Annotated in this window: 56 protein-coding genes (2 of these 56 only partly in view); 31 read left to right on the top strand and 25 right to left on the bottom strand. The window is 57.8% G+C overall.

Features of this window, described 5'->3' with window-relative positions; all coding sequences use genetic code 11:
• Positions 1-649 carry the 5' portion of a tryptophan--tRNA ligase gene (gene trpS, locus RUA4292_RS17500; protein WP_058278761.1) on the bottom strand. Its footprint begins 380 nt before the window's first position, so only the first 649 of its 1,029 coding nucleotides appear in the window; the start codon lies at positions 647-649; its stop codon lies beyond the left edge, outside the window.
• 86 nt (positions 650-735) lie between these two features.
• Between trpS and RUA4292_RS17495 the strand changes: the two genes are divergently transcribed.
• On the top strand, positions 736-1,422 hold the full coding sequence (locus RUA4292_RS17495) for a rhomboid family intramembrane serine protease (RefSeq protein ID WP_058278760.1): 687 nt from the start codon (positions 736-738) through the stop codon (positions 1,420-1,422).
• On the opposite strand, the gene murJ is transcribed toward RUA4292_RS17495, so the two are convergent.
• The 3 genes from murJ to RUA4292_RS17480 are packed head-to-tail and all read right to left on the bottom strand — an operon-like array spanning position 1,423 to position 6,912.
• Positions 1,423-2,964, bottom strand: a complete 1,542-nt coding sequence (murJ, locus tag RUA4292_RS17490) for a murein biosynthesis integral membrane protein MurJ (RefSeq protein ID WP_058278759.1) — start codon at positions 2,962-2,964, stop codon at positions 1,423-1,425.
• Positions 2,961-5,732, bottom strand: a complete 2,772-nt coding sequence (locus tag RUA4292_RS17485; protein WP_199520024.1) for a [protein-PII] uridylyltransferase — start codon at positions 5,730-5,732, stop codon at positions 2,961-2,963. Before RUA4292_RS17485 ends, murJ begins: the two co-directional genes overlap by 4 nt.
• A gap of 7 nt (positions 5,733-5,739) precedes the next feature.
• Complete coding sequence (locus RUA4292_RS17480; protein ID WP_058278757.1) at positions 5,740-6,912, bottom strand: penicillin-binding protein activator; 1,173 nt, start codon at positions 6,910-6,912, stop codon at positions 5,740-5,742.
• 88 nt (positions 6,913-7,000) lie between these two features.
• Between RUA4292_RS17480 and rsmI the strand changes: the two genes are divergently transcribed.
• The 3 genes from rsmI to gshB all read left to right on the top strand — a co-directional run bounded on the left by rsmI (position 7,001) and on the right by gshB (position 9,225).
• Positions 7,001-7,858 carry a 16S rRNA (cytidine(1402)-2'-O)-methyltransferase gene (gene rsmI, locus RUA4292_RS17475; RefSeq protein WP_058278756.1) on the top strand — a complete coding sequence of 286 codons (858 nt, stop codon included), beginning with the start codon at positions 7,001-7,003 and terminating at the stop codon, positions 7,856-7,858.
• A 1-nt stretch (position 7,859) separates the two neighbouring features.
• On the top strand, positions 7,860-8,231 hold the full coding sequence (locus RUA4292_RS17470) for a YraN family protein (RefSeq protein ID WP_058273496.1): 372 nt from the start codon (positions 7,860-7,862) through the stop codon (positions 8,229-8,231).
• 61 nt (positions 8,232-8,292) lie between these two features.
• Positions 8,293-9,225 (top strand): glutathione synthase, encoded by a 933-nt coding sequence (gene gshB / locus RUA4292_RS17465; RefSeq protein ID WP_058278755.1) that lies wholly within the window; start codon positions 8,293-8,295, stop codon positions 9,223-9,225.
• Here the strand turns inward: gshB and RUA4292_RS17460 are convergent.
• From RUA4292_RS17460 to cobU, 4 genes are read right to left on the bottom strand one after another with little or no spacing between them, the layout of a single operon-like run.
• Positions 9,222-10,736: a YifB family Mg chelatase-like AAA ATPase gene (locus RUA4292_RS17460; protein WP_058278754.1), complete on the bottom strand. Its 1,515-nt coding sequence runs from the start codon at positions 10,734-10,736 to the stop codon at positions 9,222-9,224. The genes gshB and RUA4292_RS17460 overlap by 4 nt on opposite strands.
• Positions 10,737-10,781: 45 nt before the next feature.
• Positions 10,782-11,666 (bottom strand): glutathione S-transferase, encoded by an 885-nt coding sequence (locus RUA4292_RS17455; protein WP_058278753.1) that lies wholly within the window; start codon positions 11,664-11,666, stop codon positions 10,782-10,784.
• A gap of 58 nt (positions 11,667-11,724) precedes the next feature.
• A complete protein-coding gene (locus tag RUA4292_RS17450; RefSeq protein WP_058278752.1) occupies positions 11,725-12,303 on the bottom strand; it encodes a histidine phosphatase family protein in 579 nt (192 codons plus the stop codon).
• Positions 12,300-12,872, bottom strand: coding sequence for a bifunctional adenosylcobinamide kinase/adenosylcobinamide-phosphate guanylyltransferase (gene cobU, locus RUA4292_RS17445; RefSeq protein ID WP_058278751.1), 573 nt, complete (start codon positions 12,870-12,872; stop codon positions 12,300-12,302). Before cobU ends, RUA4292_RS17450 begins: the two co-directional genes overlap by 4 nt.
• Before the next feature lie 49 nt (positions 12,873-12,921).
• Between cobU and RUA4292_RS17440 the strand changes: the two genes are divergently transcribed.
• The 6 genes from RUA4292_RS17440 to RUA4292_RS17415 all read left to right on the top strand — a co-directional run bounded on the left by RUA4292_RS17440 (position 12,922) and on the right by RUA4292_RS17415 (position 19,500).
• A complete protein-coding gene (locus RUA4292_RS17440; RefSeq protein ID WP_058278750.1) occupies positions 12,922-13,800 on the top strand; it encodes an RNA polymerase factor sigma-32 in 879 nt (292 codons plus the stop codon).
• Complete coding sequence (locus RUA4292_RS17435; protein ID WP_058278749.1) at positions 13,797-14,600, top strand: ChaN family lipoprotein; 804 nt, start codon at positions 13,797-13,799, stop codon at positions 14,598-14,600. Before RUA4292_RS17440 ends, RUA4292_RS17435 begins: the two co-directional genes overlap by 4 nt.
• A 62-nt stretch (positions 14,601-14,662) precedes the next feature.
• The gene (gene coaBC / locus RUA4292_RS17430; protein ID WP_058278902.1) at positions 14,663-15,859 is read left to right on the top strand and encodes a bifunctional phosphopantothenoylcysteine decarboxylase/phosphopantothenate--cysteine ligase CoaBC; all 1,197 of its coding nucleotides are present in this window, start codon (positions 14,663-14,665) and stop codon (positions 15,857-15,859) included.
• Positions 15,860-15,874: 15 nt separating this feature from the next.
• A complete protein-coding gene (gene dut, locus RUA4292_RS17425; RefSeq protein ID WP_058278748.1) occupies positions 15,875-16,330 on the top strand; it encodes a dUTP diphosphatase in 456 nt (151 codons plus the stop codon).
• Complete coding sequence (locus RUA4292_RS17420; protein WP_058278747.1) at positions 16,330-17,379, top strand: HesA/MoeB/ThiF family protein; 1,050 nt, start codon at positions 16,330-16,332, stop codon at positions 17,377-17,379. The genes dut and RUA4292_RS17420 overlap by 1 nt, the downstream gene beginning before the upstream one ends.
• 105 nt (positions 17,380-17,484) lie before the next feature.
• On the top strand, positions 17,485-19,500 hold the full coding sequence (locus tag RUA4292_RS17415; RefSeq protein ID WP_058278746.1) for a M3 family metallopeptidase: 2,016 nt from the start codon (positions 17,485-17,487) through the stop codon (positions 19,498-19,500).
• Positions 19,501-19,505: 5 nt separating this feature from the next.
• Here RUA4292_RS17415 and RUA4292_RS17410 read toward each other — a convergent pair whose 3' ends face one another.
• The 6 genes from RUA4292_RS17410 to RUA4292_RS17385 are packed head-to-tail and all read right to left on the bottom strand — an operon-like array spanning position 19,506 to position 26,073.
• Positions 19,506-20,438, bottom strand: a complete 933-nt coding sequence (locus RUA4292_RS17410) for a 2-hydroxyacid dehydrogenase (RefSeq protein ID WP_058278745.1) — start codon at positions 20,436-20,438, stop codon at positions 19,506-19,508.
• Positions 20,439-20,453: 15 nt separating this feature from the next.
• Positions 20,454-21,593, bottom strand: a complete 1,140-nt coding sequence (gene rodA, locus RUA4292_RS17405) for a rod shape-determining protein RodA (RefSeq protein ID WP_058273483.1) — start codon at positions 21,591-21,593, stop codon at positions 20,454-20,456.
• Positions 21,590-23,539 (bottom strand): penicillin-binding protein 2, encoded by a 1,950-nt coding sequence (gene mrdA / locus RUA4292_RS17400; RefSeq protein ID WP_058278744.1) that lies wholly within the window; start codon positions 23,537-23,539, stop codon positions 21,590-21,592. The genes rodA and mrdA overlap by 4 nt, the downstream gene beginning before the upstream one ends.
• On the bottom strand, positions 23,536-24,072 hold the full coding sequence (locus RUA4292_RS17395) for a hypothetical protein (protein WP_058278743.1): 537 nt from the start codon (positions 24,070-24,072) through the stop codon (positions 23,536-23,538). The genes mrdA and RUA4292_RS17395 overlap by 4 nt, the downstream gene beginning before the upstream one ends.
• Positions 24,065-24,967 (bottom strand): rod shape-determining protein MreC, encoded by a 903-nt coding sequence (gene mreC / locus RUA4292_RS17390; RefSeq protein WP_058278742.1) that lies wholly within the window; start codon positions 24,965-24,967, stop codon positions 24,065-24,067. Before mreC ends, RUA4292_RS17395 begins: the two co-directional genes overlap by 8 nt.
• A 59-nt stretch (positions 24,968-25,026) precedes the next feature.
• The gene (locus RUA4292_RS17385) at positions 25,027-26,073 is read right to left on the bottom strand and encodes a rod shape-determining protein (RefSeq protein ID WP_039523195.1); all 1,047 of its coding nucleotides are present in this window, start codon (positions 26,071-26,073) and stop codon (positions 25,027-25,029) included.
• A gap of 155 nt (positions 26,074-26,228) precedes the next feature.
• On the opposite strand from RUA4292_RS17385, the gene RUA4292_RS17380 reads away from it, so the two are divergent.
• The 3 genes from RUA4292_RS17380 (at position 26,229) to RUA4292_RS17370 (ending at position 28,614) form a co-directional block, all read left to right on the top strand.
• The gene (locus tag RUA4292_RS17380) at positions 26,229-27,017 is read left to right on the top strand and encodes a 23S rRNA (adenine(2030)-N(6))-methyltransferase RlmJ (protein ID WP_058278741.1); all 789 of its coding nucleotides are present in this window, start codon (positions 26,229-26,231) and stop codon (positions 27,015-27,017) included.
• Between the two features lie 181 nt (positions 27,018-27,198).
• Entirely contained in the window at positions 27,199-28,098 is a 900-nt protein-coding gene (locus RUA4292_RS17375; RefSeq protein WP_058278740.1) for a sterol desaturase family protein, read from the top strand.
• Positions 28,099-28,116: 18 nt separating this feature from the next.
• Positions 28,117-28,614: a DUF2141 domain-containing protein gene (locus RUA4292_RS17370; RefSeq protein WP_082637182.1), complete on the top strand. Its 498-nt coding sequence runs from the start codon at positions 28,117-28,119 to the stop codon at positions 28,612-28,614.
• Between the two features lie 55 nt (positions 28,615-28,669).
• Here RUA4292_RS17370 and RUA4292_RS17365 read toward each other — a convergent pair whose 3' ends face one another.
• A complete protein-coding gene (locus RUA4292_RS17365; protein WP_058278738.1) occupies positions 28,670-30,244 on the bottom strand; it encodes a 2-isopropylmalate synthase in 1,575 nt (524 codons plus the stop codon).
• 288 nt (positions 30,245-30,532) lie between these two features.
• Between RUA4292_RS17365 and RUA4292_RS17360 the strand changes: the two genes are divergently transcribed.
• Complete coding sequence (locus tag RUA4292_RS17360; protein ID WP_058278737.1) at positions 30,533-31,198, top strand: SDR family NAD(P)-dependent oxidoreductase; 666 nt, start codon at positions 30,533-30,535, stop codon at positions 31,196-31,198.
• Between the two features lie 5 nt (positions 31,199-31,203).
• On the opposite strand, the gene RUA4292_RS17355 is transcribed toward RUA4292_RS17360, so the two are convergent.
• Positions 31,204-32,661: an MORN repeat-containing protein gene (locus RUA4292_RS17355; protein WP_058278736.1), complete on the bottom strand. Its 1,458-nt coding sequence runs from the start codon at positions 32,659-32,661 to the stop codon at positions 31,204-31,206.
• A gap of 147 nt (positions 32,662-32,808) precedes the next feature.
• Here RUA4292_RS17355 and RUA4292_RS17350 point away from each other — a divergent pair, with 147 nt between their 5' ends.
• The 3 genes from RUA4292_RS17350 to RUA4292_RS17340 all read left to right on the top strand — a co-directional run bounded on the left by RUA4292_RS17350 (position 32,809) and on the right by RUA4292_RS17340 (position 36,518).
• Positions 32,809-34,467: an NAD+ synthase gene (locus tag RUA4292_RS17350; RefSeq protein WP_058278735.1), complete on the top strand. Its 1,659-nt coding sequence runs from the start codon at positions 32,809-32,811 to the stop codon at positions 34,465-34,467.
• A gap of 283 nt (positions 34,468-34,750) precedes the next feature.
• On the top strand, positions 34,751-35,035 hold the full coding sequence (locus RUA4292_RS17345; protein WP_233493488.1) for a hypothetical protein: 285 nt from the start codon (positions 34,751-34,753) through the stop codon (positions 35,033-35,035).
• Positions 35,036-35,189: 154 nt separating this feature from the next.
• Positions 35,190-36,518 carry an NAD(P)/FAD-dependent oxidoreductase gene (locus RUA4292_RS17340; protein WP_058278733.1) on the top strand — a complete coding sequence of 443 codons (1,329 nt, stop codon included), beginning with the start codon at positions 35,190-35,192 and terminating at the stop codon, positions 36,516-36,518.
• A gap of 4 nt (positions 36,519-36,522) precedes the next feature.
• Here RUA4292_RS17340 and RUA4292_RS17335 read toward each other — a convergent pair whose 3' ends face one another.
• Positions 36,523-37,455, bottom strand: a complete 933-nt coding sequence (locus RUA4292_RS17335) for an MBL fold metallo-hydrolase (RefSeq protein ID WP_058278732.1) — start codon at positions 37,453-37,455, stop codon at positions 36,523-36,525.
• A 117-nt stretch (positions 37,456-37,572) separates the two neighbouring features.
• Between RUA4292_RS17335 and RUA4292_RS17330 the strand changes: the two genes are divergently transcribed.
• Together RUA4292_RS17330 and gltX are read left to right on the top strand one after the other, a co-directional pair.
• Positions 37,573-38,007, top strand: a complete 435-nt coding sequence (locus RUA4292_RS17330; RefSeq protein WP_058278731.1) for a DUF1801 domain-containing protein — start codon at positions 37,573-37,575, stop codon at positions 38,005-38,007.
• 60 nt (positions 38,008-38,067) lie between these two features.
• Complete coding sequence (gltX, locus tag RUA4292_RS17325; RefSeq protein ID WP_058278730.1) at positions 38,068-39,393, top strand: glutamate--tRNA ligase; 1,326 nt, start codon at positions 38,068-38,070, stop codon at positions 39,391-39,393.
• Positions 39,394-39,442: 49 nt separating this feature from the next.
• Here gltX and RUA4292_RS17320 read toward each other — a convergent pair whose 3' ends face one another.
• Positions 39,443-40,012, bottom strand: coding sequence for a gamma-glutamylcyclotransferase family protein (locus RUA4292_RS17320; RefSeq protein WP_058278729.1), 570 nt, complete (start codon positions 40,010-40,012; stop codon positions 39,443-39,445).
• Positions 40,013-40,107: 95 nt separating this feature from the next.
• Here RUA4292_RS17320 and RUA4292_RS17315 point away from each other — a divergent pair, with 95 nt between their 5' ends.
• Positions 40,108-40,560, top strand: a complete 453-nt coding sequence (locus RUA4292_RS17315) for an RrF2 family transcriptional regulator (protein ID WP_058278901.1) — start codon at positions 40,108-40,110, stop codon at positions 40,558-40,560.
• Here the strand turns inward: RUA4292_RS17315 and RUA4292_RS17310 are convergent.
• Positions 40,557-43,085: an ABC transporter permease gene (locus RUA4292_RS17310; RefSeq protein ID WP_058278728.1), complete on the bottom strand. Its 2,529-nt coding sequence runs from the start codon at positions 43,083-43,085 to the stop codon at positions 40,557-40,559. The two genes, RUA4292_RS17315 and RUA4292_RS17310, sit on opposite strands and share 4 nt — an antisense overlap.
• The gene (locus tag RUA4292_RS17305; protein ID WP_058278727.1) at positions 43,082-43,777 is read right to left on the bottom strand and encodes an ABC transporter ATP-binding protein; all 696 of its coding nucleotides are present in this window, start codon (positions 43,775-43,777) and stop codon (positions 43,082-43,084) included. The genes RUA4292_RS17310 and RUA4292_RS17305 overlap by 4 nt, the downstream gene beginning before the upstream one ends.
• Before the next feature lie 51 nt (positions 43,778-43,828).
• Between RUA4292_RS17305 and RUA4292_RS17300 the strand changes: the two genes are divergently transcribed.
• A complete protein-coding gene (locus RUA4292_RS17300; RefSeq protein WP_058278726.1) occupies positions 43,829-44,470 on the top strand; it encodes an arylesterase in 642 nt (213 codons plus the stop codon).
• Positions 44,471-44,474: 4 nt separating this feature from the next.
• Positions 44,475-45,089: an SOS response-associated peptidase gene (locus RUA4292_RS17295; RefSeq protein ID WP_058278725.1), complete on the top strand. Its 615-nt coding sequence runs from the start codon at positions 44,475-44,477 to the stop codon at positions 45,087-45,089.
• Between the two features lie 5 nt (positions 45,090-45,094).
• Here the strand turns inward: RUA4292_RS17295 and RUA4292_RS17290 are convergent, their stop codons facing one another.
• Complete coding sequence (locus tag RUA4292_RS17290) at positions 45,095-45,655, bottom strand: L,D-transpeptidase (RefSeq protein ID WP_058278724.1); 561 nt, start codon at positions 45,653-45,655, stop codon at positions 45,095-45,097.
• Between the two features lie 178 nt (positions 45,656-45,833).
• Complete coding sequence (locus RUA4292_RS17285; RefSeq protein WP_058273677.1) at positions 45,834-46,040, bottom strand: cold-shock protein; 207 nt, start codon at positions 46,038-46,040, stop codon at positions 45,834-45,836.
• Positions 46,041-46,617: 577 nt separating this feature from the next.
• On the opposite strand from RUA4292_RS17285, the gene RUA4292_RS25725 reads away from it, so the two are divergent.
• Positions 46,618-46,809, top strand: a complete 192-nt coding sequence (locus tag RUA4292_RS25725; protein WP_442475953.1) for a hypothetical protein — start codon at positions 46,618-46,620, stop codon at positions 46,807-46,809.
• A 524-nt stretch (positions 46,810-47,333) separates the two neighbouring features.
• Positions 47,334-47,540 (top strand): hypothetical protein, encoded by a 207-nt coding sequence (locus RUA4292_RS17280; protein ID WP_058278723.1) that lies wholly within the window; start codon positions 47,334-47,336, stop codon positions 47,538-47,540.
• Positions 47,541-47,780: 240 nt separating this feature from the next.
• Here the strand turns inward: RUA4292_RS17280 and ettA are convergent, their stop codons facing one another.
• The gene (ettA, locus tag RUA4292_RS17275) at positions 47,781-49,436 is read right to left on the bottom strand and encodes an energy-dependent translational throttle protein EttA (RefSeq protein ID WP_058278722.1); all 1,656 of its coding nucleotides are present in this window, start codon (positions 49,434-49,436) and stop codon (positions 47,781-47,783) included.
• Positions 49,437-49,986: 550 nt separating this feature from the next.
• Here ettA and RUA4292_RS24845 point away from each other — a divergent pair.
• The 4 genes from RUA4292_RS24845 (at position 49,987) to dacB (ending at position 52,909) form a co-directional block, all read left to right on the top strand.
• On the top strand, positions 49,987-50,232 hold the full coding sequence (locus RUA4292_RS24845) for a hypothetical protein (protein ID WP_158507062.1): 246 nt from the start codon (positions 49,987-49,989) through the stop codon (positions 50,230-50,232).
• Positions 50,233-50,244: 12 nt separating this feature from the next.
• A complete protein-coding gene (locus RUA4292_RS17265) occupies positions 50,245-50,712 on the top strand; it encodes an MOSC domain-containing protein (protein ID WP_233493486.1) in 468 nt (155 codons plus the stop codon).
• Between the two features lie 32 nt (positions 50,713-50,744).
• Positions 50,745-51,365, top strand: a complete 621-nt coding sequence (locus RUA4292_RS17260; protein WP_058278720.1) for a nicotinate-nucleotide adenylyltransferase — start codon at positions 50,745-50,747, stop codon at positions 51,363-51,365.
• A 65-nt stretch (positions 51,366-51,430) separates the two neighbouring features.
• Positions 51,431-52,909, top strand: coding sequence for a D-alanyl-D-alanine carboxypeptidase/D-alanyl-D-alanine endopeptidase (dacB, locus tag RUA4292_RS17255; protein ID WP_058278719.1), 1,479 nt, complete (start codon positions 51,431-51,433; stop codon positions 52,907-52,909).
• Between the two features lie 2 nt (positions 52,910-52,911).
• Here the strand turns inward: dacB and RUA4292_RS17250 are convergent, their stop codons facing one another.
• On the bottom strand, positions 52,912-53,334 hold the full coding sequence (locus RUA4292_RS17250) for a tellurite resistance TerB family protein (RefSeq protein WP_058273455.1): 423 nt from the start codon (positions 53,332-53,334) through the stop codon (positions 52,912-52,914).
• Between the two features lie 81 nt (positions 53,335-53,415).
• Entirely contained in the window at positions 53,416-53,883 is a 468-nt protein-coding gene (locus RUA4292_RS17245) for an Lrp/AsnC family transcriptional regulator (RefSeq protein WP_058278718.1), read from the bottom strand.
• Positions 53,884-53,991: 108 nt separating this feature from the next.
• Between RUA4292_RS17245 and phhA the strand changes: the two genes are divergently transcribed.
• The 3 genes from phhA to RUA4292_RS17230 form a co-directional block, all read left to right on the top strand.
• On the top strand, positions 53,992-54,792 hold the full coding sequence (gene phhA, locus RUA4292_RS17240) for a phenylalanine 4-monooxygenase (RefSeq protein ID WP_058278717.1): 801 nt from the start codon (positions 53,992-53,994) through the stop codon (positions 54,790-54,792).
• Positions 54,793-54,799: 7 nt separating this feature from the next.
• A complete protein-coding gene (locus tag RUA4292_RS17235; protein WP_058278716.1) occupies positions 54,800-55,153 on the top strand; it encodes a 4a-hydroxytetrahydrobiopterin dehydratase in 354 nt (117 codons plus the stop codon).
• 122 nt (positions 55,154-55,275) lie between these two features.
• A protein-coding gene (locus RUA4292_RS17230; protein ID WP_058278899.1) for a lysine--tRNA ligase crosses the window boundary here: on the top strand, positions 55,276-56,321 show its 5' portion. It continues 529 nt past the right edge of the window; the window shows 1,046 of its 1,575 coding nt (coding positions 1-1,046); the start codon lies at positions 55,276-55,278; the stop codon falls past the right edge of the window.

The raw sequence follows: 56,321 nt of genomic DNA, 5'->3' as shown, positions 1-56,321 counted from the left end.
CCGTCATGTTGATCCGGGTCATATCGGACGCGTCCGAAGACGACATCTTCCGCGAGCCGTCCCGCAGGTTCATCACGCGCGGCGCGGGTCCACCGATTACCGGCTCGGTCACCGGAAAGAAATCCACGCCATAGTCATGGTTGAACTTGATCGCGATGTCGCGAGTCAGCTCCAGATGCTGTTTCTGGTCCTCGCCCACCGGCACATGTGTCGCGTGGTAGGTCAGGATGTCCGCTGCCATCAGTGCCGGATAAGCAAACAAACCCAGCGAGGCGTTCTGAGCATTCTTACCCGCCTTGTCCTTGAACTGCGTCATCCGCTGCATCCAACCCATCCGGGCGATACAATTGAAGATCCACGCCAGTTGCGTGTGCTCGGCCACCTGGCTTTGGTTGAACAGGATGGACTTTTCAGGGTCCAGACCGGCGGCGATGAAACCGGCGCAAACCTCGCGGGTCTTTTCGCGCAGACGGGCAGGGTCTTGCCAGACGGTGATCGCGTGCAGGTCGACCATGCAATAAATGGTTTCGAAATCTTCGCCCTGCATATCCACAAAACGCTTGAGCGCACCCAGGTAGTTGCCAAGGTGCAGGTTTCCCGAAGGCTGGATGCCGGAAAACACGCGCGGCGTGAACTTGGTTTCGGTCATCGAAGGGAACTCCCGTCTGGAAAAATCAGCCCCCGTCGCTTACCCATGAGGTCAAGGGACGTCAACAGCCGCGAAAGGCCAGCCCAATGAGCAGTGAGCATTATACACCCGCCGTGAACCCTCTGCCGCCCGTTGTGGTGGCGTTGGTCCTGTTCATCATGGGGATCGAATTGGCGTTTACGCTGGGTTCGCGCGGCCTGGTCGGAGGACCTGGCGCAGTGGGTTGGCGCCTGGATGCCTTGCAGAGCTACTCATTTTCACCGGACATCTTTCACTGGATGATCGAGAACGGCCGCTGGCCATTTGAACACATGATCCGTTTCGTGACCTACCCGTTCGTCTCAGGTAGCTTTACGCAAGCGGTGTTCGTCAGCGTCTTTGTTCTGGCCATGGGCAAAATGGTGGCCGAAGTGTTCGGTGGCCTGCAGATGCTGATCATTTTCGTTGTGTCTGGGGTTGGCGGTGCGTTGATCTATGCGCTGCTGCTGAACCCAAATTACCCGCTGGTCGGAGGGTTCCCGCCCGTCTACGGTTTGATCGGCGCGTTCACATGGCTGCTGTGGCGCAAGTTGTCACTGGTCGGTGAAAACCAGTCCCGTGCCTTCAGCCTGATCGCGGTTTTGATGGGCATCCAGCTGGTGTTCGGACTTTTGTTTGGCGGCACGTCCGATTGGGTTGCCGATCTGGGCGGGTTTGCCACCGGATTTGGTCTGTCGTTTTTCCTGGCACCCGGCGGATGGGCGCGGATCGTGGGACGTATTCGCCGCGACTGATCAGGATCGACGCAGCGCTTTTCTGAATTCGGACAGCTCGAACGCTTTGAAGAGGTGACCGAGTAAGAAGTAGGCGGCAGCTGCAACTATGATTAGGACAAGCAGCGCCAGATAACGCCATCCGGGTACCTGGAAGGTCCAGCCAAAAATATGAAGGGCGGCGAAAAGCACAACGCCCATACCCAGCGATGCCGCGACGACGCGCCAGGCACGTCGTTTGAACCGGTCGTCAAACCGTGCTTCATCGCCGAAACGGCGCGCTCCAATCGCCAACAAGGCAACCATCGCCCAACCGGCAGCCGAAGCCGCAATCGCCGGTGCGATCCACCCCACCAACGGGTAAAGACCAAAGGCCAGCCCGGCATTGATCACCATAGCAACTACGGCATAGCGAAACGGAGAGCGGGTGTCTTCGCGCGCGAAGAACAAGGGCTGCAGCAGCTTTTGCAGCATGAAAGCGGGCAGGCCGACTCCATAGATAGCTACGGCCAAGGCAGTGGCTGCCGTGTCCTCGGGGCTGAATTGGCCTCGTTGGAACAGGACTGACACTAAAGGTATTGGAATGATCAGAAAGGCAACCGTGGACGGCAGGGTCAGCAGCAGTGTGAACTCTCCGGCGCGGGAATAGGCATTGCGCGCCCCGTCCTTGTCCCCGGCCCGTAAGCGGCGGGACAGATCTGGGAGCAGGACGATCCCCACCGCAATACCGACCACGCCCAATGGCAATTGATACAGCCGATCCGCTGCGAATAGCCAACTGACAGCCTTTTCGGTTTTGGATGCGACCAACTGGCCAACCACCAGATTGACCTGCGTAACGCCCATCGCCAAAGCGGCGGGCACTGCAATGCGAACCATGCGTCGCATTTCCGGGCTGAGCTTGGGCAGGCCGGGACGGATGCGAATACCTGCACGTTCTGTCGCCACCCAAACCAGCGCCAGTTGCGCGACCCCTGCCAGCGGAATGACCGTAATCAGCCACCAGATTACGTCGCCGCCAGACAGCGCGCCTGCGATCAAAGCAGTACAGGCAAAGATATTGAGTAAGACAGGCGCGGCAGCGGCAGCCGCGAACCGACCGGTGGCATTCAGAACGCCGGAAAACAGCGCGGCCAGTGACATGAACAGGATATAGGGAAAAACGATGTAACCGTAGTCGACAGCCATGTCGAAGCGTTCATCGCCATAGAACCCTTCGGCGGTCAGCCAAACAAGTCCAGGCATGAATACCATCGCCAATCCAACCAGTGCCAAAACGGCCGCCGCCAGCAGGTTGAAGGCATCCTGAGCAAATCCTTCGGCGTCTTCTACGCCCTCCAACCGTTTCGAGAACATCGGTACAAAGGCGGCGTTGAAGGCACCTTCGGCAAAGAAACGACGAAACATGTTGGGCAGGCGGAAAGCGGCAACAAAGGCGTCCATCACCGGACCGGGCCCGATATAGGCGGTTAGCAGAATCTCTCGGAGAAATCCCAAAATTCGACTGGCCAGAGTCCAGAATCCGACCGTGAACAGGCCTGAAAACAACCGGATCTGTTTCATGAGATTGCGCGCTCCGCACCTTCAGTGATGGCTTTGCGCAGCTTGGTCTCAAGACCGCGTTGCTTGCTTTCGGAATGGTATTTCAGGCCGAACATGTCCTTGACGTAAAACGTATCGACAACCTGTTCGCCATAGGTCGCGATCACGGCGTTGGCGATATAGACATTGGCCGCCGCCAGCGTTCTGGTCAGGTCATACAACAGGCCCGGGCGGTCGCGGGTATCAACCTCGATGATGGTGTAGATCTCGGACCCGTCATTATCGAAGATGATATGGGTCGGCACATTGAAGGCGCGTTCGCGTTTCTTGATCTTGTCGCGCGATTTCAGAGCGTCACGCGCCACGACTTCGCCCTTGAGCGTCTTTTGGATCATCTGTGTCAGTCGCGGTAATCGGCTGGCCTCAAAAGGGTGGCCCTCGGCATCCTGAATCCAGAACGCATCGGTGACGTACCCGTCCTTGGTGGTATAGCTACGGGCGTCGACCACGTTGGCCCCAACCAACGCAAGCGCGCCGGCGATGCGGGCGAAAATCCCTGGATGGTCTGCCATGGCAAAACACGCGCGGGTAGCGTCGCGATCGTCATCCGGGTGCAGGTGAATTTCCATCGCGCCGGGGTCGCCGCTGTGTTCCAGAGCGCGTAGCATTTTCGCGAACTCAATATGTGTAGACAGGTTCAGGCCCTGCCAATATGGCGCATAGTGTCGTCCTGTTTCGGCCTTCAGGTCAGCCTTCGACCAATCGTCAAGCGCCGAACGCAGCGCCTTTTTGGCTTCTGCGCCACGGTTGGCCCGGTTCAGATCTTCCATACCGGTTTCAAGCGCCCGTTTGGTTTCAGCGTGCAAGGCGCGCAGCAGGGTGGCCTTCCAGTTGTTCCAGGTGTTGGGCCCAACGCCGCGAATGTCACACACGGTCAGAACCGTGAGCAGATCCAACCGTTTGACCGTCTTAACCGCCTTGGCAAAATCGCGCACTGTGCGCGGGTCCGAGATGTCGCGTTTCTGCGCCATGTCCGACATCAATAGGTGATATCGTACCAACCATTCCACGGTTTCAGAGTCTGATTTGTTCAGACCCAAGCGCGGAGCAACCTTGCGCGCGATCTGAGCGCCCAGAATGGAATGGTCCTCGGGCCGCCCCTTGGCGATATCGTGCAGCAGCAATGCTACGTAGAGGACCTTGCGATTAACCCCGCGTTTCAGGATCGATGACGCCAGCGGTAGTGATTCAACCAGTTCACCGCGTTCAATCTGGGCTAAGTTGACGATGGTCTGGATTGTGTGCTCGTCCACTGTATAGCTGTGATACATGTTGAACTGCATCATCGCCACGATGTGTTCGAACTCTGGCAAAAACGCCGACAATACTCCCAATTCGTTCATGCGGCGCAGGGCGCGTTCCGGGTTGCCGTGTTTCAGCATCAGGTCCAGAAAAATGCGCTGCGCCTCTTTGTTTTGGCGCATGTCGTCGTCGATGAGGTTTAGGTTGGCTGTCACCAGCCGCATCGCATCCGGGTGGATCAGCATGCCAGTGCGAAGACCTTCCTCGAACAGACGCAGAAGGTTCAGCTTGTCGGACAGAAACTTCTTGGCGTCCGCTACATCCAAGCGACCGTGAACGACCTTGTACCCTGCTTTGACACGCGGTCGACGCCTAAAGATGCGTTCCAGTAGGGCGGCACCTTTCACGTGTGACGCTTCGAGTTTGGTCAGGAATATCCGGGTCAGTTCACCAACGCGCGTTGCCTCGCGGAAATAGCGTTGCATGAACACTTCAACAGCCCGTCGCCCGGCCCTGTCTTCATAACCCATACGGTCGGCCACCTCGACCTGCAGGTCGAAGGTCAGCTGTTCTGTCGCACGACCGGTCAGCAGATGCAGATGTGAACGCACGGCCCACAGAAACTCTTCGGCCTCTACAAAGGTGCTGAATTCCTCGGGTTCAAACAGGCCCAGAGGGACCAGTTCAGCCACGTCCTGAACGCCATAGATGTACTTTGCAATCCAGTAGAGCGATTGAAGATCGCGCAGCCCACCCTTGCCCTCTTTTACATTGGGCTCGACCATGTAACGCTCGCCCTGCTTGTGGTGGCGCTCGTCACGTTCCTGCAGCTTAGCCTCGATGAATTGACGCTCGCTGCCCTTGAACAGCTCGGTTTTCAGACGGTCATCAAGTTCTTCGGCAAGGGCCGCGTCCCCAGCCAGATAGCGTTGCTCGAGCATGGCGGTGCGGATGGTGAAATCCTCGGTGCCCAGTCGCAGGCAATCCTTGATCGTTCGGGATGAATGGCCAACCTTCAGGCGTAGATCCCAAAGCATGTAGAGCATGGATTCGATGACGCTCTCGGCCCAGGCGGTGATCTTGTAGGGCGTCAAAAAAAGCAGATCGACGTCCGAAGCCGGGGCCATTTCGCCGCGGCCATATCCACCAACTGCAAGGACCGCAATCTTTTCGCCCTGCGTCGGGGTTGCCAGCGGATGTAGATAGGTGCTGGCCACTTGCATCGCTGTGCAGACCAACCCGTCGGTCAAATAGGTGTAGGACCGGGTCAAAGGTCTGGCGTCAAAGGGGCGTTTAGCGAAGGCATCCGAAATGGTCTTGCGCCCAGCCTTTTGGGCATCGCGTAGGATGCGCACGGTTTCATTCCGCCGCGCGGCATTGTCTTGAATATTTTCAAAGGCTTCCGACAGTTGCGCCAGGATGGTGGTACTGCCGAAAATTTCATCGGCCGGGCAGATCAACTCACCCTTGGGGGTGAGCGTCAGCATCGGCTGATCAGAAACCGGCGCCAGAGAAGCTTTGAGGGGCGGAGTCAATCACTACTACCTGTTTGTTCTGGATCGTGGCAACGGCCAGACCGCGTTCATTCGTGCCGTCTGATCGCAGGCGGAAGATGCCGCCAACGCCCTGGAAACCGGCATTTTGTGTCAGGGCAGATGCGGTCAGCGCGTCGGATTTTCCCTGGCTCACCAAAGCCGCAATCGCTGCAATGCCATCATAGGCCAGACCGCTGATCGGGTGCGGAGCCTCACCATAGGTGCTGTTATACCGCTGACGGTACGCCTGCGCCTTTGCCGGGTCGGGCAGGGCGAACCAGCCCCCTTGAACACCCGGCAGCTCCAGCGTCTGTGCCGGTATGTCCCAGCGCGTCAGGCCGAGGAACTGGGTAGTGGCCGGCGACACACCAGCTTCTGGCAACAGCTGCGAATACAGCGGCAGTGCGCCAGCTGTCGTTGCCGTCAGAAACACCGAATCCGCACCAGCAGCATCCACGGTTGCCTTTATCGTTGGAACCGAATTGATGACGCCTTGCTGGGACCGGTCATAGCCAACCGTACCCGCGTTCGCTACGCGGCTGCTGGCAAGCGCAGTTGCAATCGCTGATTGACCAAGCTGCCCGGCTGCATCGTTGCTGTGGACGATGACCATGCTGGTCTTGCCTTGTGAACCGGCAAAGTTGACCAAACGGTTCGCAGTGTTTTGAAAGGTCGGGCCCAGAACAAAGACGTTGCCACCTGCAATGCTGGTATTGTTCGATAAGGACAGCACATTGACCTTGTTATTTAGTACGGAGAGACCTGCCGAGTTTGCCGCCTGCGCGTAAACCGGGCCAATGATGATCTTCGCCCCATCCGCGACGGCTTGTTGCGCCACTGTCGCGGCCGTGTTCGAGCTGCCCCGCGTGTCATAAACGCGCAGATCAATCTTAACATTCTGCAGATCAGCCATGGCCAGACGCGCCGCGTTCTCAAGGCTCCGCGCCAGTTCGGCGTCGCCGGAATTTCCCGATCCCGCCGGAACCAAAAGTGCGACCGGAACGGGTTTGGACGTGTTGATTGACGGGCCTCCGCCAAGGCCGCCGGGCTCACATGCCGCGAGGAATGCGGCGGTTGCCAGGATCGCGGCGGATTTCGCCAGCTTGCGAACGGGCTTGCAAACGGTAAACATCTAAATGAAAACTCCCTGTCCCGGCGGCTTGGGGTACCACCAATCTGTTATGCCGCGATAATAAACGTCACGCTGTGAGGGTCCAGCTTTGAATTTTCAAAAAGTAAGATTGGGCGCGGGCCTGTATTTTGTTGCCACTCCGATCGGTGCGGCGCGCGATATAACGCTCAGAGCGCTGGATGTGCTGGCCTCGGCTGACGTCATTGCTGCCGAAGACACGCGCAGCTTGCGCCGGTTGATGGAGATTCACGGCGTACCGCTGGATGGGCGACGAATCCTAGCCTATCACGATCACAGCGGCGTCGGCGCGCGCGGCAAAATCCTTGATGCGTTGCAGGACGGGAAGTCTGTCGCTTATGCATCTGAGGCCGGAATGCCGCTGATCGCCGATCCGGGATACGATTTGGGGAAGCAGGCCGCCGAAGCGGGTCATACGGTGACCTGCGCACCGGGACCGTCAGCGGCGCTAATGGCGCTGACACTGGCCGGGCTGCCGACAGATGCATTCTTTTTTGCGGGCTTCTTGCCGAACGCGACCGGCGCGCGCCGGTCGCGGATCGAGGTATTGCGGGACGTGCCGGGCACACTGGTGTTTTACGAATCTCCGAAACGCGTAGCAGCGTGTTTGTCGGATCTTGCAACCGTGCTAGGCAATGACCGTCAGGCCGCAATGTGCCGCGAACTGACAAAGAAATTCGAAGAGGTTCGTCGCGGGACGTTGGAAGAACTGGCGGCCAACCTGCATGGGCAGACAGTCAAAGGTGAAATTGTTCTGCTCGTGGACCGCGGACATTCAGAAACTGTTAACGAATCCGACGTAGAAGAGGCGTTGAAACGAGCCTTGGAAACCCATTCAGTTCGCGACGCGGCCGATCTGGTATCAGAGATGTACAAGCTGCCGCGCCGCCCGATCTATCAGAAGGCTCTGAAATTGGGAAAGGGATGACATGGCTGCACGATCCGTTCGAAGTTCGGTGTCCTATCATGCCGGGCAGGCGGCGGAGCAGCAGGTTGCGTCAAATTACGAACAACGCGGCTATTTCATCCTGAATCGCCGCTGGCGCGGCGCCGGTGGGGAGATCGATCTTATTGCGCGCGACGCTCACGGGATTGTCTTTGTCGAAGTGAAAAAAAGTGTCAGTTTCGATGCCGCTGCCGCCCGGATCAATCGGCGCCAAATGGATAGGATCTGCGCATCGGCGGCCCAATTCCTGGAAACCGAACCAAACGGGCAATTGACCAATGTGCGGTTTGACGCGGCTTTGGTGGATGCCTCGGGCGCCGTTCAAATTATCGAAAACGCCTTCGGTTTAGCCTGATCCCCATTGAACCCCCGACGTGGCTGGGCCATGTATCTGGCGTGAAACTGAGGGACACGCCATGAAAATCGCCTTTCAGATGGACCCAATCGGGGCCGTGGATATCAATGCCGACAGCTCATTCCGTCTGGCCGAAGAGGCGCAGGCGCGCGGACATACGCTGTTTTTCTACAGCCCGGATCAGCTGGCCTATCAAGAGGGGCGGATCACCGCGCGCGGTCAGGACATGAAAGTTCAACGGGTGGCGGGCAATCCGGCGGAACTTGGCCCCGAACGTGAAGTGGACCTGGCAGAGTTCGACGTGATCTGGCTGCGTCAGGACCCGCCGTTTGACATGCATTACATCACATCGACCCACTTGCTGGACCGTCTAAAGGGGCAAGTTTTGGTTGTGAATGATCCGTTCTGGGTGCGGAACTACCCCGAAAAACTACTGGTTCTGGATTTCCCGAATCTGACGCCGCCCACAACGATTGCGCGGGATCTGCAGACCATCAAGGCGTTCAAGGAAAAGCACGGCGACGTCATCCTCAAACCGCTTTATGGCAATGGCGGTGCCGGAGTTTTCCGGTTGGACGCGAATGATCGCAACCTGACCTCTTTGCATGAGCTGTTCACCGGGTTCTCGCGCGAGCCTTTGATTGTTCAGAAATTCCTGCCGGATGTCAGCAATGGCGACAAACGTGTGATTCTGGTTGATGGTGAAGCCGTAGGTGCGATCAACCGCGTACCGGCCGCGGGCGAAACACGTTCGAACATGCATGTAGGCGGTCGTCCCGAAAAGATTGGCCTGTCCGAGCGCGACCTGGAAATTTGTGCCGCGATCGGACCGCTGCTGAAGGAAAAAGGCCAGATATTTGTCGGCATCGACGTGATCGGCGATTTCCTGACGGAAATCAATGTGACCTCGCCAACAGGCATTCAAGAGCTAGAGCGGTTCAACGGCGTGAACGTCGCCGAAAAAATTTGGCAGGCGATTGAAGCCAAGCTTTAAGATGCCGCCTTGGCGCTGATACGAAAGCTCAGCGCCTCGGCGATATGAGGGCGCCGGACATCCGGCGCCCCGTCCAGATCAGCGATAGTACGCGCTACGCGCAGGATGCGGTGAAAGGCGCGGGCAGACAGGCCAAATCGCTCGGCTGCCTTCAGCAACAGGTCTTTGCCTTCAGCATCCGGGGCAGCGATTTCATCCAGCAATTTACCCTCGACATCGGCGTTCTGACGGGTGGACGGTGTATCGCAAAACCGCTCTGCCTGAATCGACCGGGCTTGTTCGACGCGCGCGGCAACGGTGGCGGAACTGTCACCCGAGGGTGGTAGGTCCAGATCGGTGAATCTGACCGGGGGCACCTCAATCCGCAAATCAAACCGGTCCATCAACGGCCCGGAGATTCGGCTCAGGTAATCCTCTCCGCAAACAGGTGCGCGGGAACAAGCGCGCCCGGGATTGGTGAGGTAGCCGCATTTGCAAGGGTTGGCCGCCGCGACCAGCATGAACCGGCAGGGGTATTTCACATGGGCATTTGCACGCGCGACCATGACCTCTCCAGTTTCAATAGGCTGGCGTAGTGTCTCTAGAACCGTGCGTGGGAATTCCGGGAACTCGTCCATGAACAGAACGCCGTTGTGGGCCAGTGAAATCTCGCCCGGCTTTGCCCCCCTGCCGCCACCAACGATCGCAGCCATGGACGCCGTGTGATGAGGTTCGCGAAACGGGCGGCTGCGGCTGATCCCACCTTCGTCCAATAGCCCGCACAACGACTGAATCATCGAAGTTTCTAACGCCTCGGTCGGTGTCAGCGGCGGTAAAATCCCGGGCAGGCGTGCAGCCAGCATGGATTTGCCGGAACCGGGTGTGCCGGTCATGATCAGATGGTGCCGACCTGCTGCGGCGATTTCCAGGGCGCGCTTTGCACGTTCTTGCCCTTTGACGTCGCGCAGGTCACGCGCGCTGGGCTCAAGTGTGACTTCGCCGGGCTGTGCGGCGGATAGCGGAGACTGGCCAGAGAAATGCCGCACCACGTCCCCAAGCGACCCAGCGCCGATCACCTGTGTTGCATCAACCCAAGCAGCCTCGGCACTAGAGGCACGGGGGCAGAGCAAGGCCCGATCCTCAGCCGCCGCAGTCATTGCAGCGGGTAGGGCACCGACCACAGGCACTAGTGAGCCATCCAAAGATAACTCGCCCAGCGAAACCGAACCTTCGGCGGCGTCCCGCGGAATGATCTCTAACGCGGACAGCAATGCAACAGCTATAGGCAGGTCGAAATGGCTGCCTTCTTTGGGTAGGTCGGCAGGCGACAGGTTGATAGTGATCCGTTTTGACGGCAACGCGATGGCCATCGAGCTCAGCGCGCTGCGGACGCGGTCTCTCGCCTCGGACACGGCTTTGTCGGGCAAGCCGACGATGGAAAATGTGGGTAGGCCCGGCGAGACGGCGCACTGCACCTCGACCGGGCGGGCATCGACCCCTTGAAAAGCAACTGTGTGGGCGCGGGCAACCATGAATGACCTTTTTGGTTAACAGGTCGTTGCTGCCACAGCCGCGGTTTAAGAATCGTTAATGGCGCGGGTCATCTCGGTGAATTTTGGCCATGCACCGGGATCAGCGACTGTTTTGTCACGGCAGAACCGGTTGCAGAACCCCCAGCGCAGGCCATTCAGTTCGAGAACTGCGGTGACAGCTTTGCCGGAATAAGGGCAGGCGTCGTTGTTCGACTTAGTACCATCTACCGCTTTTGCTTGCGAAGTACCGGCAATTGGCCAAGGCTCTGATGGCAGATCCATGGGGTATGGAAAAGGGTCGTAGTTGACCGTCAGCCCCATCGCACGCCACTGGCGGACAGAAACATCCGACAGCAAATCAATGCAGTAGTCGCGATTGGCATCAGCGATCGGCAAGCCATAGCCAATCATCCGTGCCGCGACCGGCGTATAGAACACGTCCGCAAGGGAATAGTGGCCAAACAAAGGACCGGAGTCCGCGCCAGACACATCACGGGCATGGGCCCACAAGGTCTGGATCCTTGCAAGATCGGCGCGTGTTTCGGTCGACGGAGTGAACCCCTGCCAGCACTGTTTGAGCTGCATCGGACACTGCCCGCGCAATGCGCTAAACCCGGCTACCATTTCGGTGCAAAGCCACCGCGCGGTGGCGCGCGCGGCGGGGTCTTTGGGCCAAAGCCCCGCTTCGGGATGCAATTCGGCAAGGGTTTCCGCCATCGCCAGACTTTCCCCAACCACGGTGCCGTCGGGCAATCGCAGGGCCGGGACAAGGCGGGCCGGCGCGAGGGGTTTCATATCCTCGGCCATGGTGCCGGAATAGAGGCCGATCATGTGGGAACGATAGGGCAGGCCGAACTTTTCCAGCATCAGCCACCCGCGCATGGACCAGCTGGAAAACAGGCGGTCTCCGATAAACAAATCAAAAGTCATGCGGCTAGGATGGCGCGGCCGTTCCATTCCGTAAATCAGTGATTTGTGCGCGGTTGCATCACGGAAGATGATTGATCCGTCCGACAGACCAGCGATCGCCGTGATGCGTGATTTCGGTAACCGAAAGGTTGTCGATGCGATGGCCAAAAACCTCTTGCGCGTCAACGTCGAGCGCCCTTTGGACCTGGGTTAGGATCACGCCAAAATGCGCCACCACCACCAGATCGCATCCTGTGTGTTGTTGGATCAACTGGTCAACGGCTGCGTCGACGCGTGCGCGGACCTCGTTCCAGCTTTCCCCGTTTGGGGGGCGCACATCGCCGGTGTTGTCCCAATATGCAAAGGCAAGTTCGGGGTCTTCAGCCTCAATCTCTTTGAAGGCGCGCAGCTCCCAAGTGCCGAAATTGATTTCGCGCAGCGCAGACTGATGTTGCAGCCGCCGCCGTGTGCCTTGAATGGCCAATGCAGTATCGGCGGCGCGGCTCAGGTCAGAGGAAACAAAGATAGCGTCCGCAGGCAGGTGGTCATGCAACCGGGCAACGGCGGCGCGATCGCTGAGGTCAGCAGGCAGGTCGGACCAGCCAACCATCGTTTTGGCATGGGTTGGACCGTGACGCACGAGATGCAGACGTGTCAATCCAGTCGCCCCTTCAATACCAACGGTAGGCCAGCCGTGACCTGCACCACCAGATCGGCCTCGGCGGCCAACGCGATGTTCAGCTGCCCCTGCGCCTCGCGGAACCGGCGGGATAGTGCATTGTCAGGGACGATCCCGTGTCCAACCTCGTTCGAGACGATGACGACCTGTGAGGAACACAGGCGTAGTGACTGCAAAAGCGCGCTTTGCGCCTGTTCCAGATCGTTTTCTGCAAGCAGGTGATTGGTCAGCCACATGGTGGCACAGTCGATCAGACAGACAGAGTTTGGGGGCAAATCCGCCAATGTCGGGCCAAGGTCAAACGGTGCCTCAATTGTCTTCCAGCCTTCGCCCCGTTGGGAAACATGGCGCTGAACCTTACCTCGCATCTCATCATCAAACACTTGTGATGTCGCCAGGTAAACTCTCTTTTTTCCTGATGAAACAACAAGATGTTCGGCAAAAGCCGACTTGCCCGAGGCCGCGCCGCCCAACACAAAGGTTAAATCCGGACTCACGATAATTACCTTCCATGTGATCCACCCGGTTTTGCTTTGCGTATCGTTCATAGGTCGGCAAAGCAACCCCGGCCCGCGCCTGTGAAAAGGGGAGATTTCAATGGCACTGGACAATACGAACGACTTCTCGATGTCCCGGAGGGCAATGAAAGCCGAGCTTCTGGACGCGGAAACCGAATTAAAGTTGGCATATGCGTGGCGGGACGACCGCGATGAACAGGCCCTTCACCGATTGATCACGGCGTATATGCGGCTGGCCATTTCGATGGCGGCCAAGTTCAAACGCTATGGGGCGCCGATGAATGATCTGATCCAGGAGGCCGGGTTAGGATTGATGAAAGCTGCCGACAAGTTCGACCCCGACCGGGGCGTGCGGTTTTCGACTTATGCGGTCTGGTGGATCAAGGCCAGCATTCAGGACTATGTGATGCGCAACTGGTCAATGGTGCGCACCGGGTCCACGTCTTCGCAAAAATCCCTGTTCTTCAACATGCGACGTGTGCAGGCCCGGCTAGAGCGTGAGGCCGCGTCTGATGGCATGGATCTGGACCGTCATCAATTGCACCAGATGATTGCCGCAGAGATCGGCGTTCCGCTGCGGGACGTGGAAATGATGGAAGGTCGTTTGTCCGGCTCCGATTTCTCGTTAAATGCCGTTCAATCGGCAGATGAAGACGGCCGGGAATGGATCGACGCGCTGGAAGATGAGCGCGAACAAGCCGCTGAAGCTGTCGAAAACAGTCACGATACCCAGCAATTGCGGGAATGGCTGGTGACGGCAATGCAGGCTTTGAATGATCGTGAGAGGTTCATTGTCCGCGAACGAAAGTTGCGCGAACCCGCCCGAACGCTGGAAAGCCTTGGGCAGGAACTTAGCCTATCCAAAGAACGGGTGCGTCAGCTTGAGGCTTCGGCTTTTGTGAAAATGCGCAAGAACCTTGAAGCCCAATCGCGTGAGGTGCAACACTTCATCGCATGAAACATCTTGCGATTCTGCTTTGTGCACTGGTGGTTATGGCCAACCCTGGCCATGCCGATGAGCTGATACCCGACGACGTTGTGTCTGCGATGACGTCTGCTGACGTCGTCATATTAGGCGAAATTCACGACAACCCGCTGCACCACATCATTCAGGCCGAGGCGTTGAAGGCCATCAATCCCTCGGCGGTTGTCTGGGAAATGGTGACTGAAGAAGGTGCTCAGAGATTGGCGGACAAGGCCATTTCCGATCCGGAAGAGCTTGCCAGAATTCTGAAGTGGCTCGAATCCGGCTGGCCGCCGCTTAGCATGTATTACCCGGTCTTTCAGGCCTCAGACGCGCCGGTTTACGGTGCCATGGTCCCGCGCGCGGCAATGGAACGTGGCGCCGCCACGGCTCTGGGTGCTGATGCTGCCCGTTATGGATTGACGGTGCCATTGCCGAAGGTTGAGCAGACCGAGCGTGAGGCTGATCAACTCGCTGCCCATTGCAATGCCATACCCGAGGCCGCCTTGCCACAACTGGTCGCAATCCAACGGTTGCGGGATGCGGTTCTGACAAGGGCCATATTGCGCGCTGTGGAGGATACCGGCGGACCGGTTGCGGTGATCACCGGCAATGGTCATTCCCGTAAGGACAGGGGGATTCCAACCTTTCTGTCCCGGTTACGCCCCGGTTTGAAAGTTTTCGTGCTGGGTCAGTCCGAGGATGGCGTCATTGACGGTGAGTTCGACGCAGTGATCGACAGCCCTGGCATCGAACGTGAAGACCCTTGTCTGGCGTTTGAGACACAGAATTAACCGCTGGAACTGTCCGTTGGCCTTGCCTAATGTCGGGCCGACCGGGACGGGAAGGGCACAATATGCTGGCATCGAAACGCATTCTTCTAATCATCGGCGCTGGAATTGCGGCCTATAAGTCGCTGGATCTGATCCGGCGGCTGAAAGAACGTGGTGCCTCTGTAACACCGGTTCTGACAGGCGCGGCCGAAGAGTTCGTGACCCCGTTGTCGGTCTCGGCGTTGGCCGGAGAGAAGGTTTATCGCGATCTGTTCGACCTGACGGATGAGGCCGCGATGGGCCATATTCAACTGTCACGGTCCGCCGATCTGATCGTGGTCGCACCGGCAACGGCGGACATGATGGGAAAGATGGCGGCCGGGCTGGCCAACGATCTGGCCTCGACCCTGCTGATGGCGACAGATACCCCGGTTTTGTGCGCACCGGCGATGAATGTTCGCATGTGGGACCATCCGTCAACACAGCGCAACCTCAAGCAATTGCAAGCAGATGGCATCCGGTTTGTCGGACCCAATGAGGGTGACATGGCTTGTGGAGAGTACGGCCCAGGTCGAATGTCGGAGCCTCTTGAGATTGTGGCCGCGGTCGAGGCGCAACTTGGCAACGGTCCGCTGAAGGGCAAGCGTATTCTGGTCACCTCCGGCCCGACACATGAACCGATCGACCCTGTGCGCTACATCGCCAACCGGTCCTCGGGCGCGCAGGGCACCGCGGTGGCACGGGCGTTGTCTGCGCTGGGCGCTGATGTGGTTTTTGTTACCGGCCCTGCCGATGTTTCGCCGCCCGAAGGGATGCAGGTTATTCGCGTGGAAACCGCGCAGCAGATGTCTGACGCGGTCGACGCTGCACTGCCAGTAGATGCGGGTGTGTTTGCTGCTGCGGTTGCGGATTGGCGCATGGCGGCGGCTTCAGACAAGAAGCTGAAGAAAAGCCGCGATGGTCTTCCGGTGCTGGAGTTTGCTGAGAACCCCGACATCCTCAAACGCGTGTCCAGGCTGGATGCGGGGCGGCCGACCTTGGTGGTTGGCTTCGCCGCAGAAACTGACAACGTGCTTGAACACGCCACTGCGAAACGGGCACGCAAGGGCTGTGACTGGATCGTTGCCAATGATGTCAGCCCTGCGACGGGCATCATGGGGGGATCAGAAAACGCTGTCACCTTGATCTCGGACGAAGGGGCCGAAGAATGGCCGCGCATGGACAAGGATGCAGTGGCGCAACGTCTGGCGCAAAAGATCGCCGACGCTCTGACAAGCTGAACAAGAGGTGCAGTGATGGTAGCAATTCGTGTGATCCGCGAAGACGGGGCCGATCCGGCCATCGCTTTGCCGGCTTATGAAACGACTGGCGCGGCGGGAGCGGATGTCAGGGCGAATCTGCCGAATGGAAATTCGATCATGTTGGAACCGGGGCAGCGCGCTTTGATTCCCACGGGGCTGCGGATCGAGATTCCAAATGGGTACGAGGTGCAGGTTCGACCCCGGTCCGGCCTTGCGCTGAAACACGGGATTACTCTGCCCAATACCCCCGGTACGATCGACAGTGACTATCGCGGCCCGCTGGGGGTGATTCTGCTGAACGCCGGTCAAGAAAGTTTTGAGGTTGCGCATGGCGAACGCATCGCGCAACTGGTCGTCGCCCCAGTCGTGCAGGCTGCGTTTGAACCTGTCGAGGTGCTCAGCGACACAGATCGCGGCGCAGGCGGTTTTGGCTCGACTGGACGCGGTTGATGCTTCTGGTTCTGATCCTTGCCGGTGCTCTGTGGGGCATTGGGTACGTGGCGGGGGTGTCCCGAACTGCTCGCTACGTGTCGGTCAGCGTTTTGCTGATCGGAGTACTTGTTATCCAACTGACGTTGCCGAGTGGGCACCCGCTGCGCGAGGCAACCGGCGGGTCTGCGGCATTGTGGTTGATCCTAGGTGGTGCCGCGGTTTTGGTATTGAGCTATAGCAAGGTGCTCAAAACGCTGCGCAACCGTGCCGCGCCAAAGCAAGCCGAGGAAACCGCAATGCAGTCTGACAAGTTCTCTGAGACCGAGTTGGAGCGGTATGCCCGCCATATCGTTTTGCGCGAATTGGGCGGGCCGGGGCAGAAAAAGATGAAACAGGCCCGTGTGCTGGTGATCGGCGCGGGCGGTCTTGGTGCGCCTGCATTGCAGTATCTTGCGGCGGCTGGCGTGGGCACCATCGGTGTGATCGACGACGATATTGTTGAAAACGCCAATCTGCAGCGGCAGGTGATCCATCGCGATGCCGATATCGGTATGCCCAAAGTTTTTTCTGCTCAGCAAGCCATGCAGGCGCAAAACCCTAACGTGATTGTTCTGCCCTACCATCGTCGTCTGACTGATGAGATTGCAGCAGACCTTTTCGCCGATTTTGACCTGATCCTGGACGGCACCGACAATTTTGACACGCGCTACTTGGCCAATCGTACTGCGGTCGCACTGGGAAAACCGCTTGTTTCAGGTGCGCTGTCGCAATGGGAAGGTCAGCTAAGCGTCTTTGACCCCGCCAATGACGCGCCTTGTTACCAGTGTATCTTCCCCGAGGCACCGGCCCCCGGTCTGGCCCCGTCCTGTGCCGAAGCGGGGGTTATTGGTCCATTGCCCGGCGTTGTGGGGTCGATGATGGCGGTTGAGGCGATCAAGGTGATCACTGGGGCCGGGCAGGCTCTGCGCGCCGAAATGCTGATCTATGACGCGCTCTATGGCGAAAGCCGCAAGATCACCCTGACCCGACGCTCTGATTGCCCCATTTGCGGAAAAGTCGACGCGTAAGCCTACTATCGCGCTAGATTGGCTAGAGATTTCGGCTGTATCGCGGGCACCCCCTCTGGACCATTTCGGCCCGCCTCCCTAGCTTGACCAGCAAAGGAGATCCGCATGACCAACCCGATCCTGTCCGCCTGGACCACTCCATTTGAAATCGCGCCATTTGCCGAGATTTCGGATGATGATTTTGCGCCTGCATTGGACAAGGCGATGGCCGCCCATAACGCGCAGATCGACGCGATTGCTAACAATTCCAACCCAGCTAGTTTTGCCAATACAATTGAGGCGCTTGAGGCAGCCGGAGAGCAGATGGACAAGGTGCTGTCTGTCTTTTTCACCGTTTCGGGTGCCGACAGCAATCCTGCGCGGGAAGAGCTGCAACGCGCGTTTTCGCCCAAACTCTCGGCGCACTTTTCGGGGATTTCGTCTAACAAAGCTCTGTTCCTGCGGGTGGCGGATCTGTGGGCGCGCAAGGATCAGCTTGACCTGACCGATGAACAGGCCCGCGTTCTGATGCTGACCCATCGCGGTTTTGTGCGCGCTGGTTCGGCTTTGGAAGGCAACGATGACACCCGCATGCAAGAGATCAAGTCGCGCCTTGCCACGCTGGGGACGTCCTTCACCCAGAACCTTTTGGCGGACGAGCGCGAATGGTTCATGAACCTGACCGAGAATGATCTGGAAGGTTTGCCGGGTTTCGTCGTGGATGCAGCCCGCGCTGCCGGGGAAGAGAAGGGTACTGATGGTCCTGTCGTCACTCTGTCGCGGTCGCTGATTGTACCGTTCCTGCAATTCTCGCCGCGCCGCGATCTGCGTGAGAAAGCGTATCGGGCCTGGACCGCGCGTGGTGCCAATGGGGGTGAAACGGACAACCGCGAGATTGCGGCTGAAATCCTGAACTTGCGCGAAGAACGGGCCAAGCTATTGGGATATTCCAGTTTCGCGGACTACAAGCTGGAAACTGAAATGGCCCGAACGCCGGACCGCGTTCGCGATCTGCTGATGCAGGTTTGGGGGCCGGCAAAGGCAAGGGCTGACGCCGACGCCGAAACCTTGACCGCGATGATGCAGGAAGACGGCATCAACGGTCCGCTCGAGGCGTGGGACTGGCGCTACTACGCCGAAAAGCGCCGCAAGGCTGAACATGATTTGGATGAAGCTGCGCTGAAGCCGTACTTGCAGCTGGATCGTATGATCGAGGCCGCCTTTTCCTGCGCCAACCGGCTGTTCGGGCTGGAGTTTGCCCCGCTGGATGTACCGCTTTATCACTCCGATTGCCGGGCTTGGGACGTAACACGCGACGGGCAGCATATCGCTGTCTTCATCGGTGACTACTTCGCGCGGGGTTCCAAACGATCGGGCGCATGGTGCAGCGCCATGCGGAGCCAAGCAAAGTTCCCCGAGGTGCAGGCCCCCGTCGTGATCAACGTTTGCAACTTCGCCAAGGGCGACCCGGCGCTGCTATCTTATGACGATGCGCGCACGCTTTTCCACGAGTTCGGTCACGCATTGCATCAGATGTTGTCCAACGTGACCTATGAAAGCATCTCTGGCACCAGCGTCGCGCGTGACTTCGTAGAGCTTCCCAGCCAGCTTTATGAACACTGGCTGGAAGTGCCGGAAGTCTTGGCGGAATTTGCCACGCATGCCGAATCTGGTGAGCCGATGCCGCAAGATATGCTTGAGAAGGTTCTGAAGGCCGCGAATTTTGATCAGGGGTTCCAGACCGTGGAATACGTAGCCTCAGCCTTGGTCGATTTGGCGTTCCACGAAGGCGAAGCGCCGGCTGATCCGATGGCGAAACAGGCCGAGGTTCTTGTTGATATCGATATGCCGCATGCCATCGGTATGCGCCACGCGACACCGCATTTTGCCCATGTCTTCGCTGGCGATGGCTATAGCTCGGGCTATTACAGCTACATGTGGTCCGAGGTCATGGATGCCGACGCATTCGCGGCCTTCGAAGAAGCTGGGGGTGCCTTTGACACAGAGCGCGCCAAAGCACTGGAGGACAATATCCTGTCCACCGGCGGCTCGCGCGAAGCTGAGGAGCTGTATCTGGCGTTCCGCGGGCGTTTGCCGGGGGTCGAGGCGCTGTTGAAAGGCCGCGGGCTTACCGCGGCCTGATCGGATCAGTAGCCTAGATTGCGGTCGACGAGGTGCAGGAAGGGTTTGCCTTCCTCACCTCGGATAATGTTCTGGCAGATCACTTGGGCCGCAGTTGTCGGACGGGTCTCCGACGCGATATGCGGCGTGACGGTCACGTTGGCATGCGCCCAATACGGGTGTTCCGGCTGCAGGGGTTCCACGCGGAATACGTCTAACGTGGCGTGGGCAATGTGTCCTGAATCCAGTGCGGCCAGCAACGCGTCGTCGTCGATCAATGGACCGCGACCGGGATTGATGATCCGAGCGCCTTTGGGCAGCAAGGCCAAAGTGTCCGCATTCAGTGCGTTTTCCGTTGCGGGAGTGTCGGGCAGCAACAGGACAACGGTCTCGGCACTGGACAACGCGGCGCGCAAGCCGTCGGTGCCATGCAGACACGTTACCCCCGGGATGTCCTTTGCGGTTCTGCTCCAACCGGTCACTTTGAAATTCAACGCGGCAAGCGCGGTTGCCGCGGCTTCTCCCAACGCACCAAGGCCCAGCACACACACATTCCGTTCGCTGGCAAGCGGTGGGGCATCGGGCGTCCACACGCCGTCCTGCACGGTGATATAGCGGTCCATGCCCAGGTGATAGCGCAGCACGTGGCCGACGACCCACTCGGTCATGCCATGCATCAGCCCGTGGTCCACCATCCGGGCCAATGGCACGGTCAGCGTTTCGTTGCCCGCGATTTTTTCAACACCTGCCCAAAGACTCAGAACCGCCTTCAAACGTGTATAGGGTGAAAAATCCAGCAGCCCGCTTGTTGGTGCATAGACAACATAGTCGACCTGATCAGGCGCAAACTCGGTTGCCAGATGGAAGTCCAGATCGGCCTGCGACAGCCCTTTTGTAAGTAGAGGTTCATACACGGGCCATTGTTCTGGGCGCGCGGAAAACAGGACGTTGACGGGCATGAGGGGCCTTTCAATTCAGCGAGGGCGGTGAATATGCGCGCTTTGAACAATGCCGAAGGCAGCCATCAGAACCAGCATGGCGGACCCGCCGTAGCTGACCATCGGCAGGGGCACGCCCACAACCGGCGCAAGGCCCATGACCATGGACATATTGACCGCAAAGAACAGGAAGAAGTTGAGCGCGACCCCCAAGGTGACCAGGGATGAGAACCGGTCCTTTGTCGCCAAAGCCGTAACCATGCAGAAGATAATAATCAGGGCGTAAAGGGTCAGCAAAGTGATGCCTCCGACAAACCCGAATTCCTCGGCCAACGTGGTAAAGATGAAGTCCGTGTGCTTTTCGGGCAGAAAGTTCAGGCGCGACTGCGTCCCTTGCATAAACCCGCGCCCGTTCCAGCCGCCTGACCCCAGCGCAATTTTCGACTGGGTAATGTGATAGCCTGCACCCAGCGGATCGGTGGAGGGATCAAGGAAAGTGTCTATTCGGCGGAACTGATAATCCTTGAGCAACTGCCACTCGGTGCCCCGACTGTTGAACACGGTCGCAATCAAGCCGACCACCGCCGCGATAACGGCGGCGAAATAAGCCCAGTGCACGCCAGCCAGGAACATCAGTCCCCCGCCCGCCGCTAACAACAGGATCGACGTGCCCAGATCGGGTTGTTTCAGAACCATAGCCGTAGGGATCAGGATCAGGATGACCGGAATAAGCACCCAAAGCGGTCGCGATGTCTTATGAGACGGCAACCAATCGTAGTAGGCAGCCAGAACCATGACCAGCGCAATCTTCATGACTTCGGAAGGCTGGAGCCTCATGAAACCAAGGTCGATCCAACGCTGCGCACCCATGCCGATGGTGCCGAAAAGTTCCACAAAAATTAGCAGAACGATCGAGCCGAGATAGGCCAAGACGGACATGTTGCGCCAGAACCAGATCGGTACCAACGCGATGATGAACATAACGGTCAGTCCCAGTCCGAACCGCTCAATCTGGGGTTCGGCCCAGGGCATCCAGGACCCGCCCGCGACCGAATACAGCATCAGGAATCCGGCGCTGGCGACGCTGATCAGCAACAAAGTCAGCGGCCAGTTCATGTAGAGGAACTTGCGAAACCCCGTTGGCGTGGATTTGACGGCGTATTCAAGATAGCTCATGCGCGGTCCTTTTCATGAGGTCGCGCTTTAGGGCGACGGTCGCCCTCAAGCCGTTTTTGTTGTTCCTTGATGCGGTCACGATCTGCAACCGGATAAGCCTCAAGCGGTGGGGTGCCGTTGTACAGAGCCTGCAGCATGATGTCCCGCGCGACCGGGGCCGCTGCCTTGGATCCGCCACCGCCGTGTTCCACCACCACTGCCACGGCGTATTTCGGATTGTCGTACGGCGCATAGCTGACGAACAGCGCGTGGTCGCGCCGTTCCCACGGCAGGTCTTCGTTGCGGATTACGCCAGCCGCGCGTTCGGCCTTGGTGATGTTGCGCACCTGGCTGGTGCCGGTTTTGCCGGCCATGCGGAATTCATCATTGATGATGCGGCTGCGATAGGCGGTGCCAGCCCTGTCGTTTGAGACCGAGAACATCGCTTTGCGTACCTGATTCAGGTTGTACGGATTGACGTCCAGCGGCTCACCCGCGCCTGATGGTTCCTCGACGCCATTGACGGACCGCACCAAACGCGGCTTCACGGCCCGGCCTGTGGCGATCCTTGCCGTCATGACCGCAAGCTGTAGGGGCGAGGCCAGCATGAACCCTTGCCCGATCGAGGCATTCGCCGTGTCGCCTACCAGCCAGCCTTCGCCATGGACCCGCTCTTTCCATTCCTGATTGGGGGCCAAACCGGCAGCGACAGCTGACATCGGGATGTCGTGCTTGACGCCTAGTCCGAACTTGCGCGCCATTTCCGAGATTTTGTCGATGCCGGTACGCACCGCGACATCGTAATAGTAGACGTCGCAGCTGCGTTTTAGCGACAAGTTGAGATCTACTGTCCCATGCCCGCCGCGTTTCCAGCAGTGGAAGCGGCGGCTACCGACCTTCAGGTGGCCGGGGCAATAGACGGTGTTGCCGGGGCCAACAACTCCGGCCTCAAGTGCGGCAAGCGCAGTGATCATCTTGAAGGTCGAACCCGGCGGGTAGGTGCCCTGAACCGTCTTGTTGGCCAGCGGGCGGTAGTTATCTTCAGTTAATGCCCGGTAGTCCGCGACCGATATCCCGCGCACGAACAGGTTCGGGTCGAAACTGGGGGCAGAACTGATGGCCCGGATATCCCCGGTTTCGCAGTCGATTACGACTGCAGCCGCGCTTTCATCGGCCAGGCGCGCTTGGGCGTATTGCTGAAGGTCCGCATCAACGGACAATTGCAGATCGGCCCCTGCCTCGCCTTCTTGCCGGTCAAGCTCGCGCATGATGCGGCCTGTGGCGTTGACCTCGACACGTTTTGCGCCAGCTTTTCCGCGCAGGCTGATTTCCTGTTTGGACTCCAGACCGACCTTGCCGATCTGGAACCGGGGGATACGCAGCACCGGTTCGGGATCTTCGATCAGGCTGAGGTCATAGTCACTGACCGGCCCGACATAACCAACGACATGGGCGAAATCCTCGTAGCGGGGATATTGACGGGCCATGCCCACCTCAGGCGTAACGCCGGGCAGCGCGGGCGCATTAACCGCGACCTTGGAGATATCTTCCCACGTGACTTGATCGGCCAGTGTGACTGGCAGGAACGGGGCAGAGCGGCGCATCTCGGTCTTGGCGCGATTAATCTCTTCCTGAGTCAGCGGGATAAGCTCTGAAAGTTTGGCGATGACTTTGTCGACGTCGCCCGCATCTTCGCGGACCATAACAATACGATACGACTGCGTGTTTTGCCCGATAATCTGGCCGTTGCGGTCATAGATGCGTCCGCGCGTTGGCGGGATCAGACGAATGTTGATCCGGTTTTCTTCGGCCAGCAGACGGTACTCGTCAGCCTGATCCACTTGCATAAAGCGCATTCGCGCTGCCAGGCCGCCGATAAACGCAGTCTGCAACCCGCCCAGGATCAACGCGCGGCGCGGCAGGCGTCTATAGGCCAATCCTTGCGCTTTGGGATTGCGTTGTTTCATGCCCGGGCCCCTCTTGTGCCGGGGTCCGACACTGACACGCGCCGAACGCCAAGCACATTCTGACTGAGAAGAACGACCAGAGGAAAAACCGCAATTGTCAGAACCACTTGTATCACCACAGGACCCAACGCTGCTTGCTGTACCGATAGAATAGCAAGAATGACACGGTTCAATATGAAAATTCCCGCGATCACCACAGCGGCCGTTGTCCATTCAGCCATAAACCCGGCGTCGCGCATTCCGGGCGCGGCCGAGCGCAGATACGCCGATCCAAAAACCACAAGTGCTGCCAGCAGGCCCGGAGGTCGTTGCAGCAGCAAATCGGCCATCAGCATCACCGCAGCAACCAGAAAAATGGGAATGTATTCCGGTCGGCGAAGTACCCAGGCGAACGTTAACGCAATAAGCATGTCCGGAAACGGCCACCGGTCCGGCTGTGTATCCAGAGGCAGAAGATGCAGGAACATAATAAGTAACGCCAGAAACACGTACAAACAGCGTTTGAGCCAAAGATGAGAGGTTTGCCTATCCATCGCCGACCTCCGGTGGGGTCAGGGCGGCCTCGGGTTGCCGTGGACCCACGATGCCGCCAGGATCCGAAATCACCGGGGCCATGTGGAAGCGCAGAACGCGAAGGAACTCTAGCCGTTCGAAATCTGCGGACAGACGCACCCGCAAACGCCCGCCGGGGTCTTCGGTGATCTGCCCGATCAGCAACCCTCCGGGGAACACGCCGCCATCGCCCGAGGTTACAACGCGGTCGCCCGGGCGTACCAGTTCGCGGTTTTCCAGAAACTCCACCGACGGGGATTGAGTGTTGTCGCCGGTGATAAGGGCGGTTTGGCCAGACGGTTGAATTGTGGCCGGGATTGCGCTGGATGCATCCGTCATCAGGATAACACGCGCGGTGTCGGGGCCAACGCCCGAGATACGCCCGACGACGCCAATCCCGTCCATGGTGGCCCAGCCGTCCCTGATCCCATCCCTTTCACCCACGTTCAGCAGGACCGACTGGCGGAAGGGCGAGCCGCTATCGGCCATGACCACCCCGGTGATATAGGTCAGGCGCGGATCAAGACGCACGTTGTTCAGGTCCAGAAGCCGGGCATTTTCCTGCTCCAGCTGCAACGCGGCCTCTTTCCAGGCGCGCATGATGCGCAATTCGCTGCGCAATTCCTGGTTCTGATCACTCAGCCGTTGGTAACTTTGGAAATCGCGCACCAGATTGACGGCGGCGGTGACAGGAACCATGGCCCATTCCATCGACGGCACAACACTGTCCACGACCTGTGCGCGAAACCGTTCCACGCGCGGGCTGTCGATCCGCCAGATCAGAAAGATGCCTAGCAGACACAACACAACAATCCCCAGCAGCAGGCGGCGCAAGGGGGTTGTGTATTCATCGCGCTGTGATCGGTCTTTTGCCACAGGACTCCTTCCCGTGCTGCTCGTGCCGAATTTACCTTATATAGTAAAGGGTGCGCGCCTTAGCTTTCGTAGTCAATCGCGTGGCGCAGTTGTTTTTCGTATTCCAGCGCCTTGCCGGTACCCAAAGCCACACAATTCAGGCTTTCGTCGGCTATCGACACGGCCAAGCCGGTCTGTTCGCGCAGGGCAAGGTCCAGATCGCCCAACAATGCACCGCCGCCGGTCAGCATCACGCCCCGGTCCACGATATCAGCCGCCAGATCAGGCGGAGTGGTTTCTAGTGCGGTCATTACCGCCTCGCAAATCTGCTGGACGGGTTCGGACAGCGCCTCGGCCACTTGGGCCTGGCTGATCTCAATTTCCTTGGGCACACCATTCAGCAGGTCGCGTCCGCGAATGTGCATCGACTGGCCGCGGCCGTCGTCGGGCATGCGCGCAGTGCCGATGGTGGTCTTGATCCGCTCGGCCGTGGATTCACCGACCAGCAGGTTCTGCTGGCGGCGCAAGTACGAGATGATCGCCTCATCCATACGGTCACCGCCGACGCGGACCGAGCGGGCATATACGATGTCACCCAGCGACAGAACAGCAACCTCGGTGGTGCCGCCGCCGATATCGACAACCATGTTGCCGGTCGGGTCGGTGATGGGCATGCCCGCTCCAATCGCGGCAGCAATAGGTTCGGCAATCAGACCGGCGCGGCGGGCGCCTGCGGACAGAACCGATTGACGGATCGCGCGTTTTTCAACAGGGGTCGCGCCATGGGGAACGCAGACGATGATCTTGGGCTTCGAGAAAGTTGAACGCTTGTGCACTTTGCGGATGAAGTGCTTGATCATTTCCTCGGCAGTATCAAAGTCGGCAATCACGCCTTCGCGCATTGGGCGGATGGCTTCGATCGAACCGGGCGTCCGGCCCAACATCAGCTTGGCGTCTTCGCCAACGGCCAGAACCTTTTTCACGCCGTCCTTGACGTGATACGCCACCACAGAGGGTTCAGACAGGATAACACCGCGACCCTTGACGTAAACCAGCGTGTTCGCTGTACCAAGGTCGATAGCCATGTCCGCTGTGAACAGGCCGCCCAGATTGCCAAAGATCCCCATATTTTTCCCTGATCCTGTATGTCAGTTTTCTACTGCCCGCGACTCGACGGTTCCGGGACGGATGACTTATAGGGTGCCAACTCGCCCGGTAAAAGGGCTGATTCCGCGACAATCAGCACCTTTCCGCCTTAATTGCAGGGACTTTAGAAGGCATCATGCTCTCATATCAACATATTTACCACGCAGGTAACCTTGCGGACGTCCATAAGCACGCAATTTTGGCAGAAACGCTGGCCTATCTGACCCAAAAGGACAAACCGCTAAGCTACATCGAAACCCATTCGGGGCGGGGGCTGTACCAGTTGGACTCGGATCAGGCCGTTCAGACCGGTGAAGCAGCGGCGGGAATTGAACGTGCGTTGACTGAAGGCTGGTTTGACGCCGACCATTCTCTGAGCAGGGCCATTGCCGCTGTGCATGATCGGTATGGCAAAACGGCGTATCCGGGGTCGCCCTTGATCGCAGCGAACCTGCTGCGTCCGCAGGACAAGATGCACTTTGCCGAATTGCACCCGCAAGAATACCGAGCACTGTCCGACGCATTGATCACGTTTGATGCCCGAACCTATCGGCAGGACGGCTTTGAGCTGGCCCAATCTCTGCTGCCCCCGACACCGCGCCGTGGCGTTTTGCTGATTGATCCAAGCTATGAGATCAAATCTGATTATGACCGAATGCCCGGTATAATCGCCTCGTTGAACCGGAAATGGAACGTCGGTGTCATTGCACTGTGGTATCCGATACTGGCCAATGGGCGGCATCAGGGCATGCGCGACGCTTTGGAGAAACGGGATTTCCCCAAAGTTTTGCATCACGAGGTGCGCTTTCCGGCCGCACGCGAAGGGCACGGTATGGTTGGTTCGGGAATGTTTGTCGTGAACGCGCCTTATGGTCTGAAGGAGTCCGCTAAAACGCTAGACGGCTTGTTCGGCAAACTTCGTTGAAGAAAAACCGGTGATTACACGGGATTTTGCCTGAGAGTGAACTTCTCAGGAGCAAATTCTGATGCCACAGCAATGCCTTTGCCGGAAGGTCCCGCTTTTCTGATGCCGGGATCTTGATTTTTAATATTGGCTCCATAAGTTAATTGTCATATATGACAACTAACGGAATCGGATTGCTTCGATGGACTTCCTAAGCCGCCATATCAGTGACTTTCATCTGAATTACTGGGAAACCTTGATTGACGATTGGTTCTTCGTTTTTGCCATGGCCTTTCTGGCCTTCGAATTGATCCGATATGCAGTCGTCAAAAAGCTGAATTGGCAGATGATGGGTGACACCGTCACCAATTTCATAACGCTCGTTTTCTTCATCGGTATCAGCTTTGTTCTGTTGGCTGGTTTCTATATCGGTGCCTATGTCTGGGCTTCGCAATTTGCCGTGTTCAATATTCCGACAACATGGGCTTCGTTCATCATTGTGCTGATCCTTGCAGATCTGGCCTATTACTGGGAGCATCGGATTCTGCACCGGATCAACTTCCTCTGGGCCACGCATTCGGTTCACCATAGCTCTCCCTTCTTCAATATATCAGTGGCTTATCGCCATGGTCCGCTGGATGGTTTTTGGCCGCTGTTTTTCCACCTTCCGCTTGTGCTGTTGGGGTTCAACCCGTTCATGGTGCTGGTCGCGGAACTATTGGTGCAATTGTATCAGACGGCCCTGCATACTGAGGTTATCAAAAAGCTGTGGCGCCCGATTGAATACATCTTCAACACGCCGTCACATCACCGTGTTCACCATGGATCAAACCCGAAATACCTGGACAAGAACTATGCTGGGATTCTGATCATCTGGGACCGTATGTTCGGGACGTTCGAGGACGAAAAGGAAGAGGTGGTCTATGGCCTCGTCAAACCGATCGACTCGATCAATCCCTTCGTCGCCTTCCTTCACGGCTTTGCCCGCCTGTTCAAGGATGTCCGGAACATGCCGGGGTTCGGCAACAAGCTGGGTGTTTTCTTCGGACCGCCGGGTTGGCAGCCAAAGAACGGTCGCAAACAGAGTAAACCCGCTAAGTAAGGCGTAGGAGCGCAAAAGATGCCAAGCAACACACAACGCATCGTGGCGGCCATCGTGACGGCAGGTCTGTTTGTCGGAGGCGCCTGGGTCGCCTCGGGGTTCACCACAGATATTGACCAAGCAGCGGCTTCCACCACAGGGACCTCTCAAGACAAGGGCCTGACCGTCAATCTGCATGGTGCGCGCAGTATCAAGGGCAACGTGATTGTCATGGCGTTTGACCAGGCGACGGCGTTTGACAATATGGATTACACCAAAGCCGTTGGCTACCTAGAGGCACCAGCGTCCGAGGACCCGCTCCGCTTCGACTTTCCCGACCTCGACAGCGGGTATTTTGCTGTTATCGCGTTTCACGACGAAAACGGGGATTATGATCTGAACTATGACGCGAACTACATACCAACCGAAGGGTATGCAGTATCGGGGCTGAACGATCTCAACGATACGCCGGTGTATGACTACTCGTTGATCGGGACAGAAAAACCAGCAGATCTGACCTTGTTCTATTGGCCTTAGTGCGGTTGGAGATAATAGAGAAGGGGCGGTCGACAATCGACCGCCCCTTTTTTGTTCAAGTAAGATCTTTGTACGAGATTTCCCGCGTGTCAGCGCCCGGGCCCGCCTTTTGACGGCGCACGATCAGGCGGTTCAGCGCGTGGATATACGCCTTGGCCGACGCCACGACGGTATCGGTGTTGGCGGATTGACCGGTTGCGATCATGCCGTCCTCTTCCAGACGCACCGATACCGTGGCCTGTGCGTCCGTGCCTTCGGTCACGGCGTGCACCTGATAAAGCTGCAGGTGCGCCGTATTCGGATGCACAACGCGAATGGCGCGGAAGGCAGCGTCGACCGGGCCGTCGCCTTGTTCAGTGGCGATGATTTCCTTGCCGCCTACATCCATTTCGATGGTGGCTTCGGCCTTGCCGACGGTTCCGCAGGTAACCTTCATTGAAACCAGTTGCAGGTGATCGTTGCCGTCGTCATCATCCAGCGTCATCAACGCGATCAGATCGTCGTCGAACACTTCTTTCTTACGGTCGGCCAGTTCTTTGAACCGAACGAAAATGTCCTTGAGCTGGTTGTCGCCAACCTCATAACCCAGCGTGTTCAGCTTATCACGCAGCGCCGCGCGGCCCGAGTGTTTGCCCAACGGCAAAGACGTCCCGGACAGACCGATATCCTCGGGGCGCATGATCTCAAAGTTTTCGCGGTTCTTCAGCATGCCGTCCTGATGGATACCGCTTTCATGCGCGAAGGCGTTCTTGCCGACGATGGCTTTGTTGAACTGGACGTTGAAGCCCGACACCGTCGCGACCCGGCGCGAGATATGCATGATCTTGGTCGTGTCGATGCCGGTGTTCCAGGGCATGATGTCATTGCGTGTGCGCAACGCCATCACCACCTCTTCCAGCGCGGTGTTACCGGCGCGTTCGCCAAGGCCGTTGATGGTACATTCAATCTGACGCGCACCACCCGCGACAGCAGCCAGCGAGTTCGCGGTCGCCAGGCCGAGGTCGTTGTGGCAGTGGGTCGCGAACACCACCTCATCCGCGCCCGGAACCGTTTCGATCAGACGTTTGATCAGATCGGCGGACTCCATCGGTGCCGTGTAGCCGACAGTGTCAGGGATGTTGATCGTCGTTGCGCCAGCCTTGATCGCAATCTCGATCACGCGGCACAGATAATCCCATTCGGTCCGCGTCGCATCCATAGGCGACCACTGCACGTTTTCGCACAGATTGCGCGCATGGCTCACGGTTTCGTGGATTTTGTCGGCCATCTCGCCCTGCGTCAGGTTCGGAATGGCACGGTGCAGCGGCGAGGTGCCGATGAAGGTGTGAATTCGGCTTCTACCTGCGTGTTTCACAGCTTCCCAGCACCGGTCGATATCCGCGAAATTGGCACGGGCCAAACCGCAGATGCGGCTGTTTTTGGACCGTTCGGCAATTTCAGAGACGGCCTTGAAGTCACCTTCGGAGGCAATTGGGAACCCCGCCTCGATGATATCGACGCCCATATCGTCCAGCAGCTCGGCAATCTCCAGCTTTTCCGAATGGGTCATAGTTGCGCCGGGGCTTTGCTCGCCGTCGCGCAGGGTTGTGTCAAAGATCAAGACGCGGTCTTGGTCGGTCACGTTGGTCATGGGATTCTCTTTCTTCTTCTGTCCTAAAGCCTATGGCGCGCGGGCGTCCTCCTCTGAGCGGGCGCGCCGGATGGCACGCTCAGAGGCGGATTAGGATCAGTAGGCCACGCAGAGACGCACCGCGAAGGGCGGTGTCGGCAATCAGGATATCTGCGCGGTTGATCATGGGGTTGAGGTTATACATCGCGCGGCGGGAATGAAAAGAACGAATTTTCCTCCGGCATATGAAGAAATTTCTTTTTTCCCACATGTGTTGATCACGCATTGCTGACGGCTAGTTCAACCGGCATGGAAACAGCACTTATCATCGGCGCCTCGGGTGGGATCGGAGGTGCAATCGCCAACAGGCTTAGGCAACAGTCGGTCGACGTCACCACATTGTCCCGGTCACAGGACGGATTTGATTTGACCGACCCCGAGATCGTCGATCGGACGTTGGCGGGCGTTTCCGGTCCGTTCGACCTGATCCTAGTCACGGCTGGCGCTCTTGAGGTAAATGGTGCCGCCCCCGAGAAAACCATCAGACTGCTATCCGCGCCGGCGATGATGGATCAGTTCGCGCTGAACGCGGTCGGACCCGCGTTAGTTCTTGCGCATGCCGCGCGCTTGCTGCCGCGCGACCGGCGCGCCGTCTTTGCCGTGTTGTCTGCGCGCGTGGGGTCGATTGGTGACAACCGGCTTGGTGGATGGATCAGTTATCGGGCATCCAAGGCGGCGCTGAACCAGATTGTCCGCACATCCGCGATCGAGCTTGCCCGAAGCCATAAACAGGCGATCTGCGTCGCCTTGCACCCCGGTACGGTCACGACAGCATTCACCCGGAAATATGTCGGGCGGCACCCTGCGGTTGCGCCTGATGAGGCCGCCCGGAACCTGCTAACGGTCGCAGCCGCCTTGGACCCTGTTGAAACGGGTGGGTTTTTTGACTGGGCAGGAAAGCCAGTACCCTGGTAGCTTGATTACCCGTCAGAGGCGGATGTATCAGGCTCGGTTTCGGTATCCGTCGCGTCGGGCGCGCTCACGTTCTCACTGGGTAGGACGCCGTTTTCCCAAACACCGGTTTCTTCCAGACCATTGGCATAACGCATCGTGCCATTACCGTGGCGTTTGTTATCCAGAAAGGTGCCTTCGTACACGTCGCCGGTGGCATAGGTTGCCACACCCTGACCACTGATTTTGCCTTCGGCCCAGCCGCCGGTATAGCTGAATCCGCGTGGGGTTTTTATAGTTCCCTCGCCGTGACGCTGACCGTCTTGGAAATCACCTTCATAGGATGTTCCGTCAGGAAAAGTTGCCTTGCCTTTACCCTGACGCGCGCCATCTACCCAGTCGCCTTCGTACCGATACCCGTTCGCGAATGTCAGAACGCCCGTGCCATGGCTCAGACCGTTCTTGAACTGTCCTTGGTAAACAACACCGTTGGGATACGTGGCCTTACCGTTGCCCTCAAAGATGCCAGCCGTCCATTCGCCGTCATAGACGGTGCCATCCGGATAGGTCTGAACGCCTTTGCCATGCGGCAGATCTGCGCTGAAATCACCGGTATAGGTCGCGCCATCAGGATAGGTGACCTCACCCAGTCCTTCGATCTGGCCGTCCACCCATTCGCCGGTGTAATCAAACCCGTCGGTCCCAAGAAAGCGACCTTTTCCGTGGCGGCGGTCATCGGCATATTCGCCCTCATAAGTCGCACCGTTGGCATATGTGGCCTTGCCATTGCCCTGACGGCGGCCATCAACCAGATCGCCCTCGTAAAGGTCGCCATTGGCCTGCAACAAGCGGCCCTTGCCGGTCATGCTGTCCTGAGACCAATCACCGGTATATGTCATGCCATCCGGAACGGTCAGAGTACCCTGGCCATCGCGCAAGCCGTTGTTGATTTGCCCTTCGTAGATGCTGCCTTGCGTCGAGGTGATTTTGCCCTCGCCGTGCTTGACGCCATCCTTCCAGTCGCCATCGTAGACGTAACCGCTGGGGTCGGTCAGGACGCCTTTGCCGTGATAGCGGGCGTCTTTGAAGCTGCCCTCGTAACGGACGCCGTTGGTGTATTTTGCAATTCCGCTTCCGTTGATTGACCCTTCGGCCCAGCCCCCCTCATAGCTGCCGCCGTCGGGGTAGATGATCTTGCCCTGCCCCTCGGGTTGCCCCTTCGCGAACATCCCCTCATAGACCGAGCCGTTGACATAGCGCGCTATGCCGTTGCCCTGAATTTCGCCCTCGACCCATTCGCCGACATATTCGAACCCGTTCGGCAGGCGGTAAGTGCCCTCGCCGTGGCGCAGGCCGTTCAGGAAAGTGCCCTCGTACACGCCGCCAACATCATCATCCGCAACGATAACCTGTCCGTCCTGCGCAAAGGCGGATGTGGCTAGCAAAGCCATCGCCGTGGCGGCCAAAGAAATGCGGATAGCGTTCATGGTTTTTCCTGCCTTGCCCGGTTGTCACGTTTTAAAGCAAAACTAAGATACCCGTGCGGACAGAGCAACGTGTTTTGCCGCATTTGACTTTCACTCGCGGTGCGATCTGCTAAATGGCATTAGGACTGACGAGGGCAAGAGGGCAGCATGGCCAACCGTTTCCGCATTACTCTGGCACAACTCAATCCCGTTGTTGGGGACATCCAAGGCAATTTGGACAAGGCGCTTGCGGCGTGGGAGCAGGGGCGCGAAGCTGGTGCCGACCTTGTGGCTTTCCCCGAAATGTTCATTACCGGTTACAACACCCAGGACCTGGTGATGAAGCCGGTGTTCCACCAAGCGGCCATGGCAGCGGTTCAGTCGCTGGCTGCGCAATGTGCCGATGGACCCGCCATAGCAATTGGCGGTCCGTGGACGGAAGACGGTAAGCTTTTTAATGCCTACCTGATCCTCAAGGGCGGTCGCATCGGCAGCAAGGTGCTGAAACATCACTTGCCGAATGAAACCGTGTTCGATGAGGTGCGCCTGTACGACGCGGGCCCGTTGGGGGGGCCGTACTCGGTTGGCAACTCGCGGATCGGTAGCCCGATTTGCGAAGACAGCTGGCACCCGGATGTTTCGGAAACACTGGAAGAGACCGGGGCCGAGTTTCTGCTGATCCCCAATGGTTCACCTTACTTTCGCAACAAATATGATGTGCGCCTGAACCATATGGTCGCCCGTGTGGTCGAGACCGGTTTACCGCTGATCTATCTGAACATGGTGGGCGGTCAGGACGATCAGGTTTTTGATGGCGCGACTTTCGGCCTGAATCCGGGCGGAGAACTGGCCTTTCGAATGCCGGTCTTCGATGAGGCCGTAACACATGTCGATTTGGAGCGCGGTGATGAGAGTTGGCGTATTGTGCCTGCTGAAGTTGTGCCGCAGCCGGATGAATGGGAGCAGGACTATCGCGCTATGGTCCAATCCCTGCGCGATTACATGGGCAAGATCGGGTTCAAAAAGGCGTTGTTGGGGCTATCGGGTGGAGTGGACTCGGCGTTGGTCGCGGCAATTGCCGTTGACGCAATCGGTGCGGAAAACGTCCGTTGCGTGATGCTGCCGTCGGAATACACCAGCCAAGCCTCGCTGGATGACGCTGAAGCCGTCGCCAAGGCGCTGGGCGTGCATTACGACTATGTTCCGATCTCGGACAGTCGGGCGGCGGTGACGGACACTCTGACCCCGTTGTTTGCGGGCCGCGAGGCGGATTTGACCGAGGAAAACGTCCAATCCCGCCTGCGCGGTTTGCTGCTGATGGCGATCTCGAACAAGTTTGGCGAAATGCTGCTGACCACGGGCAACAAGTCCGAGGTGGCTGTGGGTTACGCGACCATCTATGGCGACATGAATGGCGGTTATAACCCGATCAAGGATCTGTATAAAACGCGCGTGTTCGAAACATGCCGCTGGCGCAATGCCAATCACCGTGACTGGATGATGGGCCCCGAAGGTGAGGTGATCCGACCGTCGGTCATCGATAAACACCCCAGTGCCGAGCTGCGCGAAGACCAGAAAGACAGTGACAGCCTGCCGGACTACCCGGAACTGGACGCGATCCTGGAAATCCTGGTCGACCGCGATGGCTCGATCGCTGATTGCGAAGCAGCAGGATTCGAAGCAGATGTCGCCCGTCGCGTAGAGCATCTGATCTATATCAGCGAATATAAGCGGTTCCAGTCCGCACCAGGCACGCGCTTGACCAAGCGAGCCTTCTGGTTGGATCGCAGATACCCGATTGTGAATCGTTGGCGTGATCGGTCTTGAGCTGAAACCACGCGTATTTTTCAAGTCTCCGATCGTTTCCAAAAATGGTGCTTGATGGCACACTTTTGCTCATTGTCCATATGGCGGGGACAGTGCGCATCCAGATTCGGCTTAGGCCTTCTAACACGCTTGAAATCTGGACACTTTTCTGACAAATTTTAGCTTAATTGCCGCCTCATGTGGGGCAGATGCGGCGCATTCTTAAGTGCCTCGGTGTTTATGATCGAGTTTTGTTTGTTACGCATCGTGAATTGCGTGTCTGTGTTAACGATTTGGTGTGAAAATGCGTGAGCAATACGATAGACCACTCCACTCGCCACTTCCGTGGCGTTCGATGGAAACCAAGGGTCATGAACTAGACGAAGATCAGGTAGATTCTGCCATTGCCGATCTTTTGGGGGCTGAGATGTCGTCAAAGCAAAAATCGGAACCAGCGGAATCTGTGGCCTCTTCGGTTCTGCCTGAACTGCCTTCACAAGAAAGCATGGGCGAAGATTTGGCTGGCTACGATGCCGGATTGACAGCCACATTGCGTCAGAAGTGGGCTGAACTCTGCGGCGCGGCTTGACGGCTTGGACCTGTTCAATCCAACAGTGCCAGAGATCATTCTGGCACTATAACCACAGCTTGTGAAAATTGTGATCCGTGCATCAGGCAGCATGTTGCCTATTGCCTGATACCGCGCATTCATTGCAGTCCGAGCAATGAAGTAAGAGCGGCGGATGCCCGGCCCAAAACCAACTCCTGTAGAACCTGATCTGCATCTGCCCAAGTCTGTTGACGTTGTGGTCATTGGCGGCGGAATCATCGGCGCATCAACAGCTTTAGAGCTGTCAGAGCGGGGCGCGTCGGTTTTGCTGTGCGAAAAAGGCCATATTGCGGGCGAACAAAGTTCGCGAAACTGGGGATGGGTGCGTTTGGGGCTGCGGGACCCGCGTGAAATTCCGCTTATGTTGGAAGCACAGCATATCTGGCAGCATCTTGATCAACGTACCGGACGCCAAACTGGTTTTTCGCGGTCTGGCATCTTCTTTGGTGCCTCGGGAAAGCGAGATCACGCAAACCTTGAACGCTGGATGTGCAATGTTGAAGGTTTGCAGACCGGTGCACAGATGGTTTCAGGGGCCGAGCTGGATGCTCTGTTGCCTGACAATCAATCCGGGTTGAAGGTTGCCTTGCACATGCCGCGAGACGGCCGAGCCGAACCGCAATGGGTCGCCCCTGCAATTGCCGAGGCCGCACGCGACAAGGGCGCGTGTCTGATGACCAACTGCGCGGTTCGCAGCGTTGACGTTGAGAACGGCCAAATCTCAGGTGTGTTTACCGAACGTGGCCGGGTGGCTTGTGCACGGGTGGTTCTTGCCGGAGGCGCGTGGTCGCGGCTGTTCGCGGGCAATGCGGGGATTGACCTGCCACAGCTTAAGGTTCTCAACACGGTCTTACGCACTTCACCGGTGAATGGGCCGGAAACAGCAATATGGTCAGATGACTTCGCGATGCGAAAAAGGGCCGATGGCGGTTATACAATTGCATCCGGGCACGAGAATACGGTTGATATTGTCCCGGACAGTTTTCGGCTTGCGATGCAGTTTTTACCAGCGTTCCGGCAGGAGTGGCGGTCCCTGCGGTTCAGGCTTTCCAAGCGCTGGGCGGCAGAGGCGAGCGAAGACCGATCATGGTTGCACTCCGACGTCACGCCATTCGAACATTGCCGTGTGCTGGATCCTGAGCCCTCGGCCAAGGTCTTGAGGCAGTCATGGACACGCGCGCGCAAAGGGTTCCCGGTGCTGGAGCAGGCAGAGATCGTTCAAAGCTGGGCATGTTTGATCGACGTCACCCCGGACGCCATTCCGGTAATATCTTCAGTTGATACCATGCCAGGGATGTTCATCGCCACGGGGTTTTCAGGTCATGGATTTGGGATCGGCCCCGGAGCGGGGCGTTTAATGGCCGATCTGGTTTGTGAAACCACGCCATGCGTTGATCCGGCCGCCTTTCACCTGTCCCGATTTACGGATGGTTCAAAGGTGCGGCCGGACCCGGGATACTAGGGTACTATCCCATCATCTGGTAGCTGACAGGCACAAAGCGGAACCCGTCGCCACGGGGTTCAACGAAGCCAGCTGCCGGGAATGGCATGTGATAGCCGATCATCGGAACCTTGTCGGCGGCCAGCATGCCCAGCACGTCGCGGCGCGATGCCGTGGCGGCTGCTTTGTCCATGTCAAAACGGACTTCCCATTCCGGATGGGCAAAGGACCAGACATAGTGGTTTGCCAGATCGGCGGTCAGAACCAGACGCTGCCCGTTGCTTTCTAGATGATACACCGTGTGGCCAGGTGTATGGCCATAAGCTGCAACAGCGGTGATACCCGACGAGACTTCGCCGCCATTTTCAACAAAGGTCATCTTCTCGGCCAAAGGTGTGACCTTGGCCGCGACCAGATCTCCGACACGATTGCCCGCGTCCTGCGCCGCCCAGAAGTCATATTCCGGAGAGGAGGTGACATAGCGCGCGTTCGGGAAGGTCGGCGCGTCATCGGTCGTCATGCCCCCGATATGGTCGGGATGCATATGGGTGATGACGACGACATTGATTTGATCCGGTGTCACACCCGCATCGGCCAAGGCCGCCTGTATACCACCTTGCCCCAGCCCCGTGTCGAACAGGACCAGCTCAGACCCGGTGTTGACCAGAGTCGGGGTAAAGAAGAACTGCGCGACATCCGGCGAGATGAAATTGTCTGCTGAGACTTTCGCGAAGTCTTCATCTGACGCTCCGCCGCCAAAGATTTCTTGGGCGCCATCGCGCGGCAGGCTGCCGTCCAGCAATGTCGTTACGGTAAAATCGCCCAACGCAAAGGATTTGGCGACGGTTGAATTTGCCTTTGTCTCAGCTCCGGCTGCCAGAACCGGCGCTGCAGCTGCGGCAAAGGGCAAAGCTGCCGCGGTACCCAGTGCCGCGCGGCGTGTCAATTTGATGGTCATATTGGTTCTCCCTGTCAGAACAGCATTCAGTGAGCTTAGGTCGGCGCGAGTCTCTTGCCAGTGTATACCCTTTTCAAATGGGCTGCGTGGATGAACATTACGTGTTAATTTTTGTTTATGGCGGGATCTGAAAACAAAACCGTTCCCACAGGGCAAAGCGTCGAGGGCTTTTTGGCGGCTGTTCAACCGGCGAAGAAGGCAGATGATGCGCGGGCGTTGGATGCCCTCTTTCGGCACGCGACCGGGTTTGAACCTGTTATGTGGGGTGCGTCGATTGTGGGCTATGGTCGTTACCATTATCGCTACAAGTCCGGGCGCGAAGGAGAGTTTCTGGCAACCGGGTTTTCCCCGCGCAAAACGGCTCTGTCGATCTACATCATGCCCGGCTATGCAGATTTCGGGGATATTCTGTCACGACTGGGTAAACACAAGCTGGGCAAGTCCTGTCTCTATGTGAACAAGCTGGCGGATATTGACACGAATGTTCTGTCTGAACTGATCTGCGCCGGGTTAAAGGACTTGGATCGGCACTGGCCGGTCCAGCCGACCTGAACGCCTTTGCTGGACAATTGGCAAATCCTGTGACAAGAGCCGCGCCAACAGGAGACACCTATGACAACCACCCGTTTTGCCCCGTCGCCCACCGGTTACATCCACGTGGGCAACCTGCGCACCGCCTTGATGAACTATCTGATCGCCCGCAAAGCAGGCGGCACGTTCATCTTGCGGATTGACGACACCGATCCTGAGCGGTCGAAAGAAGAATATGTCGACGCCATCAAACAGGACATGGAGTGGCTGGGCCTGCACTGGGACCGGGTTGAACGTCAGTCGGATCGTCTGGACCGTTATGCCGAAGCCGCAGATAAACTGCGCGAGATGGGCCGGTTCTATGAGGCGTTTGAGACGCCCACCGAGTTGGACCTCAAGCGTAAGAAGCAACTGAACATGGGCAAGCCGCCGGTCTATGACCGCGCGGCGCTGAACCTCAGCGATGCTGAGAAAGAAGCGCTGCGGGCCGAGCGCGGCAGCGGCGTCTGGCGCTTCAAGCTGGATCACGAGCGGATCGAGTGGAATGACGGTATTTTGGGCGACATCTCGATCGATGCGGCATCTGTGTCCGATCCGGTTCTGATCCGTGGCGATGGTCAGGTTCTCTATACGATTGCGTCGGTGGTGGATGACACCGAAATGGGCGTCACCAATGTGGTGCGTGGCTCGGACCATGTGACCAACACCGCAACGCAGATTCAGATCATTGAGGCGCTGGGCGGCACCTGCCCGCGCTTTGCGCATCACTCGTTGTTGACCGGTCCGCAAGGAGAGGCACTGTCGAAGCGACTTGGCACGCTGGCTCTTCGTGATCTGCGTGAACAGGGCGTGCAGCCGATGGCGTTGCTGAGCCTGATGGCGCGTCTAGGCTCCTCCGACCCGGTTGAGCTGCGCTCGGAAATGGCGGAACTGATTGAAGGTTTCGATGTGAACCGTTTTGGGGCCGCGCCGACCAAGTTCGATGTGCAGGACCTGTTCCCGCTGACGGCAAAGCATCTGCAGTCCCTGCCTTTGGACGACGTGGCCGAGGCTGTGGCTGATGCTGGTGTTCCTGCCGATCTGGCCGAACCCTTCTGGGCGATGGCGCGCGAGAACATCACCACTTTGGCTGATCTCAAGGGCTGGTGGGAGCTGTGTCGCGATGGGGCTGAGCCGCTGATCGCGGATGAGGATCGTGACTTTATCGCCGAGGCGATGACCTTGCTGCCCGAAGGTCCGTTCGATGGCGAAACCTGGGGCAAATGGACCAGCACGGTCAAAGAAGCGACCGGCCGCAAGGGCAAGGGCCTGTTTATGCCGTTGCGCAAGGCGCTGACCGGCATGGAACGCGGGCCTGAGATGGCCACGTTGCTGCCCCTGCTGCAGGTGATCCGCGCGAAAGCCTGAGCGTTTTGTAGAAAATGAGGAAAGGCGGGTCATTCGATCCTGCCTTTTTCTATGCGTTTTGCACAATCCGGGCTGAGAGAATGCTGAGACGATCATCCACGAATTCAGCCTCAACCGATTTCAACTGTTGATGGCGCGGGTATCGGGGCTCGGCCCGGTCGTTCAGGATCGGCGCATCCCATCCATCTGTGGTGGCAAAGAAACGATCTGCACCCTCTTCACCAAATGCGCGCAGGTATCCCTGCACGACCACATCAATGTAACTCAGCAGCAATGGGTGGCGATTGCTTGGCGCGTTGTGCCGGTCGAGAGGTACAGCATAGACGGCAATCTCGACGTCGTGCTTTATCGGGTGCGTGACGGATTGTGTGGCGGGAATTCGGCTATAGGCCCACTCCCGTTCGTCTAGCGCGATCCAATCATTTTTCGGCACATGCGCAATCATGCCTTCGATCTCGGACGCGGGGTCCGAAACTGCCGTCAGAAATGCGACCGGTCGCAGGTCAGTGTGTCGCCAAGCGCGCCGCCAGCCTTTTAGCCGGGCAGGATGCGGATCGGGAAAGTCATGAGTCGAAAGGTTCACAAGGCTGCCGTAGCCAAAGAAATAGGGATCTGCCATGGGCCTGTGCGTCCTTTCCTGACGATTGATGTATGTCAAACCGCTTTTATGCCGGACATGCAATAAGTCTGCATCTTGAAACTTGGGAGGTCACGATGCGGATAACCAAACGGACGAACATTGCGGTACGGCTGCTGATGTATTGTGCAGCTCATCAGGATAGGCTGGTTACCAAGTCCGAGATTGCCGAAGTCTGCAATATTTCCAAGAACCATCTGGCGCAGGTCATCAATCAGCTTAGCCAGTTGGACTATCTGAGCACCCAACGCGGTCGTAACGGTGGTATGGTTCTGGCGCGTTCGGCCGAACAGATCCGGATCGGATCGGTGTTTCGTGATGTCGAAGGCGACCTGCCGCTGGCCGAGTGTTTTGCGGATGCCGACAACACCTGCCCATTGACGGATGCATGTCGATTGCGGATGGCGCTTCAGGACGCGGCTGAGGTGTTCTATGCCTCGCTGGACGAGATCACGCTGGACGCCCTGATCTGCGACAACGATCCTTTACTGCAGATCCTGCAACCGGTTACCTGCGCGCGTGCCGGTTAATCGCTGGCACGCAGGATGCGGGCTGGGCGGACGGCCAGGGGTCGCAGGGCAAAGATCAGCCCCGCGCCAAGCGTCACGATGATGCCCGCCAGAACAATTCCGATTGCGGACGGCCAGATCACCGAGAATTTCGTGTCGAAAATATAGGTGGCAACGGCCCACCCACCCAGGATGCCGGTCAGCAGCGCAACGCCACCTGCGGCCGTACCCAACAGCGCGGCGCGCAGGGCAAAGCTGAACAGGATGCGCTGCCGGTCCGCGCCCAGTGTCTTGAGGATCGCGGCCTCGTATCGGCGGGCGGGTTCCCCGGCCGCGGCAGCACCGATGAGGACCAAGAAGCCGGTCAGCAGAGAAATACCCGCGCCGTATGACGTTGCCGCTGCGATGCCCGCCAGCAGGCCCGAGACGCGGTCAATCGCGTCGCGCACCCGGATCGCCGTTATGTTGGGGAACTTCCCGGCCAAATCGCGCAGAATTTCCGTTTCGGCTTGTTCTTCGGCATAGACCGTCGCGATAAAGCTGTGCGGGGCACCTGCAAGGGCAGAGGGATTCATGGACATGATAAAGCCCATACCGGCGTTTGAGAAATCAACCTCGCGTGTTGATGTAAGTTCTGCGGTAATGTCCCGGCCCAAAATGTTCACGGTTAGTTGGTCGCCGAGCTTCAGGCCCATTTCTTCCGCCTCCTCGGCTGCGAAACTCACTTGTGGGGTACCGGTATAGTCATCGGCCCACCATTCGCCCGAGGTTATGCGCGCGTTTTCTGGTGGCAGGGCGGAATAGGTGACGCCCCGATCGCCATCCAGAACCCAATGATCGCCTGCCACTTCGCGGGCGGGTTTGCCGTTGATCTGTGTGATGATCCCGCGCAGCATCGGTGCGCTTTCGATCCGGCTGACGCCGGGGTCGGTGGTTAACCTGTCGTTAAAACCCGGCATTTGGTCCTTCTGGATGTCGACGAAAAAATAAGACGGGGCAACGTCCGGCAAGTCGCCGGAAATTGCATTGCGCAAAGTGCCGTCGATCTGTCCAACGGTCGCCAGAACCGAAAGCCCAAGACCCAGAGATAGTACAACGGATGCAGCGCCCTCTCGCGGGTCGGAAATGGCCGACAAGGCCCATCGAAGGGCCGGACGCCCGCGCGCTGATGGGGCGCTAAGCCGAGCCAGCCGGCGCACAGCATAGGCCGCAGCGGACAGCAGCAGCAACCCGCCCACTAAACCTCCGGCGGTCCAGAACGTCAGGCGCGCCGAGCCGCTGAACCAGGCAGCTGACGCGATCAGCAGCGCGAGGCCGAAACCAGTTGCGATGAGGTATACCCCTCGTGGAACCGCACGCGCCGAGGTCAAAGCATCCCGAAACAGGGTCGCTGCGCGAACGTCTTCGGTGCGGGCAAGGGGCCAGAGCGTGAACAGAAAGGCCGTCAGTAAACCGTACAACGCTGCTTCAGCAAGCGGCGCCGGATAAAATGAGAAAACCGCGGGTACAGGCAGCCGGGCTTCAATCAAGGGGGCCAGCAGCAGCGGTAGCAACCCGCCCAAGGCAAGGCCCAGCAAGATCCCGATCCCCGACAGGACACCGATCTGGATCATATAAGTTTGGAATATCGTCGCCTTGTCAGCGCCCAGTGTGCGCAGCGTCGCGATGGTCTCTGTCTTTTGGGACAGATAGGCACGCACGGCCGCCGATACTCCGATGCCGCCGACTGCAAGGCCTGATAACCCGACCAGAACCAGAAATGCGCTGAGCCGCCCGACAAACTCGGCAATGCCGGGCGCACCGTTGCGAGCATCAGTCCATCGCATACCGGTGCCCTCAAAATTCTGACGCGCTTCTACCGCTAGATCTTGCAGATCGGTTCCTGATGGCAAGGCCAGGCGGTATTTGGTGGAAAACAGAGTTCCCGGGGCCAACAGGCCGGATGCTTGCAAGTCTTCGGTCCGCACCAGCGTGCGAGGGCCCAGACCATAGCCATCTGCCGCCCCGTCCGGTTCATGGATCAATGCGGCGGTCAGGATGAATTCTTGCGTCCCCAGTGCAAAGCGATCTCCGACGAAAAGATCCAACCGGTCAATCAGCGACGGATCCATTACCGCGCCGGGAAGACCTTGATGTGTCCCTAAAGCCGCCGACAGCGGCATTGCAGGCTTCAAAACCGGAGATCCCAACAAAGGGTAGGTGTCGTCGACTGATTTAACCTGTGTCAGCGCGCGTTGCGTTTCAGCGTCCTGATCGGCAACGGCCATTGAGCGAAAATCGACCACTTCAGAGACAGCTGTTCCGGTCTGGTCCATCCAGGCGCGTTCGTCATTTGTAGCAAACCGGTAGGTGAATTCCAGTTGCGCATCCCCACCCAACAGGGCCGCCCCTTCCTCGGCCAATCCAGCCTGGATCGCGTGGCGCACCGACCCAACTGCTGCGATTGCTGCGACACCCAGCGCAAGACACGCGAGGAAAACGCGAAACCCACGCAGCCCACCCCGAAGTTCACGGCGTGCCAGCCGCCCGGCCAGCCGAAGGCTCATTCCGCGGCCTTTTGCTGGCTGTCTTCCGAAATCCGCCCGTCGCGCAAGCGCACAACCCGATCGCACCTGCGCGCCAGACTATGACTATGGGTTACAAGCACCAGAGTGGCACCGTGTTTGTCGCGCAGGCCGAACAATAGATCGACGATCGCCGCGCCGTTCGTTTCGTCCAGATTTCCTGTTGGCTCATCCGCCAGCAAAATCTGCGGACGCGGTGCGGCGGCGCGGGCCAGTGCAACGCGTTGTTGTTCGCCGCCTGACAATTGCGCCGGATAATGATCGCGGCGATGCGACAGGCCTACCGCGTCAAGTTCTGCCGCGGCGCGTCGAAACGCATCCTTGTGTCCGGCCAATTCCAGCGGCGTGGCCACGTTTTCCAGGGCAGTCATGGTTGGGATCAGATGGAAGTTCTGAAAGACGACCCCCATCGCATTGCGTCTGAAACGGGCCAGAGAATCCTCATCCATGCCAGTCAGATCCTGGCCAAGGGCTGTGATCTTGCCTGCGCTTGCCTGTTCCAACCCGCCCATCAGCATCAGCAGCGAGGATTTACCGGACCCGGACGGCCCGACAAGCCCGAGCGTTTCGCCTTTTGCGACGGTCAGGGTAATATCGTGCAGGATATTGACCCGGCCGGCATTGCCATCCAGCGACAAAGCGGCATTTTGAAGCGAAAGAACAGGTGTCGTCATAGGTACTTCCAAAAGGAGGCGGTCATTTTGGGATATGGAGTGGTTCAAAAAATGCGCAAGGCTCTGATGGCTTTACTGTTTGCGTGTTGCGGCTTTGCCGCCACAGCGGAACCGTTGGTTATCGCGGCCCTCGGGGACTCGCTGACACAAGGATACGGGCTGCCGGAACAGGACGGGTTCGTACCACAATTGGATCAATGGCTAAAGGATCAGGGCGCAGATGTGCAATTGATCAATGCCGGAGTATCCGGGGATACAACTGCGGGCGGCGCGGCGCGTGTCGATTGGACACTGACACCTGACGTGGACGCGATGATTGTGGCGCTGGGCGGCAATGACCTGCTGCGCGGTATCGACCCGGCTGTGTCGCGCGCGCACCTTGAGACAATCGTAACCTCCGCCCGGGCGGCGGAGGTTGAGGTTTTGCTGATCGGAATGCAGGCACCGGGGAATTACGGGGTCGATTACAAGCAGGCATTTGATGCGATGTACCCGGATCTGGCCAAGGCATATCAACTTGTGTTTGCAGAAAGTTTTTTTGAAGGGTTGCAGCCAAACGGCGACCCGAACGCTGTCCGGCAGTTCATGCAACCGGATGGAATTCACCCCAACAAAGAAGGCGTGGCGCGGATCGTAGCAGCGCTTGGGCCTTACGTGTTGGAGTTGGTCGAAACCTCGGCCAAGCAGGATTGAGAAGATGCCCGGGCGATTTTTTCTGACACGGCCAATGTCTGAGATCGCCCAGACACTGAACGTCCGATGTGATGTGGACCTGCAGCCGCTGCGAAAAAACATTCAACCGGGTCAGGAATTGATCGTCCTGACTGCCCACGGCCTGACACCCATGCGATGGGGCGTGATCCCGGTTGGGCGCGTCAATGCGCGCGGTCGGCCTGTGATGGAAACTATAATCAACGCCCGGTCCGAAACCGTCTTTGACAAAACCGCCTTCGACGGCGTTGGCCGGGCCGTGGTTCCGATGGACGGGTGGTACGAGTGGACGGGTGAAAAACGTCGAAAAACCGCATGGCGCATCACCTCAGCGAATGGTTCACCTCTGTTCTTGGCTGCGATCACCGACAGTTGGCAGGCTCCGGGCGGTTTGCGTGTTGACCAATTTGCGGCTGTGACCTGCCCACCAAATGCCGATCTGGAGCCGATACACCATCGAATGGGCGTCCTGCTGGACCCTGCCGACATTCAGACATGGGTTACTGGAACCGAGAACGGCGCCAAGGCGCTGGCGCAGCCTTGGCCTGACGGGTTGTTGCAGATCGAAGAGGCGACGGACGTCGACTGGTCCGGGCCGTGACCGCCTCAGACCACCGTGACCACAGTTCCGACCGGTACACGCTCATACAAGTCGATGACATGAGCGTTCAGCATCCGAATGCATCCGTTTGAGGCCGCGCGCCCGATGGTTTGCGGCTGCGTCGTGCCGTGGATACGGAAATAGGTGTCGACCCCATTCTGAAACAGGTAGAGCGCGCGTGCCCCCAGAGGGTTACCATCACCGCCCGGTTGAACATAATCATTGTCCTTGAATTTAGCGTAAGTCAGCGGTTCACGTTCGATCATCTCGTTCGTGGGGCGCCAGGTCGGCCACTCTTTCTTGACGTCGATCGTGGCTGTGCCGGTGAATTCCAGACCTGCCTTGCCAACGCCGCACCCATAGCGGATCGCCTTGCGCGGTTCTGTGATGAGATACAGGTAGAAGGACCGTGGCGCGACCAGAAGCTGCCCCGGCAGAAATTGTTTCTTGACCCGAACGAACTGGGGCGTGGGGTCGTATTCAACGGCTTTCTTCTTGGCCGAAGCAATACCGGGTGTCAGGCCAGCGGCAGCAGATGCTGCAAGGAAAGTGCGACGTGTGAACATATCGGTTCTCTTAAGGACAACAGGAAAATCGTAAACCAGTGTCGGAATGATAACCGATCTGGTCAATCATCTGCCAAGAGTAATCGTATTGTGATGTAATCGCAGGGACACACTTGTGTTGCAGTTTTGTCTCGCGTGATGTGAAAAGGGCAGAGGTGACCTCTGCCCTTTCATGGCCTTAGGCCAGTGCGATATCGTCGGCGCTTTCGCGGCCGTCACGACCAGCGCGCAGCTCGTACGTGACTTTCTGGTTGTCGGCCAGACCGGTCAGGCCCGAACGCTCGACAGCCGAGATGTGAACGAAAATGTCTTTGCCGCCATCCTCAGGTGCGATAAAGCCAAAACCTTTGGTGGTGTTGAACCATTTTACGGTGCCTGTGGGCATATCCGTTGTCTCCTGTTTAGTGCTGCCCACGGAGTTGCGGCAGCCCGGCGTCGTTGTCTGTATCGATAGACTGAGCGCCGGAAACGGTGACAGTGGGTCGAAATAGAAAAACGTAAGCCCCATTGATATGGCATCGGGGTGGGCGTGTGACAAGGGATTTTGTGCGTTTCGTACAAGGGTTTGAGGGCCAGTTTCCCGATTTGCACAAGAATCCGCCGACGGGTTTGGTTATTGGCTCAGCGGCCATTGATAAGGTAAAGCTATGCGATCGGGGCGCTGGATGGGCATTTAGAAACCTTTGACCAAGCTTGTGATCAGGTTGCGGCATGACGAGTTACTGCCGCATCCGAATGCCCGGAGTCAGGTACATTCCCACCGTGTCTCTGGCCGATCGATCATCGGAGCAGTTAGTGCACGAGGTGGCACATTTGCGGGCGGCCTTTGTGATGACGCAGAGAGAGCGGCCATTCTGGTGTGATGCGTTTATTGTGTTGCCCGATCATCTGCACGCGGTTTGGACCTTGCCAACGGGGATGCGGATAATTCCACACGGTGGTGGTTAATAAAAAGTCGCTTTGTGTGGGGCGTCGGCGCGTTTGGCCCGCGGAGTGGGTCGAAAGTTGTCAAACAGGAACGTGGGTATTGGCAACGCAGGTTTTGGGAGCACTGGATCCGTGATGGACGAGATTATCGCAATCACATGGCATATTGCTGGGTTAATCCCATCAAACACGGATTCGTAAACCATCCAACCCATTGGCCATGTTAGCCGATGTACCGCGATATTCGTGCGGGTCGGGTTGATCTGGAATGAAGAGGCTGCGTCACCAAAAGGGAGCTTGGGGGACCGTAGGGTCGGTGAATTCCCCCATCCTTTTTATAGTTGGATTCTTTAATACTGAGGAATGAAGGCTGCGAGCACCCATCCCGCGCTGCCGAAAAACCTCAGTTTAGAATCCAGACAATCCGCAAAAGAAGCACCCAAAACTATCAGCAATAAATAGTGTCGTAACGTCACAATTGGGGCAGCGGCATGAGCTTTAGCTCGCAAAGCCGCATCACAAAATGACTTTTTGACGGGCTATTCAAAAATGATGCGGAGCGCGGTTTTCTTCCCCGTTGGCGCTTGATCTTTCTTTCATAAGTACGCTGCACCGCTGCGGGTGGCCACTCACGGAAACACGGTCCTTGAGCCGACGTCCACCGCACGCTCGGATCGGCCCGCAGCGGAACATTGCAACGAATATTCAGTTTCAAACAATTTCGAGAAACCCAACACGCACGGGGAAAGATATGTTTTTCAAGTCGATCCTAGACCATATTTTCAAGTCAGCGGAGCAGGCAAATTCGATGCCCAAAGAGCTTGCCGGGAAAACGCAAATTGCAAATTCTGGAGCGGTTAACAAAAAAGAACTGACTGTGCTTTTTGGAGATGTTCTGAACGAGAAACAGGTTGGGATTGGTGAAAACCAACAGCCAGTCGACCAGTCGCGAAAGTAACTGATTTCCGCCGGCTGTTGTAAGGCACAGATCAAGAATGCGCGGACAACCTGACTTATGTTGTGAGAGGCTGAACTCTGACCGGCCGCTTGAGGCTCACAAGTGGTCTGGAGAAGCTGAGAAAGATAGCAGCACGCACCGGTCAAACCGTATTACCGATATCTACGCTGCTACTCACTCCAAACAGGCTATTCGAGGCCCGGAATCACATCCGTAGGTTCCGGGCTTCAAACAAAGTTTTTACCGCGCAAACTTCTTATGCTTCAACCGCTTGGGCTCCAGCGCGTCCGGTCCCAGGCGGCGCTTTTTGTCCTCTTCGTAGTCTTCGAAGTTGCCCTCGAACCATTCCACATGCGCATCGCCCTCGAAGGCCAGAATATGCGTGCAGATGCGGTCGAGGAAAAAGCGGTCGTGCGAGATGACCACGGCGCAGCCGGCGAAATCGACCAGAGCGTCTTCCAACGCACGCAGGGTTTCGACGTCCAGATCGTTGGTGGGTTCGTCGAGTAGCAGAACGTTGCCGCCCTCTTTCAGCAGGCGGGCCATGTGGACGCGGTTGCGCTCACCACCCGACAGCAGCGAGACTTTTTTCTGCTGATCGCCGCCCTTGAAGTTGAAGGACGAGCAGTAGGCGCGGGAATTGACCTGCGCATCTCCTAGCTGGATGATCTCTGCGCCGCCGGTGATCGCTTCCCACACGGTGTCGTTGTCCTTGAGGTCGTCGCGGGACTGGTCGACATAAGACAGCTCGACCGTGTCGCCCAGGGTGATGGTGCCGCTGTCGGGCTGTTCCTGCCCGGTGAGCATCTTGAACAGGGTCGATTTACCGGCGCCGTTGGGGCCGATGACACCGACGATGCCGCCGGGGGGCAAGGCGAAGTCCAGACCTTCGATCAGTTGCTTGTCACCCATGTGTTTCGACAGGCCCTCGACCTCGATCACCTTGCCGCCAAGGCGCTGGCCGTTGGGGATGACAATCTGGGCGCGGGTCAACTTTTCGCGTTCGGACTGGTCTGCCAGCTCGTTATAGGCGTTGATCCGGGCCTTGGATTTGGCCTGACGGGCCTTCTGGCCCTGACGCATCCATTCCAGTTCGCGCTGCAGGGTCTTCTGCTTGGACTTGTCCTCGCGGGCTTCCTGCTCCAACCGTTTGGCCTTTTGTTCCAGCCATGCGGAATAGTTGCCCTCGTAAGGCAGACCCCGACCACGGTCGAGTTCAAGGATCCAGCCGGTGATGCTGTCCAGGAAATAGCGGTCGTGGGTGACGATCAGGATGGTGCCCTTGTAGTCGATTAGGTGTTGCTGCAGCCAGGCGATGGTTTCGGCGTCCAAGTGGTTGGTCGGTTCATCGAGCAGCAGCATGTCGGGGGCCTGCAGCAGCAGTTTGCAGAGCGCGACGCGGCGTTTCTCACCGCCCGAAAGGTTGGCGATGTTGGCGTCGTCGGCCGGGCAGCGCAGCGCCTCCATCGAGACGTCGATCTGGCTGTCGAGGTCCCAGAGGTTCTGGCTGTCGATCTCGTCCTGCAGCTTCGCCATCTCATCAGCGGTTTCGTCGCTGTAGTTCATCGCCAGTTCGTTATAGCGATCAAGGATCGCCTTCTTTTCGGCCACGCCCAGCATGACGTTTTCACGAACGCTGAGGGTTTCATCCAATTTCGGTTCCTGCGGCAGATAGCCGACCTTGGCACCCTCTGCGGCCCAGGCCTCGCCGGTGAAGTCCTTGTCGAGGCCCGCCATGATCTTCATCAGCGTCGATTTACCGGCGCCGTTGACGCCGACAACACCGATTTTCACACCGGGCAGAAAGCTCAGGTGGATGTTTTCAAAGCACTTTTTGCCACCGGGATAGGTCTTGGAGACACCCTGCATGTGGTAGACATATTGATAGGCGGCCATGTCGCGTCCTCTGGGTCGGGGAAATCAAGTTGGGCGGTGTGATAGCGGATGGTTGGGATGGGGGCAATCATGAACAATCAGGCCGGATGAAGCCGTCTGCACAGTTTGCAGGGACGTAGTGCCCAGTGGTTAAAACCAGCGGGTTCCAGGTGCTAGGGATTTCCTCTGTAAGGATTGCTGTGTACACACAACCCAAACGGGAGATTGGCAAATGAAGATGAGCAGTTATGTGATAATTTCGATGGCTTTTTTTGCTTTCGGGGCGATCAGTTCAATGGCGGCTCGTGCTGAAAATTTGCCGGACTGCAAGGCGTACAAAGACGCAGCTTATTGCTCAACATACAATGTGGCGCAGATGTCGACGTCTTAAATCGAAGGGGATGATTTTGCTTCTGCAGGTATTTTGACTATGCTTAGTGTTTCGAATAGGTCAGATCACGTTATAAGGTACTATGTTGCCTTTAAGTTCTTTCAATCACTTGCAAATATCGAGGAAAAGTTCGCACTGACCGAAGACTGCCAACAGCTCAAAAAGTCACTTTTGCACCAGATGCTTAAATATGTAGCTTTGACTGGTGATGAGATCAGAGCTCAAGTCTATTTGGCATACTTGGAATTTTTCATCGAACCGAAGGTGGAATTGCCAAAGAGCGTTAATTATCCTCAGATTGAATGGAAGCAGCAGTCAGCGGATTCCAAGCTTCATGTTAAATGTATTGTCGAAAGTGACGTTCCGTTTTTGCCGCTGAAAGAGATTGCTGAATCCGCCGAATTCAAAACATGTATGAACGGATAAACCGGAGGTTATTTGTCCCTGAGTGTATTGATATCCAACTGGTGCAAACCTGGCCGTATTGGCTGGATCGGTCTGCGACCTGAGCGTCGTGCGGAGATGTTCGCGGTTGAGGAGGGCATGATCTCCACCAATGGGCTTGATGGCGACCGGGGCCGCGCAGGCAAGCGGGCGGTGACGCTGATCCAGCAGGAGCATCTGGTGGCGATTGGGTCATATCTTGGGCAGGGGCCGGTTAATCCGGACATCCTGCGTCGCAATCTGGTGGTGTCAGGGATCAATCTGGCGGCGCTCAAGGGGCGTGAGGTGCAGGTAGGCGAGGCCGTTCTGCGTTTTACCATTATCTGCGCGCCGTGCAGCCGGATGGAGGAGGCGCTGGGCAAAGGCGGCTATTCCGCTGTGCGGGGGCATGGTGGGTGGTGCGCCGAGATGATGCGGCCGGGGCAGGTCACGTTGGGCGATGAGGTTCGACCGATTGATTGACAACGTTGACCAGTTCTGAACATCAGCAAGGCATGGATCGTTTTAGTATTCCATACGCGCGGCCCGGGCAGGTCATTGGGCTGTTCGGAGGGTCGTTTGACCCGCCGCACCAGGGGCATGTGCATGTCACGCTTGAGGCGATGAAGGCGTTTGGACTGGATCGGGTGTGGTGGCTGGTGTCTCCGGGCAACCCTTTGAAGGCGCGGGGGCCTGCGCCGCTTGCGCAGCGAATGGCGGCGGCGCGCGGGCTGATGCAACACCCTGGGGTTGAGGTGACGGATATCGAGACGCTCACCAGGACGCGCGCAACAGCGGAAACGTTGGCCGAACTGCGGCGTCTTTATCCCAAAGTGCGGTTTGTCTGGATCATGGGCGCGGATAATCTGGCGCAGTTCCATAAGTGGAAGAATTGGCGGTTGATCATGGACAGCGTGCCTGTCGGTGTGATTGCGCGCCCCGGCGACCGGATTTCTGCGCGAATGTCCCCTGCTGCGCGGCTTTACGCCAAGTACCGCATAGATGGGCAGGCGCGGCGTCTGCTGGGCCGCTCCGATGCGCCCGCGTGGTGTTTCGTGAACGTACCGATGGTCGATGTCAGTTCGAGCCAAATCCGGGAGCGCGGTGGCTGGGGCGCTGGGGTGTTGCCGGAATAGCCCCATGCGCGCATAATCCATATCTGTGGTTGTGCGCATTTAATCTGTGAGATTTTATTCGACTTATGACTGATCGATTTTCTCGACGTGGATTTTTAGCAGGGCTGGGGGCGGCTTTGATCCCCTCTGCTGTGCTGGCCGAGGCGCCTTTGGTCTCGTTGCGCCCTCAATTGCGCGGCGACGTACCGACCGGGGTCGAGCGGCTTGTCCAAGCGGCCGGGTTGCGTGGTGAGGTGGTGTTCGCGGTGGCGGATGCAACAACGGGCACGCAGCTGGAAGAGTACAGTGGCAATCAGGGGCTGCCGCCGGCAAGCGTTGCCAAGGCGCTGACAGCTCTTTATGCGTTGGATGTCTTGGGGTCGGACTACCGGTTCGAGACCGCCCTGATGGCGGATGGACCGATCGAAAATGGTATCCTGAAAGGTGACTTGATCCTTATGGGAGGTGGCGACCCGCTGCTGGACACCGATGCGTTGGCCAATATGGCGGCGAATTTGCGTGAGGCTGGGATTTCCGAGGTTCAGGGTGCGTTCAAGGTTTATGAGGGGGCGCTGCCTTATGTGTTCAGCATCGATCCGGGGCAGCCGGATCATCTGGGCTATAGCCCTTCCATCAGTGGCATATCGTTGAATTTCAACCGGGTGCACTTTGAGTGGAAACGTGATGGTACCCGTTATGACGTATCCATGGATGCGCGCAGCGCGCGGTATAAACCGTCGGTCGATGTGGCCTCTATGCAGATTGAGAAACGAAAAGCGCCTATCTACACCTATGAATCCAGCGCGCGGCAGGACCGCTGGACCGTGGCGCAAGGGGCGCTTGGGACTGGTGGGGCACGGTGGTTGCCAGTGCGCAAGCCTGCGCTTTATGCGGGGGATGTGTTCAGGACGCTGGCACGCGCGAATGGGATCCAGTTGGGTCGCGTACAGGTCATGCGCGAAGCCCCGCATGGAACCCTGCTTGTGGTGCATCACAGTGATCCGCTGGACAGTATCTTGCGCGGCATGTTGAAGTACTCGACCAACCTGACGGCTGAGATGGTTGGTATGGCGGCCTCGCAAGCGCGCGGTGCAAATCTGCAAACCTTGGCGGATTCTGCGGCCGAGATGAACCGTTGGGCAACCGAGAAATTTGGCGTGACGGGGATCGCAATGGTGGACCACTCGGGTCTAAGCGATGCGTCCCGAATGGCACCGGGCGCTTTGGTGACAGCACTGGTCGCGGCGAAACAGGCGGGCGCATTGAAACCATTGCTGAAAAAATTCACCCTTGCGGACAGTCAGGGACGGCCTGTCAAAGATCACCCGATCAAGGTCGATGCCAAGACCGGTACGCTGAATTTTGTTTCTGGTCTTGGCGGCTTCATCACAACGCCGGACGGCTCCGAATTGGCCTTTGCCATTTTCACCGCCGATGTCGACCATCGGGCCACGATCCCGCGCGCGCAGCGCGAACGACCGAAAGGCGCGCGAAGCTGGAACAATCGCTCGCGCAAACTCCAGCGCGCTCTGATCGAGCGCTGGGGGTCTATGGCCAGAAGCTAAGATCAGGTGGTGTGACGTGCCCGCGCACCGCGTTCGATCGCGGCGGCATGCAGGCGATCAATGCTCAGCTCGTAACGAATTTCTTCAAGCAGGCGCAGCTCGGATTCCGCCAGCGAGCCGTCGGCGGCGGCCACATCACAGGCCAGTGCATAGGCAGTTTCGTTCAGCCGTTCGGGCAGATTGTCGCGGATCAGGCCGAACAGGGCGTCCAGCCCGTCCTCTTGTTCAAACAGGTCAAACACAGTTTGCGAAACGCGGCGGGTTCGGTCGATGTCATACTCGGCAAAAACCGGCAGCATGTTGACCGCGCCTTCGATCTTAACCAGCTCAGCGGTGCGGATGGTTTCATCAGACGCAGAGATCGCAACCATGATCGCAACAAGGCAATCCTGAGGGGACATTGGGTGGGGTACTTGTTCGGTCATGGTGTCGTCCTGATTAGGCTTTCTGCGTCAGCACGATAGGTGGGCAAGCGGGCAGGTTCAACGGGTTTCGCTTCGGCGAGGCTAGAGAATGGGCAAAGGACCGCGCGTTTTGGTTTGCCGCAGTACAAAATTGCTGCGTGTGTCGCGCACAAGGCCGGATTTCAAAAGTCGCTGCATAATGAAGTGCTCAAGCTCTTCCGGCGTCTTGGCATAGACTTTCAGTATAAAATCGTGATCCCCGGTGATTGAGGCGCACTCGACGATCTGAGGTTCGGTTTCAATCAGGCGCAGGAACGCGTTGATGCTGTCCTCCTGATGCTCGCGCAAAGCCACGTGAACGTAGGCTATGGCGTTCAACCCAACAGACTTGGCGCGTACCTGCGCGGTATAGCCGGAAATAATACCAGCGGCCTCAAGGTCGCGCACACGCCGCCAGCACTGCGAAGCGGATAACCCCGTGCGATCCGCAAGGTCCTGCATGGATTGACGGCCGTCCATTTGAAGCTCTTGCAAAATAGCGATGTCGGCAGATTGAAGTGTTTGTTTCATGAATTGTCAGTCAATGATACATGTTTGTCAAAATTTTCACATTTACCTGCTATTTTAAACCAATTTCCTCAAATCACGAGGGTAAAATTTTCGCAAGGAGGAAAAGTGATGCCCAAGTCGACCAAATATCTCGCCAAGATCGCCGATGCGCGTGGCCATATCGCGTACAAATCAGAAGAGGATGCGGTTTGGGCCGACCTTTACGTAGCCCAAGAGGAAAATGTTCAGCGCTATATGGCGCGGGACTATCTGGACGGGTTGAAAAGACTGGACCTGCCAAAAACCGCTGTGCCGTCTTGTGCCGATATCTCTGAACGGCTTCTGGATATGACCGGTTGGCGGGTCCAACCGGTGCCTGCGCTGATCGGGTTCAAGACTTTTTTTGGCATGCTGGCGGACAGGGTCTTTCCCGCCGCATCCTTTATCCGCTCACGCGAAGATTTCGACTATATCGAAGAACCTGACATCTTTCATGAGATATTCGGTCATACGCCCCTGCTGAGCGATCCCCGCTTTGCGGCTTTCAGTCATGCCATTGGGAAGGCCGGGGTACAGGCTAGCGACAAAGATTACTCTTGGCTGATCCGGCTGTACTGGTTCTCAATCGAATTTGGACTGCGCCGTCAGGACGGTCAAATCAAGGCGCTGGGCTCAGGGCTTGCATCTTCGCCGACCGAGCTTGTCTACGCCGTCGAGAGCGACATCCCCGATCGGGACCCGTTCGACGTTACAACAATCCTGCGCACCCCCTATCGGATCGACATGCACCAAATGGGCTATTTCGTGTTAAACTCACCCGAGGAGTTGTTTGCAGCTGCCGAGCGCGACCTGTTGCAGGACGTGCGCAAGGCTCAATCCCTTGGATTGCTGCCGAACAAGTTTCCGGAAAAAGCAACCGCAGCGGAGTGAACGGATCATGTCACTAACAGGAGAAACCTGCAGCCTCTCAGATCGCACCTGCGTACCCTGTTCCGGCGGTGTCCCAGCTTTGACGCGCGATGAGGCCGACACCCACATGGCCGGGCTTTCTGCTGATTGGCAGTTGGATGCAGATGCAAAGATGCTGAGCAGGCATTTTAAGTTCAAGGGTTTTGCCAAGGCAACCTATCTAGCAAATCTCTGCGCGTGGCTTGCTGATCAGCAAGGACATCATCCTGATGTCAGCTTCGGGTGGGGTTACGTGGAAGTCAAACTAACGACCCACGAAATAGATGGTCTGAGTGAGAACGATTTTATCTGGGCTGCGAAACTGGATCAGTTGACCGCCTAAATCGGCCTTTCCATCAGGAAAAACAGCGCGCTTTATTGACTCATGCTGCACCGGCACAATAGGAGGGGTCGGTCGGTTGCATGGGGCGACTGGCACTGTTTTTCCCCGATGGAGCAAATCTGATGCCTGAACTGCGTGAAACCGCAATGTCGTCCAAGGCCTGGCCTTTCGAAGAGGCGCGCCGGTTGCTCAAACGCTATCAGAAAGGCGCTCCGGAAAAGGGATACGTGCTGTTTGAAACAGGTTATGGCCCCTCGGGTCTGCCGCATATCGGCACGTTTGGCGAAGTTGCGCGGACCACGATGGTCAAACGTGCATTCGAGGCGCTGTCGGACATCCCGACGAAGCTGATCTGTTTCTCGGATGATTTGGACGGCATGCGCAAGGTGCCAACCAATGTGCCAAACCCCGAGATTCTAGAACAGCACTTGCAGCGTCCGTTGACCTCGGTGCCGGATCCGTTTGGCACGCATGACAGCTTTGGCGAACATAACAACGCGATGCTGCGAAGGTTCCTTGATACCTTTGGGTTCGAGTATGAGTTCTACTCGGCCAAGGAATTCTACGAATCCGGTCAGTTTGACGAGATACTGAAACGCGCGGTTGAGCGTTACGACGAGATCATGGCGATCATGCTCAAAAGCCTGCGCGACGAGCGTAAGCAGACCTATTCTATATTCCTGCCATTGCACCCCGAAAGTGGGCGGGTGATGTATGTGCCGATGAAAAGGGTCTGTGCAGAGACCTATACCGTGACCTTTGACGATGAAACGGGCAAGGAATGGACCGTTCCTGTCACAGGCGGCCACGTCAAGCTGCAGTGGAAGCCGGATTTCGGCGCGCGTTGGGCTGCGCTGGGCGTTGATTTTGAGATGTACGGCAAGGAACACGCCACGAACGAAAAGATATACGACGCGATCTGTCGTGCGCTGGGTGGCCGCGCGCCCGAGCATTTCTCGTATGAGCTGTTCCTGGACGAAAACGGTCAGAAGATATCCAAATCTTCGGGCAATGGCGTGTCGATCGACGAATGGCTGACCTATGCGCCGACCGAAAGCCTGACTTACTTCATGTATCAAAAGCCCAAGACGGCCAAGCGGATGCATTTTGATGTGATCCCGAAGGCATATGATGAATATCATCAGCAATTGCGAGCGTATCCTGGGCA

The sequence above is a fragment of the Ruegeria atlantica genome (assembly GCF_001458195.1).
GTDB classification, from domain to species: domain Bacteria; phylum Pseudomonadota; class Alphaproteobacteria; order Rhodobacterales; family Rhodobacteraceae; genus Ruegeria; species Ruegeria atlantica.
The sequence above is the reverse complement of the archived record's forward strand: the minus strand, read 5'-3'. Positions and strand labels throughout refer to the sequence as shown.

Bases quoted from the DNA above. Each gene is read 5' to 3' on its own strand.
- cobU (WP_058278751.1), bottom strand. From the start codon at position 12,872: ATGAACGATACGCAAAGCAAAACCGGGTGGATCACATGGAAGGTAATT.
- RUA4292_RS17495 (WP_058278760.1), top strand. From the start codon at position 736: ATGAGCAGTGAGCATTATACACCCGCCGTGAACCCTCTGCCGCCCGTT.
- RUA4292_RS17440 (WP_058278750.1), top strand. From the start codon at position 12,922: ATGGCACTGGACAATACGAACGACTTCTCGATGTCCCGGAGGGCAATG.
- RUA4292_RS17355 (WP_058278736.1), bottom strand. From the start codon at position 32,661: ATGAACGCTATCCGCATTTCTTTGGCCGCCACGGCGATGGCTTTGCTA.
- ettA (WP_058278722.1), bottom strand. From the start codon at position 49,436: ATGGCCGCCTATCAATATGTCTACCACATGCAGGGTGTCTCCAAGACC.
- RUA4292_RS17330 (WP_058278731.1), top strand. From the start codon at position 37,573: ATGGCGGGATCTGAAAACAAAACCGTTCCCACAGGGCAAAGCGTCGAG.
- RUA4292_RS17340 (WP_058278733.1), top strand. From the start codon at position 35,190: ATGCCCGGCCCAAAACCAACTCCTGTAGAACCTGATCTGCATCTGCCC.
- RUA4292_RS17310 (WP_058278728.1), bottom strand. From the start codon at position 43,085: ATGAGCCTTCGGCTGGCCGGGCGGCTGGCACGCCGTGAACTTCGGGGT.
- RUA4292_RS17415 (WP_058278746.1), top strand. From the start codon at position 17,485: ATGACCAACCCGATCCTGTCCGCCTGGACCACTCCATTTGAAATCGCG.
- RUA4292_RS17305 (WP_058278727.1), bottom strand. From the start codon at position 43,777: ATGACGACACCTGTTCTTTCGCTTCAAAATGCCGCTTTGTCGCTGGAT.
- RUA4292_RS17435 (WP_058278749.1), top strand. From the start codon at position 13,797: ATGAAACATCTTGCGATTCTGCTTTGTGCACTGGTGGTTATGGCCAAC.
- RUA4292_RS17280 (WP_058278723.1), top strand. From the start codon at position 47,334: ATGTTTTTCAAGTCGATCCTAGACCATATTTTCAAGTCAGCGGAGCAG.
- RUA4292_RS17360 (WP_058278737.1), top strand. From the start codon at position 30,533: ATGGAAACAGCACTTATCATCGGCGCCTCGGGTGGGATCGGAGGTGCA.
- RUA4292_RS17485 (WP_199520024.1), bottom strand. From the start codon at position 5,732: ATGCTGACGCTCACCCCCAAGGGTGAGTTGATCTGCCCGGCCGATGAA.
- RUA4292_RS17460 (WP_058278754.1), bottom strand. From the start codon at position 10,736: ATGGTTGCCCGCGCCCACACAGTTGCTTTTCAAGGGGTCGATGCCCGC.
- RUA4292_RS17300 (WP_058278726.1), top strand. From the start codon at position 43,829: ATGCGCAAGGCTCTGATGGCTTTACTGTTTGCGTGTTGCGGCTTTGCC.
- murJ (WP_058278759.1), bottom strand. From the start codon at position 2,964: ATGAAACAGATCCGGTTGTTTTCAGGCCTGTTCACGGTCGGATTCTGG.
- RUA4292_RS17285 (WP_058273677.1), bottom strand. From the start codon at position 46,040: ATGCCCACAGGCACCGTAAAATGGTTCAACACCACCAAAGGTTTTGGC.
- RUA4292_RS17395 (WP_058278743.1), bottom strand. From the start codon at position 24,072: ATGGATAGGCAAACCTCTCATCTTTGGCTCAAACGCTGTTTGTACGTG.
- RUA4292_RS17455 (WP_058278753.1), bottom strand. From the start codon at position 11,666: ATGACTTTTGATTTGTTTATCGGAGACCGCCTGTTTTCCAGCTGGTCC.
- gshB (WP_058278755.1), top strand. From the start codon at position 8,293: ATGAAAATCGCCTTTCAGATGGACCCAATCGGGGCCGTGGATATCAAT.
- RUA4292_RS17235 (WP_058278716.1), top strand. From the start codon at position 54,800: ATGTCACTAACAGGAGAAACCTGCAGCCTCTCAGATCGCACCTGCGTA.
- RUA4292_RS17370 (WP_082637182.1), top strand. From the start codon at position 28,117: ATGCCAAGCAACACACAACGCATCGTGGCGGCCATCGTGACGGCAGGT.
- RUA4292_RS17480 (WP_058278757.1), bottom strand. From the start codon at position 6,912: ATGTTTACCGTTTGCAAGCCCGTTCGCAAGCTGGCGAAATCCGCCGCG.
- RUA4292_RS17350 (WP_058278735.1), top strand. From the start codon at position 32,809: ATGGCCAACCGTTTCCGCATTACTCTGGCACAACTCAATCCCGTTGTT.
- RUA4292_RS17420 (WP_058278747.1), top strand. From the start codon at position 16,330: ATGCTTCTGGTTCTGATCCTTGCCGGTGCTCTGTGGGGCATTGGGTAC.
- RUA4292_RS17295 (WP_058278725.1), top strand. From the start codon at position 44,475: ATGCCCGGGCGATTTTTTCTGACACGGCCAATGTCTGAGATCGCCCAG.
- gltX (WP_058278730.1), top strand. From the start codon at position 38,068: ATGACAACCACCCGTTTTGCCCCGTCGCCCACCGGTTACATCCACGTG.
- phhA (WP_058278717.1), top strand. From the start codon at position 53,992: ATGCCCAAGTCGACCAAATATCTCGCCAAGATCGCCGATGCGCGTGGC.
- RUA4292_RS17345 (WP_233493488.1), top strand. From the start codon at position 34,751: ATGCGTGAGCAATACGATAGACCACTCCACTCGCCACTTCCGTGGCGT.
- RUA4292_RS17385 (WP_039523195.1), bottom strand. From the start codon at position 26,073: ATGGGGATCTTTGGCAATCTGGGCGGCCTGTTCACAGCGGACATGGCT.
- RUA4292_RS17380 (WP_058278741.1), top strand. From the start codon at position 26,229: ATGCTCTCATATCAACATATTTACCACGCAGGTAACCTTGCGGACGTC.
- RUA4292_RS17315 (WP_058278901.1), top strand. From the start codon at position 40,108: ATGCGGATAACCAAACGGACGAACATTGCGGTACGGCTGCTGATGTAT.
- RUA4292_RS17470 (WP_058273496.1), top strand. From the start codon at position 7,860: ATGGCTGCACGATCCGTTCGAAGTTCGGTGTCCTATCATGCCGGGCAG.
- RUA4292_RS17335 (WP_058278732.1), bottom strand. From the start codon at position 37,455: ATGACCATCAAATTGACACGCCGCGCGGCACTGGGTACCGCGGCAGCT.
- RUA4292_RS17375 (WP_058278740.1), top strand. From the start codon at position 27,199: ATGGACTTCCTAAGCCGCCATATCAGTGACTTTCATCTGAATTACTGG.
- coaBC (WP_058278902.1), top strand. From the start codon at position 14,663: ATGCTGGCATCGAAACGCATTCTTCTAATCATCGGCGCTGGAATTGCG.
- RUA4292_RS17245 (WP_058278718.1), bottom strand. From the start codon at position 53,883: ATGAAACAAACACTTCAATCTGCCGACATCGCTATTTTGCAAGAGCTT.
- dut (WP_058278748.1), top strand. From the start codon at position 15,875: ATGGTAGCAATTCGTGTGATCCGCGAAGACGGGGCCGATCCGGCCATC.
- RUA4292_RS17290 (WP_058278724.1), bottom strand. From the start codon at position 45,655: ATGTTCACACGTCGCACTTTCCTTGCAGCATCTGCTGCCGCTGGCCTG.
- RUA4292_RS17320 (WP_058278729.1), bottom strand. From the start codon at position 40,012: ATGGCAGATCCCTATTTCTTTGGCTACGGCAGCCTTGTGAACCTTTCG.
- RUA4292_RS17365 (WP_058278738.1), bottom strand. From the start codon at position 30,244: ATGACCAACGTGACCGACCAAGACCGCGTCTTGATCTTTGACACAACC.
- RUA4292_RS24845 (WP_158507062.1), top strand. From the start codon at position 49,987: ATGCTTAAATATGTAGCTTTGACTGGTGATGAGATCAGAGCTCAAGTC.
- RUA4292_RS17260 (WP_058278720.1), top strand. From the start codon at position 50,745: ATGGATCGTTTTAGTATTCCATACGCGCGGCCCGGGCAGGTCATTGGG.
- dacB (WP_058278719.1), top strand. From the start codon at position 51,431: ATGACTGATCGATTTTCTCGACGTGGATTTTTAGCAGGGCTGGGGGCG.
- rodA (WP_058273483.1), bottom strand. From the start codon at position 21,593: ATGAGCTATCTTGAATACGCCGTCAAATCCACGCCAACGGGGTTTCGC.
- RUA4292_RS17410 (WP_058278745.1), bottom strand. From the start codon at position 20,438: ATGCCCGTCAACGTCCTGTTTTCCGCGCGCCCAGAACAATGGCCCGTG.
- RUA4292_RS17250 (WP_058273455.1), bottom strand. From the start codon at position 53,334: ATGACCGAACAAGTACCCCACCCAATGTCCCCTCAGGATTGCCTTGTT.
- mrdA (WP_058278744.1), bottom strand. From the start codon at position 23,539: ATGAAACAACGCAATCCCAAAGCGCAAGGATTGGCCTATAGACGCCTG.